Origin of the sequence: Streptomyces sp. NPDC050625 (assembly GCF_040654755.1) — a bacterium.
Lineage (GTDB): Bacteria > Actinomycetota > Actinomycetes > Streptomycetales > Streptomycetaceae > Streptomyces.
This window is the reverse complement of sequence record NZ_JBFAIQ010000014.1, coordinates 113199-168448: the sequence shown is the minus strand read 5'-3', so window position 1 is coordinate 168448 and position 55250 is coordinate 113199. Positions and strand designations below refer to the sequence as shown.

The following is a 55250-nucleotide window of genomic DNA, read 5'->3' as shown; positions in this document are numbered from 1 at the left end:
CCAGGACCCCCGACACCAGTGCCGCGATGAGCAGGGCGATCCACAGGTGGTGGTGGAGCACCAGCCAGGCGCCCAGTGCGGCGCCCGCGACCATGGCGATCACGGCGGCGATGCGGCGTACGGCCCGGCGCTCGGTGTTGCTGCCGAGCGGGGACTCGGCGACCAGGCCGGTGAGGGTCATGGTCAGGACCGTGGTCGTCAGGTCGGGCACGCCCAGCTTGCGTACGGTCGCGTTGCGCAGGCCCATCGCGAAGGCGGTGAGGGCGATGAGCGTGTACGCGGTGCCGCTGCGGTCCGGCATGACGAACGCGGCCGCGGCCGCCACGCCCACCAGCGCCGCCTCCACGGCGAGCGTGATCCGCGTGCGCGTTCGCTGCGATCCGCCGGACCACAGCGTGAGCCGCCCGCCCACCGTCGCGCCCGCCAGGAAGCAGCCCAGCGAGGTCACCGTGTGCGCCACCGAGAAGGCCGGCGCACCGGCCGCGGCGAAGCCGAGGACCACCACGTTGCCGGTCATGTTGGCGGTGAAGACGTGCCCGAGACCGAGAAAGCTCACCGCGTCGATCAGGCCGCTCACCACCGTCAGCACCAGCAGCACCGGGAGCAGACGCACTCCGCGCGCCTCCGGGTCGGGCGTCCGCGCGTCCGGTGCCTCCGTCGTCATGGGTCCTCCGGTCGGCCGGACGGGCAGGGTGCTGCCCGGCCAGTCCACCACGGGACCCACGCCCGCACATGCGCGCGCACCCCCGCCCGGTACAGGGCGAGGGTGCGGACGCGGATGCCGAATGAGGGGGTGGCTCAGTACCAGCTGTTGGCCTGCCAGAAGTTCCAGGCGTCGACCGGGCTGCCGTAGCGGGAGTTCATGTAGTCCAGGCCCCACTTGATCTGGGTGGCCGGGTTGGTCTTCCAGTCGGCGCCCGCGGAGGACATCTTCGAGCCGGGCAGGGCCTGGACCAGGCCGTACGCGCCGGAGGAGGCGTTGGTCGCGGAGACGTTCCAGCCGCTCTCATGCTCGACGATCTTGCTGAACGCGTTGTACTGCGCGGCGTCCGGAATCATCTTGTGCGCGATCGCCTGGGCGTCGGAAGGCGAGGCAGTGGTGGCGGCCTGGGCGGGAGCCGAGGTCAGCACCATGCCGGTCGTGGCGGCGGCCAGAGCGGCAGCGGTGAGAGCCTTCTTCGGGGAAGCGATGCGGCGGATGAAAGAGACGGACACGGAAAACCTCTTCGTCGGGGACAAGGAGCCGCCGTAGGCCGCCACCGTCACCGTGTGGTGCGCGGTCGGGCCGTACGTCGGCGCCGCGACCCCCGGGGGGTTCGTGGCGCCTTGCGACGTCGTCCAGAGAAGCAGGGCCGAATCGCGTCCGCAATGACCCCTTTTACTAGTTGTGGCCGCATCGGGGGGAATGGTCGCTTGTGTGGCGTGGGTCTCAATGTGCAGGTCGGATGGGGTGCGCTGTCGGGCAAATCGGACAAGTCATCCTACGGTCGAGCATCGTAGGTGACCTGCGTCATGTGGGGTGCTTCACCGCCCCGCCGACGGTCCGCGCACACGCCCTCACACAGGGGTCACCGGGCCGGCGGGTCGAATGTGACCGCGGTCTCGAAGGCGGCCCGGCGGGTGGCCCGGCGCAGTGCCCTCAGGAGTGCCGGGCCGAGCGTCAGGGTCAGTACGACCGTGCAGACCGCCCTGCCCAGGTCCCAGCCGAGGGATGTGGCCAGGCAGTACGCGACGAAACGGGCCAGGTTCGCGGGGACCGCGGCGTGCGGGTCGAAGGCGATGCCCGAGGCGAGGGCACCCATGAAGGGCCAGCCCGCGAGATTCATGGCCGTGCCGTAGGCGAAGGCGGCGAGGAAGCCGTAGAGGGAGAGCAGCGCGAGCTCGCCGCGGCCGCGCAGCCGGTCCGGCCCCGGGAGCAGCCCGGCGCCCATGGTGAACCACCCCATGGCGAGCATCTGGAACGGCATCCAGGGGCCCACCCCGCCCGTGAGCAGCGCCGACGCGAACATGGTGACCGAGCCCAGGACGAAGCCGAAGCCCGGGCCGAGGACCCGTCCGCTGAGCACCATCAGAAAGAACATGGGCTCGATCCCGGCGGTGCCCGCGCCGATCGGCCGCAGCGCCGCACCGGTCGCCGCCAGCACCCCCAGCATGGCGACGGCCTTCGCCCCGAGTCCCGACTCGGACAGCGTCGCGGCCACGACCGCGACGAGCAGGACCAGCAGACCGGCGAAGAGCCAGGGCGCGTCCTGGGCATGGGCGCTGAGCCGCGAGGTGGGCGGCGCGAGGAACGGCCACCCGAAGGCGACGACCCCGACCGCGCCGACCAGGGCGAGGGCGGTGGTGGAGCGGGGGCCGAGGCGGATCGGCCGGGCCTGCGGGGTCATGCCAGTGCCTCCCGCACCTGGGCGGCTGTGAGCCATTGCTGCGGCGCCAGGATCTTGGTGACCTGGGGCGCGAAGGACGGGGACGAGACCACGATGTCGGCCGTGGGGCCGTCGGCGATGACCTCCCCCTCGGCGAGCAGGACGACCCGGTGGGCGATCTCGGCCGCCAGCTCGACGTCGTGCGTGGCCAGCACGATCGCATGCCCCTCGGCGGCGAGCCCGCGCAACACGGTGACCAGGCGCGCCTTCGCCGCGTAGTCCAGACCGCGGGTCGGCTCGTCCAGCAGGAGCAGCGGAGGGCGGGCGGTGAGTACGACGGCCAGGGCGAGCGCGAGCCGCTGGCCCTCGGAGAGATCGCGCGGGTGCGTGTCGTCACCGATGCCGGGCAGCAGACCGGAGACCAGCGCACGGCACGTGCCCGGCTCGGCCTGCGCGTCCCGGTCGGCGGCCGCGCACTCGGCGGCGACCGTGTCCGCGTACAGCAGATCGCGGGGCTCCTGCGGCACCAGGCCGACGCGGCGGACCAGCTCGGGGGGAGCGGTGCGATGGGGGACGGCGCCACCCACCCGGACCGATCCGGCCGACGGTTCGACGAGCCCGACGAGCGCGCTCAGCAGTGTGGACTTCCCGGCGCCGTTGCGTCCCATGAGGGCGACCGTCTCGCCGGGAGCGACGCAGAGGTCCACCTGCCGCAGCGCGTCGACGCGACCGCGCCGGACGGCGAGCGAGCCGACCTCGGCGACCTGCGAGGACGCGACCTCGGGGGCGCGCCGGCGCAGGAACCGGCGGGGAGCGGGGACACGGGGCGCGGGCACGTTCGCGGCCGCCGCTGTCGCTGTTGCTGTCTTTGTCTCTGTCTCTGTCGTGTGCGGCGCCTCGCGCCCGACGAGCCGTTCCCGCAGCTCCCCGGCCCGGCGGCGCGCGTCCCGCACGGTCAGCGGCAGCGGGGACCAGCCCGCCAGCAGGCCCAGGTCCACCACCGGCGGATACACCGGGGAGACGGCCATCACCTCGGCCGGGCTGCCCAGGACCGGCGCGGCGCCCGGGGCGGGCAGCAGGGCCACCCGGTCGGCGTACTGGATCACCCGCTCCAGCCGGTGTTCGGCCATCAGGACGGTCGTACCGAGGTCATGGACGAGACGCTGGAGCACGGCCAGCACCTCCTCCGCGGCCGCCGGGTCGAGCGCCGAGGTCGGTTCGTCGAGGACCAGCACCCTGGGGTGCGGGGTGAGCACGGAGCCGATGGCGACGCGCTGGCGCTGGCCGCCGGAGAGGGTGGCGATGGGCCGGTCGCGCAGGTCGGCGAGGCCCAGCAGATCGAGGGTCTCCTCGACCCGGCGCCGCATCACCTCCGGCGCGAGGCCCAACGACTCCATCCCGTAGGCGAGTTCGTCCTCGACCGTGTCCGTCACGAAGTGCGCGAGCGGATCCTGGCCCACCGTGCCGACGACGTCGGCGAGTTCGCGCGGCTTGTGCGTACGGGTGTCCCGTCCGGCGACCGTGACACGGCCGCGCAGGGTGCCGCCGGTGAAGTGCGGGACGAGCCCGCTGACCGCGCCGAGCACGGTGGACTTCCCGACACCGGACGGACCGACGAGCAGCACGAGTTCACCCTCGGGGACCTCGAAGTCCAGGCCCTGGACGACGGGTTCGGCCGCCCCCTCGTACGTCACGGAGACATCCTCGAAGCGGATCACGACGGCTCCTTGGGGACGATGAAGGCGGAGAGCAGGGCGAGCAGCATGGCCGCCGCGGGCCACAGGGGAAGGGCGGGCGCGGTGAGCGGTACGACACCCGGGTGCAGGGCCTCGGGATCGCTCGCGGACGCCAGGGCGAGCAGCGCGGCGACCGCGGCACCGGAACCGGCGACCAGCCAGGCGCGCAGGTCCCAGGGGTCGGGGCGGTAGCGGGTGCGCAGGGTGCGGCGGCCACCGAGGCGCAGGCCCGCGAGGGCGGCGGCGACTCCGGCGAGCAGGACCGGCAGTCCGTATGTGCCGCCCTCGGCGGTCAGCAGTCCGTACGTTCCCGCGCAGACGCCCAGCAGACCGCCGAGGGTGAGCGCGGTGGTCGTACGGCGGACCGGGGCGGGGACGTCGGCACTGCGGCCGTAGCCGCGGGCGTCCATCGCGGCGGCCAGCGCGACCGAGCGCTCCAACGCGCCCTCCAGGACCGGGAGTCCGACCTGCAGCAGCCCGCGTATGCCACGGTCCGGGCGGCCGCGCAGCCGGCGGGCGGCACGCAGCCGCTGGACGTCGGCGACCAGGTTCGGGGCGAACGTGAGGGCGACGACCACGGCCACGCCCATCTCGTACAGCGCGCCGGGCAGGGACTTCAGCAGGCGGGCCGGGTTGGCGAGGGCGTTCGCCGCGCCGACGCAGATCAGCAGCGTGGCCAGTTTCAGGCCGTCGTACAGCGCGAAGACGAGCGCCTCCGCCGTGACCTCGCCGCCGAGCCGGATGCCCTGCGCCCAGTGGGGGAGCGGGACTTCGGGGAGCGTGACGAGGACGTGCGTGCCTGGGATGGGGGAGCCGAGGAGCAGGGCGAAGGCGAGACGGATGAGGAGGACGGCTGCGGCGAGTTTGGCGAAGGCGGTGTAGGAGCGGGACCACGGCGCTCGGCTTCGGCACGTTGCCACGACGTAGGCCGAGGCCGTGACGAGGAGCGCGAGGAGGAGGGGGTTGGTGGTGCGGGTGGCGGCGGTGCCGAGGGCGAGGGACCAGAGCCACCAGGCGCCGGGGTGCAGTGTGCCGCGGCGCTGGTGGCGGGGGGTGGGGACGCTCACCGGTGCCGGCGGGGTGCCGCCGCGGTCAAGCACGACGTCGTGCCTGCCACACCGCTGCCGCTCCCAGCAGTACGACCACACCCACCCCGGCCAGCAGTCCCACCGATGGGCCGTGCTGGTCCGGTGTCGTCGCCTTCCCGGTGGCAGTTGTCGGCTTCTTCTGCGCACTCACCTGCTCCCCGCACCCCTTCACCGGATACCCCGAGATCGCGCACAGCAGGGCGTTGGTGTCGTAGCGGAGGGGCTTGGCGACCGCTGCCAGGGCCTCTGCCGTTGTCGCGTCGCCGGAAACGCGGGCGCAGGCCGTGCGGCGGGCGGGCGGGGTCTCGCCGGACGGGGCGTCCGTGGGGGTACCGAAGTCGATGACGAGCGCCACCCGCTTCTTTCCCTTGGCGGCGGGCGTGCCGGCGCAGATCGTGTCGAAGTCCGCCGTGCCGCGCGGACGGGTGGCGTCGGCGGAGTCCTCGCTCACCGCGAAGCGGAAGCCCTGCACGTCCCCGTCGACGGGACGGGCCGTCGACGGGCCCTGGGTGGCGTACGTCCAGCGGTGGCCGTCGCGCTCCCAGAAGGACCAGTAGCGGTAGCCGACGGCCTCGGCCTGGGCCGCGGACGCCCACAGGACGAGCGCGGCCAGCAGCAGCGGCACGGCACGGCGGACGGCGGTCACGGCTGCTGCCGCTTCCTGCGGCCGCTGATCAGGAAGCCGACGCCGATGCCCGCGACCAGACCGGTGCCGACGATCCACCAGACGCCGTGGCCCGAGTCGGACTTGTCGGGCTTCGCGACCTGGAGTCCGGTGGGCTTCTTGACCTGCTGGGGGGCGGGCCCGGTCGCGTTGAGCGCCTGCACGAGGTCCGTACCGCCGAAGCCGAACGGGCTCCTGCCCATGGCGTGCGCGGCGAGGATCAGCTCGGCGTAGGCCGCCGGGCCGCTCTGCTTCGCCCAGGGGAGGGCGTTCTTCTCCAGCCAGGCGTACGGCTTCGTCGCCTGCTCGGTCCAGCCCTGCGCGGCGAGCGCGACGACCGTGTCGGCGGTGTTGCCGTAGTCGGGCTGGTCCTTGGCGCCGGGGAGCGCGGACGTCAGGTGGCCCTTGTCGTGCGTCGCGTCCGACAGGTACGCGGCGCCGTTGCGAGCCACCTCCTTCGGCGTCAGCTTCTTGTCGGAGTCGGCGCAGTTGTAGCCCTCCTCCGGCGCCTTGCCCCGGGTCGTCACGAACCCCTTCCCGAGCGCGCCCAGCACACCGGCCGCCGTCGCGTCCGCGTTGGCCGCCAGCTTGCCCTTCTTGTCCGGCTGGTAGGCGAGCGCGCCGCCGCCGTCCTCGTCGCAGGGTATGGACCACTTGGCCAGCAGGTCGTACGGGGTCTTCCCGGACGAGCGCAGCACGGCGGGGTCGTCGCCGACCGCCGTGAGCGCGCCGATGACGACGCCGGTGGAGTTCGTGTCGCTGGGCCCGGCCGGGGTGTAACCCCAGCCACCGTCCTTGTTCTGCTGGCCCTTCAGCCATTCCACCGCCTCGCGGGCCTGGCCGTAGTGATCGCCGACCGCCACCAGGGCCTGCGCGGCGGCGGCGGTGGCGTTGGTGTCGAACATCGCGCCGCCTCCCTCGCAGGGCTTCGAGGTGTCGGCGCGGAAGGCGGTGAAGGCGCCGTTGGAGCACTGCTGCTCCGCCAGCCAGTCCACGGCCTTTCCGGAGGGCGTCACGCCCACCGCCCGCTGGGCGATCATCGCCAGCGACTGGCGCCAGACGCCGTCGTACTTCGGGTCCGCGGTGCCGTACAGGCCTGACGGGAGGGCCGTCGACGGGGACGCGGATGCAGACGGGTCGGCGGCTGTGGCGGGCGTGGCCGTGCCGATCACGGCGACGGCTCCCAGCACCGCGGCACTGCGGCGTACGTTCATGGTCGGCGGGTGCCTCTCCCTGCGGGGAGTCGGGCAGCACGGGACACCCCGGGCGGCTCGGCTCCGTATACCTCGACGGTGCCGTGCGCGGGCGGACCCCGGCGCACGTGAGCCGGTCAACGTCCCGTGCGAGGCGGTCCGGCTCACCGCCCTTGCGGCGGTTCACGGTTGCGGGTCAGCGCCGGAATTGCACCGGCTTTCCCCCGTACGGGTGTGATGACGACGCGGTCACTCTACCGGCACGTAATCGGAGGGCTCAGGGGTGGTCGTGGGCAGGGGGCATTGCCTCCGGGCCCTGTGGCTAAGGTCACGCCATGACGACCACGGGGAGACTGCTGGGCTCCGGCCGCTCGGCCGACGTGTACGAGATCGACGAGGCGTGGGTGCTGCGTCGCGACCGGGAGGGCTGGGGGGACGCGGCCGCCGAGGGTGAGGTGATGACGTACGTACGGGACCACGGGTATCCCGTGCCCCGGGTGCGGCCCTCCGGCTCGCGCACCGACCTGGTGCTGGAGCGGCTGTCCGGGCCGACGATGCTGGAAGCCCTGCTGGCGGGCTCGATCGGGCCGGAGGAAGGGGGCGCGATGCTTGCCGGGCTGCTGCGCCGGCTGCACGCCGTGCCCGCCCGGGACTCCGCCGACCCCGACGCCCGTGTCCTGCACCTGGACCTCCACCCGGACAACGTGATCCTCACCCCGGACGGCCCCCGTGTCATCGACTGGACCAACGCGGAGGACGGCCGGCCGGGCCTCGACTGGGGCATGTCCGCGCTGATCCTGGCCCAGGTCGCCGTAGGCGCCGAGCCGATCGCCGACCCGGCCCGCGCGCTGCTCACGGCCCTGCTCGCCGACCCCTCCGCCCTCACGCAGCCCGGCCTCACCGAGGCCCGCGCCCGCCGCGCGGCCAACCCGACGATGAGCCGCCGCGAGGTCGAACTCCTGGGTGCTGCCGAGGACTTGATAAGAGCGCTGGTGTCCTAGCGGCGGGCCGTGCGCGCGGTGGGCCCGCCGAACGGCAGGTGCAGCACCCGGGCCTCCAGCAGCCACCGGTCGTGGACGCGACGGAAGATGTCCTCGTAGTCGCCGACCTGTACGGGCGGGCCGGACGGCACCATGCCGCCCTCGTACCCGTCGACGCGGTCGGCCGGGGGGAGCCGAAGTACTCGCGCAGTGCTTCCCGGCCCTTGACCAGCCGTCCGCCGTCCGGCCCGTCCGGCCCGTCCGGCCACTCCCAGGTGCCCTCCTCGGTGAACAGCTCGGCGACGGAACCGGGTTCACCGAGGTCGAGGCGGCGGACGAAGTCCAGGACGAGACGCTCGCAGGCGCGTCACACCGCCACGTACGTCACCGGCTCGCTCCCCGTCACCGCCTCCGCGCGGCCCTGCTTCACCAGGCGGCGGACATGGGCCTCGGCCTCCGAGACCGCGATGGTGCGTGAGCCGTAGGGAATCTGGTCCCAGGGGCGGTTCCACTCCATCCGCTCGGCCAGCTGCCAGGGCGTGAGGGGCACGACGAGCAGGGCCAGGAGCCCGGCCAGTCGCTCCTCGTGATGCGCCAGCAGGTCCCGCACGCGGGCGGGCGCGTCCGTGAACGCGTGCTGGTGGGCGGGGAGCACCTCGGCGGGGGTCAGACGGCCGACCCGTTCCAAGGAGTCGAGGTAGTCGCCGAGGGGGTCGGTGACGGTCGTGTCGTCCGGGTCCTCGTACAGGCCGATGTGCGGGGTGATCCCCGGGAGCAGATGGTCGCCCGAGAAGAGACGTCCGTGGCCGGGGAGCCGGGACGGGTGTTCTTCCTCCAGGTGCAGGCAGACATGGCCCGGGGTGTGGCCCGGCGTCCAGATCGCGCGCAGCCGGCGGCCGGGCAGGGGGAGGAGTTCACCGGGGACGATCTCCCGGTCGGGCAGCGCGGGGGAGAGGCCGGGGAGGGTGCGGCGCCGGGCGTTGCGCAGCGGGGCCACGTGTTCCTCCGGGGCGCCGGCGGCCACGAGTTTGGCCGCCATGTACGTGAACCAGCGCTCCGGGCGGGTCTCGCGGGTCCGGCGCACGATCGCCGTGTCGGCCGCGTGCATGGCGATCCAGGCGCCCGAGGCCTCCCGCACCTTGCCCGACAGACCGTGGTGGTCGGGGTGGTGGTGGGTGATCACCACGCCGTGCAGCTCGGCGACGGACGTACCGCAGGCCGTCAGGCCCTCGGCGAGGGCGTCCCAGGAGGCCGGGTCGTCCCAGCCGGTGTCGATGAGGACCGGGCCGCGGTCGGTGTCGACGACGTACACGAGGGTGTGGCCGAGGGGGTTGTCCGGGATCGGGACCTGGAGGGAACGGACGCCTCCACCGTGGTCGTGCACCTGCGCCATGGGCTCCCCAATCACCGCGTTTCAGCCACTATAACTAGAACAGGTTTTCATGGGAGCCCGAGTCTACCAACCGTCCCTCGTCGCATCCGTGGACTCCCCCGGGCGTAGCTGGTATCAGTTCCCTATCTGATGGATCGTCAGACGCGCACAGCCCCCGGGGAGGCAGTCGGCCATGACCGAGCTCGTGGAACACGGACAGCTGTTCATCGGCGGGGAGTTGACCGACCCCCTGGGCAAGGACGTCATCGAGGTGATCTCCCCGCACACGGAGAAGGTCATCGGCCGCGTGCCGCACGCCTCGCGCGAGGACGTGGACCGGGCGGTCGCCGCCGCGCGCACCGCCTTCGACCAGGGCCCCTGGCCGCGCATGAGCCTGGACGAGCGGATCGAGGTCGTCACCCGGATCAAGGACGCGATCGCCGTCCGGCACGAGGAGATCGCCAGGGTGATCTCCTCCGAGAATGGCTCGCCGTACTCCTGGAGCGTCCTCGCTCAGGCGCTCGGCGCGATGATGGTGTGGGACGCGGCGATCACGGTCGCGCGCAACTTCACGTACGAGGAGACGCGTGACGGCGTCCTCGGCAGGATCCTGGTGCGGCGCGAGCCGGTCGGCGTGGTCGCGGCCGTGGTCCCGTGGAACGTCCCGCAGTTCGTCGCCGCCGCCAAGCTCGCGCCCGCCCTGCTCACCGGCTGCACGGTGGTGCTCAAGCCGTCGCCCGAGTCACCGCTGGACGCCTACCTCCTCGGTGAGATCGCCGAGGAGGCCGGGCTGCCGGAGGGCGTGCTGTCGATCCTCCCCGCCGACCGCGAGGTCAGCGAACACCTCGTCGGGCACCCCGGGATCGACAAGGTGTCCTTCACCGGCTCGGTCGCGGCCGGCAAGCGTGTGATGGAGGTGGCCTCCCGCAATCTCACGCGCGTGACGCTGGAGCTCGGCGGCAAGTCGGCGGCGGTGGTCCTGCCCGACGCGGACATCGAGACGTCGGTGCCCGGGATCGTCTCGGCCGCCTGGATGAACAACGGCCAGGCCTGTGTCGCCCAGACCCGCATCCTCCTGCCGCGCTCCCGCTACGACGAGTTCGCGGACGCCCTCGCCGCCGCCGCGAGCGCGCTCAAGGTCGGCGACCCGCTGGACCCGGCGACCCAGGTCGGCCCGCTTGTCGCCCGCCGCCAGCAGCAGCGCAACCTCGACTACATCCGCATCGGCCAGGAGGAGGGCGCCAAGATCCTCACCGGCGGCGGGCGCCCGCCGGGGCTGGAACGCGGCTGGTACGTGGAGCCGACGCTCTTCGGCGACGTCGACAACTCCATGCGGATCGCCCGCGAGGAGATCTTCGGCCCGGTGATCTGCCTCCTGCCGTACGGAGACGAGCCGGAGGCGGTGAAGATCGCCAACGACTCCGACTACGGGCTGTCCGGCAGCGTGTGGACGGCCGACGTCGCGCACGGCATCGATGTCGCACGGCAGGTCCGTACGGGCACGTACTCGGTGAACACCTTCAGCCTCGACATGCTCGGCCCCTTCGGCGGCTACAAGAACTCCGGTCTGGGGCGGGAGTTCGGGCCCGAGGGGTACGGCGAGTTCCTTGAGCACAAGATGATCCACCTCCCGGCCGGCTGGGAGGGCTAGGGCATGGGAGACCGCTGGCACGTCGAGGTCGACCGCTCCGTCTGCATCGGCTCCGCCCAGTGCGTCCACCACGCGCCCGACGGTTTCCGCCTCGACACCGGCCGACAGTCCCGGCCGGTGGAGCCGGACGCCGACGCGAACGAGCGGGTGCTGGCGGCGGCGGAGGGCTGTCCGGTGGAGGCCATCGTGATCACGATGCTCGGGAGCGGGGAGCCGGTGTTCCCGCCGGAGGACTGAAAAATTCCTATTTGGGCGGTTCTATCAGACGGTATCCGTTCTATACTGGTATTTGGCCTACGGGGCGAGTGAGGGAGTTCGACCGGAGTAGCCGACTCTGGCGTGACGCGTAAAGCATCCGCTGGTGCCGACGTCGACGGTCGGGCTGAGAGGCTCGAAGGTAGTAGTCGGACCTGAGAGCGACCCCCATTACCTGATCCGGGCAATGCCGGCGAAGGGAACCCGTCTCGTAGGTCCTTTTCGTGCCCGCTGGGCTGTGAGCGTGGACGGCCGCGGCCTCAGCCGCGGGTCGACTCCCCGCCTGCCGGACCCGTCAGGTCGATCAGGCGGCACACCGTTTCGATGTCGATCTTCACCTGGGCGATGGAGGCGCGGCCCGACAGCCAGGTGATCAGGGCCGAGTGCCAGGTGTGCTCGATGACGCGGACCGCGGACAGCTGCTCGGGGGTGGGGTTCTCCAGGCCCATCGCGTCCAGGATGATCGCCGTCGTCTGCCGGGAGACCTGGTCGACCTCGGGGGACACGCTGCGGTCCGCGAAGGTCAGCGCCCGGACCATGGCGTCGGCCAGGTGCGGCTCGCGCTGGAGGGCGCGGAAGGCCCGCATCAGCGTCTCCGCCACCCGCTCCGCCGCCGTCTCGCCCCCCGGGGGCTTCTTCCTCAGGGTGCCGTGCATGTGCTCCAGCTGGTCCTGCATGGTGGCGACCAGTAGATGCACTTTGGACGGGAAGTAGCGGTAGAGCGTGCCCAGTGCGACCTGTGAGGACTCCGCGACCTCCCGCATCTGCACCGCGTCGAAGCCGCCCCGGCTGGCCAGCTGCGCGCTCGCATGAAGGATCCGCCGCCGACGGGCCTCCTGCCGCTCGGTGAGGGGCGGCGTGGCCGGGCGAACGGTACTGGCTTCCACCTTGGCTTGCGCAGGCATGGGTCCCGCTCCGTGACAGTCGGTGAGGGCATCGGTGAGGGCTGTTGATCAGACAGCATGGCAGGGGTCCCGCCGTGGCGCGAATCACCTGATCCACTGCTCACAGTGCCGCTACCTGCCGGTAGATTCAGAGCCTCCTGAACGATCAAGTCTGAAACTTGTTCTAGATTAGCGTCCCGACGTAGTCTCGCGGAAAACGCAGGGAGAAGGGGGCCCAGAGTGACCGCTGAGGCCAGGGAGGCGGGTCCCCGACAGGACCTCGCCGCCGACGGCGAGCGACCGCTCGACATCGCGCTTCTCACCTATAAAGGGAACCCGTTCTGCGGGGGGCAGGGCGTCTATGTACGACACCTGTCGCGCGAGCTGGCCCGTCTCGGCCACCGGGTCGAGGTCATCGGCTCCCAGCCGTACCCCGTGCTCGACGAGGACGAGGCCCACGACGGCCGGCTGAGCCTGACCGAGCTGCCCAGCCTCGACCTCTACCGCCAGCCCGACCCCTTCCGCACCCCGGCACGCGACGAGTACCGCGACTGGGTCGACGCGCTTGAGGTCGCGACCATGTGGACCGGCGGCTTCCCCGAGCCGCTGACGTTCTCCCTGCGCGCCCGCCGCCATCTGCGCGCCCTGCGCGGCCGGTTCGACGTCGTGCACGACAACCAGACCCTCGGCTACGGCCTGTTGGGCGACATCGGCGCGCCCCTGGTCACCACCATCCACCATCCCATCACCGTCGACCGGCAGTTGGAGCTGGACGCCGCCGAGGGATGGCAGCGCCGCTACTCCGTGCGCCGCTGGTACGCCTTCACCCGCATGCAGAAGCGCGTCGCCCGCCGGCTGCCGTCGGTCCTCACCGTCTCCGGCACCTCCCGCCAGGAGATCGTCGACCACCTCGGAGTGCGCGAGGACCGCATCCACGTGGTCCACATCGGCGCCGACACCGACCTCTTCTCGCCGAATCCGGCGGTGCCCCAGGTGTCCGGCCGGATCGTGACCACCTCCAGCGCCGATGTGCCGCTCAAGGGCCTGATCTTCCTGATCGAGGCGCTCGCGAAGGTACGCACCGAGCATCCCGGCGCACATCTCGTCGTCGTCGGCAAGCGCGCCGAGGACGGGCCGGTCGCCCAGGCCATCGAGCGGTACGGACTGGAGGGCTCCGTCGACTTCGTGAAGGGCATCTCGGACGCCGAACTGGTCGACCTGGTCCGCTCGGCCGAGGTGGCCTGCGTGCCGTCCCTGTACGAGGGCTTCTCGCTGCCGGCCGCAGAGGCCATGGCCACCGGCACCCCGCTGGTCGCCACCACCGGCGGCGCGATCCCCGAGGTCGCCGGCCGCGACGGGGAGACCTGCCTCGCGGTGCCGCCGGGCGACGCGGGGGCCCTGGCCGCCGCACTGAGCAGACTGCTGGGTGACCCGGCGCTGCGGGCACGGCTCGGCGCGGCGGGCCGTGAGCGCGTGCTGGAGAGGTTCACCTGGGCCCGGGCCGCCGAAGGCACGGTGACCCGGTACCGCGAGGCCATCGCCCGGTCGGAGAGCCCAACGAGCCGCACGAGCCCCACCAGCACGCCGGTGCGCCCGCAGGCCGCCGCAGCAGCCGTCATCGAAGAACCACTCACCGCCGACCGCGAAAGCAGGGCCTCGTGCTGACCGTCGACTTCTCCCGGTTCCCGCTCGCCCCGGGCGACCGCGTCCTGGACCTCGGCTGCGGGGCCGGCCGGCACGCCTTCGAGTGCTACCGGCGCGGCGCCCAGGTCGTGGCCCTCGACCAGAACGCCGAGGAGATCCGCGAGGTCGCCAAGTGGTTCGCGGCGATGAAGGAGGCAGGCGAGGCCCCGGCCGGCGCGACCGCCACCGCCATGGAGGGCGACGCCCTCGCGCTGCCCTTCCCGGACGAGTCCTTCGACGTCGTCATCATCTCCGAGGTGATGGAGCACATCCCCGACGACAAGGGCGTCCTGGCCGAGATGGTCCGCGTGCTCAGGCCGGGCGGCCGCATCGCCATCACCGTGCCGCGCCACGGCCCCGAGAAGGTCTGCTGGGCGCTGTCCGACGCCTACCACGAGGTCGAGGGCGGCCACATCCGCATCTACAAGGCGGACGAACTCCTGGCGAAGGTCCGCGAGGCCGGCCTGCGCCCGTACGGCACCCATCACGCCCACGCCCTGCACTCCCCCTACTGGTGGCTGAAGTGCGCGTTCGGCGTCGACAACGACAAGGCGCTGCCGGTGCGGGCGTACCACAAGCTGCTGGTCTGGGACATCATGAAGAAGCCGCTGGCCACCCGGGTCGCCGAGCAGGCGCTGAACCCGCTGATCGGCAAGAGCTTCGTGCTCTACGCGACGAAGCCGCACCTGCCGGCGCTTCCGGAGACTTCCGAGACCGCCGAGGCTTCCGAGGCGGCCGCCAAGTGACGACCCCCCGGACAGAACACCTGGTCCTGCCCGGGGTCCTCACCGCCGAGCAGGCTGCCGAGACCGTGCGCGGCATCCTCGCCGTGCAGCGCGAGGACGGTGCGATCCCGTGGTTCCGCGGGCACCATCTGGACCCGTGGGACCACACCGAGGCGGCCATGGCGCTGGACGCGGCGGGCGAGCACGAGGCCGCGGAACGGGCCTACACCTGGCTGGCCACGCACCAGAACGAGGACGGCTCCTGGTTCGCGGCGTACGCGGACGGGGCCCACGACGACGTCACGGACCGCGCCCGCGAGTCGAACTTCGTGGCGTACATAGCCGTAGGCGTCTGGCACCACTACCTCTCCACCGGCGACGACGTGTTCCTCGACCGCATGTGGCCCTCGGTCTACGCGGCGATGGAATGGGTCCTGCGCCTGCAACAGCCCGGCGGCCAGATCGGCTGGCGGCGCGAGGACGACGGCACGGCCACGGCGGATGCGCTGCTGACCGGCAGCTCCTCCATCCACCACGCCCTGCGCTGTGCGCTCGCCATCGCCGAGCAGCGTGAAGAGCCGCAGCCGGACTGGGAGTTGGCGCTGGGTGCGCTCCGGCACGCGATCCGCCGCCACCCGGAGCGGTTCCTGGACAAGGACCGCTACTCGATGGACTGGTACTACCCGGTCCTGGGCGGCGCGCTGACCGGCGAGGAGGCCAAGTCCCGCATGGAGGAGGGCTGGGACCGCTTCGTGGTGCCCGGCCTCGGCGTGCGCTGCGTGATCCCCAACCCCTGGGTCACCGGCGGCGAGTCCTCCGAACTCGCCCTGGCCCTGTGGGCCATGGGCGAGTCCGACCGCGCCCTGGAGATCCTCCAGTCCATCCAGCACCTCCGCGACCCCGACAGCGGCCTCTACTGGACGGGCTACGTCTTCGACGACAAGGCCATCTGGCCCCAGGAACTCACCACTTGGACGGCAGGCTCCCTCCTCCTGGCAGTAGCGGCCCTGGGCGGCCACGAGGCCACGTGCACAGTATTCGGCGGAGACCACCTACCGACCGGCCTGGACCCGGACTGCTGCACATAGCCCAGCTGCCGCGCCCCAAAGGGGCGCGGGGAACTGCGCGACCGACCCTCGACGGCCGGCACGCGCCGATGGCCGGTCGGGCCCGAGCTGGTGGGCGTCTTCAGGGGCGTGGGGAACGGCGCGATCGGCCTTCGACCGGCCGGCACGCGCCGATGGTCGGTCGGGCCCGAGCTGGTGGGCGTCTTCAGGGGCGCGGGGAACGGCGCGACCGGCCCCCGAACGGCCCGCACTCGCCAACCGGCGGTGCGGGCCGAGCCCGGGGGCGGCTGCGGCTTGAAGCGGAGCGTTCAGTGGCGGTGGATCCGGGCGGCGATCGCATGGCCCACGAAGAGGTACACCACCGCGGCGAGGCCGTAACCGGCGACCACACGTGCCCACGCCTCGTCGAACGTGAACAGGTCGTGCGACCAGCCCGCCAGCCATCCGGCCGAGTCATGAACGAACTGGACGAGACTGTTGGCCCGATTTGCGTCCAGCAGATACATCAGGATCCACAGACCGAGAATGAAGGCCATGACGTCGGCGACGATCGCGATGACCGTTCCCGCCTGGTTGGCGCCGTTGCGGTATTGAGGGGACATGCCCTTCGGGTTGCCGCTCATTCCCAGGTGAAACAGGAAAGGTGAATCCTGTACGGGATTCCCCCAAGTGGCGCAACCGGCCGCCCTGAGCGAGCCTGCCGGGAGAGACATCCACTCGGGGAGAACACCCCCGGAGGACACCGTGGCTGTACCGATACGGCGCCTCTGCGTGGCGCTCACGCTGTGCTGCGCACTGGTCGCCGGCGCCACCGCCTGCGGAAAGGGCGAAACCTTCACCCGGAACGACGCGGCCGTGGTCGCCGCCGACACCCCCAGCCCCACCACCTCCGCGGAGCGGCAGAAGTTCGCCAAGGCACGCTTCGTGGCGAACGCGGGACTCGCCGCGGGGGCGACGTACCAGTGGATCGTGAAGCCCTGGAAGGAGGGCAAGTTCAAGAAGGGCGCGAAGGGACGCAAGTTCACCCTGGTCAAGGCCGGGCTCGCCGGTGCCTTCGCCTACAACCGCCTCAAGGCCGCCGTGCGGAACGCCGAGGGCGATCCACAGCTGTCGAAGGCCCTCGCACCGCTCACCGCCGGTATCGAGTCCCTCAAGACCCTGCCGTCCAAGTTGCGCAAGGGCGACTCCCCCGACGTGGTGGCCGACTCCTTCGACGACATCATCAACAAGGTGAAGGACGCAGGTAAGAGCGCGGGCGCCGAGGTGAAGAACCAGGTCCCGTCGGCCTCCCAGCTGCGCGGCGGCTCCTAGGAGTTGAGCTCCGCCAGCACCCGCAACGTGTGAGGGTCCGGGGACAGGGCCAGCAGGTCCGTCACCGGGCCCTTGCGCCACGACTCCAGCCGCTCGGCGATGCGTTCACGCGGCCCGACCAGTGAGATCTCGTCGGCGAAGGCGTCCGGGACGGCCAGCACCGCCTCCTCGCGCCGGCCCGCCAGGAACAGCTCCTGGATGCGCCGGGCCTCCTCCTCGTACCCCATGCGCGCCATCAGGTCGGCGTGGAAGTTGCGGGAGGCGTGTCCCATCCCGCCGATGTAGAAGCCGAGCATGGCCTTGACGGGCAGCAGGCCCTCGCCGATGTCGTCGCAGACCTTCACGCGCGCCATGGGCGCCACCAAGAAGCCCTCCGGAAGGCCGGTCACGGCGGGCCCGTACACCTCGGGACGGTTCGGCGACCAGTACAGCGGCAGCCAGCCGTCCGCGATCCGGGTCGTCTGGGCGACGTTCTTGGGTCCCTCGGCGCCGAGCAGGACCGGCAGATCGGGGCGCAGGGGGTGGGTGATCGGCTTCAGGGGTTTGCCGAGGCCGGTGGCGTCCGGGCCCCGGTACGGGTGCGAGTGGAAGCGCCCGGCCAGCTCCACCGGCGCCTCGCGGCGCAGCACCTGCCGTACGACGTCGACGTACTCCCGGGTCGCGGTCAGCGGCGAGGCCGGGAACGGCCGCCCGTACCACCCCTCCACGACCTGCGGCCCGGACAGCCCGAGCCCGAGCATCATGCGCCCGCCGGACAGATGGTCCAGGGTCAGCGCGTGCATGGCGGTGGTGGTCGGCGAGCGGGCGGCCATCTGGGCAACCGCCGTACCCAGCCCGATCCTTGAGGTTTGCGCCGCGATCCAGGTGAGCGGGGTGAACGCGTCCGAGCCCCAGGACTCGGCCGTCCACACGGAGTCGTAACCGAGCCGCTCCGCCTCCTGCGCCAGCGACAGATGGTCCACGGAGGGGCCCCGGCCCCAGTAGCCGAGTGCGAGACCGAGCCGCATACCTGCCTCCTGACGATCCGTCAGCTGTCGGAGGGCGACTGTACGACAACGGCCCCCCGCCCGGAAGGGCGAGGGGCCGTGTGCGACGGTGTGCGGTGCGCGCTCAGCCGCGCTGGATCCCCGAGGTGTCCTGCAGGACGCCGCGGCGGCCGTCCTGGGTCTGGGCGACCAGCTGGGCGCCGCGCTGCTCGACGGCCAGGTACCAGGTGCCCGGCGCCAGTTCGGCGATCGGGGCCGGCGAGCCGTCCTCCGCGAACAGCGGCCGAGCCGCCGGCACGGCGAACCAGAACGGCGAGAAGCCCCCGCTGGACGGCTGCTGCGGGGCCGGAGCCGGCGGCTGCTGCCCGAACGGCTGCCCCTGCTGCGGCTGACCACCGTACGGCGCCTGCGGCTGGGGGGCCTGGGCGCCGGGGTAGCCGTAACCACCCTGCGGCTGGGCGCCGTAGGGCTGCGGGGCCTGCGGCTTGGGCGCCGGCATCAGGGCGGCCTGGAGGGCGGGGACGAGGGGGGTGGCGACGGCGGCGCCGGCCATGACCAGGGTCGCGATCAGGGCGAGAATGAGACCGGTGCCCGCGCTCGGACCGTCGGAGGACGAGCCGCCGAAGTTGTTCCCGCCGCCCGCCGGGTCGATGACGTTGCCGAGTGCGCTCCACGCGGCGAAGACGGTGAAGGCGACGCCGAACTGGCCGAGGTCCAGGCCGACGACCTTCCGGGGCTCCGGCATGGCCCGGGCGACGACCACCAGCGCCGCGCCGATGATTCCCGCCAGCACGACGCTGAGCAGGACCGGTCCGCTCGCCCAGAGGCTCGGGAGGTCGAGGCCGGACGGTGCCCCGTTGTACGAGTAGTTGTCGAGGAACGACGCGATGAACAGCAACACCGCTGCTCCGATCACCACGCCGTCGCCTCGAGTGAGGGAGCGGATATTCACTTCAGGTCCTTCGTAGGTCGTCTCGTCGTCGGTAGAGGCGTCGCTGTCACTCTGTCGCCGTCAGGTCCCGGTGTGAAGCGCGGGGGTGGCCCCTGATCGTACTGATGACACTATCGTCAGTCCGGTCGGGGTGTCCGCAGGGATCTGCCCGCTGACTCCTTACCCGCGCAGGAAACTCACGATTCCCTCAGAGATCCCTTGCGCCGCCTTCTGCCGCCACGCACCGCTGGTCAGCAGTGCCGCGTCCTTGCTATCGCGCATGTTCCCGCACTCGATGAACACCTTGGGAACCGTTGACAGATTGAGACCGCCCAGGTCCTGACGTGTGACGAGACCGGTACCGTCGCCGACGTAGTTGGAGGGGGCACTGCCCGTTACGCGCACGAACTTGCCCGCGATCCGCTCGCCGAGGTCGCGCGAGGAGGCGACGATCGGACGGGTGTCCGCCGCACCCGCGTGCACGGACGCCGGCAGGATGACGTGGAAGCCCCGGTTGCCCTCGGCGGAGCCGTCGGCGTGGATGGAAATGGCCGCGTCCGCATGCGCGTTGTTGCCGATCTGGGCCCGCTCGTCCACGCACGGCCCCCAGGCCGGCTGGTCCCCGTCGTGGGTGAACTTCACCGTCGCGCCCTGCTCCTCCAGGATCGCGCGCAGCCGGTGGGAGACGTCCAGGGTGAACTGTGCCTCGGTGTAGCCCGCGTTGGTGGACGTCCCGGTGGTGTCGCACTCCTTCCAGTTCGTCCCGATGTCCACCTTGCGGTTGATCTCGGTCGCGTGCCGGAAGTTGCCGGGGTTGTGCCCCGGGTCGATGACGATGACCTTGCCCTTGAGGGGCCCGGAGCCGGCCGGGGCGGCGGGCTTCGAGCCCGCGCGCGTCGGGCTGGGCTTCTTGGCGTCGTCGCTGGGGGAGGCCGAGGACGACCGGGCCGAGGGCGTGGGGGACGCGGAGGCGGAGGCGCCGCCCGCGTTGTCCGAGCCGCCCGAGTCACCCGGGTCGCCCACCGCCTCGTACACGAGCCAGCCGAGCAGGGCACCGGGCACCAGCGCGGCGAGCGCTACGGTCAGGGGCGCTCGCCGGGGGCGGCGCGGCTGGGGCGGATCGAAGTCCGGGCCTACGTAGGACACGTCTGCCACCCTAGCGGCCGTCCGGCGAACCGCGCGGTGACGTGCCGCGGCCCTACTCCCCGAAGGATGCAGAGCGTCACACGCCGGGGCCGGTCCGCCGCAGCACACGCAGTGAGCCCGACGCCGACACCTCCGTGAACGCGCCCGACTCAAGGGCCCGCAGATACACGCGGTACGGGGCCTGGCCGGTGAACTCGTCCTCCGGGTGCGGGAACACGTCGTGGATGACGAGGAGGCCGCCCTCGGCCACATGGGGGGCCCAGCCCTCGTAGTCGGCGGTCGCGTGCTCGTCGGTGTGGCCGCCGTCGATGAAGACCAGGCCGAGCGGCGAGTTCCAGAACGCGGCGATCTGCGGCGAGCGGCCGACCAGGGCGACCACGTGGTCCTCCAGGCCCGCCCGGTGCAGTGTCCGGCGGAACGTGGGCAGCGTGTCCATCAGACCGATCTCGGGGTCGACCGTCTCCGGGTCGTGGTACTCCCAGCCCGGCTGCTGCTCCTCGCTGCCCCGGTGGTGGTCGACGGTCAGCGCGGTGACCCCGGCCTGCCGGGCCGCGTCCGCGAACAGGATCGTCGAGCGTCCGCAGTACGTCCCGACCTCCAGCAGCGGCAGCCCCAGTCCGCCCGCCGCTACGGCGGCCGCGTACAGCGCGAGCCCCTCGTCCACGGGCATGAACCCCTTCGCCGCCTCGAACGCGGCCAGGATCTCGGGCTTGGGTGCGGCGACTGGCATGGGGGGCCTTTCGGTCATACGGCTGTCCGGGCGCCCATGCTGCCGCACCTCCGGCCACCCAGGTGACAGGGGGTACGGCAGAAGGGGCGCGGGGAACCGCGCGACAAGCCACGATGGCGGATGGGCCGCCGGACGACCGAACCTCCCCGCGCTCTACGCGCTCTATGCGCTGACGATCTCCCCCGGCAACGAAAGATCCAGATCGACAGCCCGCTCCTCACCGGAGTGGGTCGCGGACGAGGCAAGCGGGCCGTGACCAAAGGCCCGTGCGGCCAGCACATACGCACCTTCGGCCGGAACCGTGAGGGCGTAGCTGCCGTCCTCGCCGGAGAGCGTGGCGCCCGCCTGACGGCCGCGGCGGTCGATCAGGGTGACCTTCGCGCGGGCGACCGGGGTGCCCTCGGCGTCCAGAACGCGCCCGCGGAAGCCGCGCAGCACCTCCTCGGCCCGCTCCAGCGCAGCGTCCTCCTCGCTGCTCGCGCGCAGCTGCGTGTGCTGGGCGGGGCGGCTCGGCTTCGGCAGGAACACGGCCAGCAGCAGACCGACCGCCACCGCGGCCGTCGCGATCAGGAAGGAGACACGGAAGCCGTGCATCGTCGGGATCTCCACGCCGCCCACGGTGTTCGCCGTGTTGGCCAGCACCATGCCGATGACGGCGCTGGAGACGGACGTACCGATGGACCGCATCAGCGTGTTGAGGCCGTTGGCTGCGCCCGTCTCCGAGGCCGGGACCGCGCCGACGATCAGCGCGGGGAGGGAGGAGTAGGCGAGGCCTATGCCCGCGCCGAGGATCACCGCGATGACCAGGCTCTGCCAGGCGGCGCTCATCAGGCCGAGGCCGGCGCCGTAGCCGATGGCGATGATCAGCATGCCGAGGATCAGCGTGGTCTTGGGACCGTACTTCGCGGACAGCCGTGCGTAGACGGGCGCCGTGAACATCATCGTCAGTCCGAGCGGCGCGACGAGCAGACCCGCGACGACCATCGACTGGCCGAGGCCGTAGCCGGTGGCGGTGGGCAGCTGGAGCAGCTGGGGCAGGACGAGCGAGACGACGTAGAAGCTGACGCCGACCATGATCGAGGCGAGGTTGGTGAGCAGCACCTCGCGGCGCGCGGTGGTGCGCAGGTCGACCAGCGGGGCCTTGGTGCGCAGTTCTAGGACGCCCCACAGGACCAGGACGAACACGGACGCGGCGAACAGGCCGAGCGTGGTGCCGGAGGACCAGCCCCAGTCGCTGCCCTTGGTGATCGGCAGGAGCAGCAGGACCAGCCCTGTGGACAGGCCCAGCGCGCCCAGCAGGTCGAAGGAGCCCTCGGCGCGCATCGGGGACTCGGGCACGACGAGCAGGGTGAGGACGATGGAGAGCACGCCGAGTCCGGCGGCGCCGTAGAACAGGGCGTGCCAGTCGGCGTGCTGCGCGACCAGGGCCGCGGCGGGCAGCGCGAGGCCGCCGCCGACGCCGATCGAGGAGCTCATCAGGGCCATCGCCGAGCCGAGCCGCTCGCGCGGCAGCATGTCGCGCATCAGGCCGATGCCGAGCGGGATCGCGCCCATCGCGAAGCCCTGGAGCGTACGGCCCACGATCATCGTGAGCAGCTCGTTGGTGAGCGCGCTGATCAGTGCGCCGACCACCATCACGGCGAGGCTGAGCACGAGCATGCGCCGCTTGCCGTACAGGTCGCCGAGGCGGCCCATGATCGGGGTGGCGACGGCGCCGGACAGCAGCGTCGAGGTCAGTACCCAGGTGGCGTTGCTCGGCGCGGTGCCCAGCAGTTGCGGCAGGTCCTTGATGACCGGGACGAGCAGGGTCTGCATCACCGCGACCGCGATGCCCGCGAAGGCGAGCACCGGGACCAGGGCCCCGCTGGCCCTGCGGGTGGGCTGGTCGGTCGTCGTGTGCGTCATTGAGTGAGGCCTCCCGTGCGATAAGTGCCGGGTAAACCTCGTATGCACGGGCAACTATTCCGTTGCTTCGGGCTGCTAATGAATTCTTGACCTTCTCGTGGGGATCTGATCCCTCGTCAGGTCTGGTGGCAGGGTGAAACACGTTCTAGTCTTGCGCGCCATGAAGGCCTATGTCGCCGGTGTCGGAATGACCAGGTTCGAGAAGCCCGAGACACGTGAATGGCAGTACTGGGACATGGTCGGGGAGGCGGGAGGCGCGGCGCTCGCGGACGCCGGGATCTCGTACACGGATGTGGAACAGGTTCCAGTCGGCTACTGCTTCCAGCCCTCGACCGCCGGCCAGCGCGCCGCCTATGAACTCGGCCTGACCGGAGTCCCCGTCTACAACGTCAACAACAACTGCGCGACCGGCTCGACCGCCCTGATGCTGGCCCGGCAGCTCGTCGAGGGCGGGGCCGCCGACTGCGTCCTCGCCCTGGGCTTCGAGAAGATGAAGAAGGGCGCGCTGGGCGGAGGCGCGGACGGAGGGGACTTCTCCACGTCTCCCGTCGCCCGTCACTACGGCGTCATGGCCGCCCGGCACGGATTCGAGATGACCCCGCCCACCGCGCAGATCTTCGGCGACGCGGCCCGCGAGCACATGGAGCGGTACGGCACGACCGAGGCGCAGCTGGCCGCCGTGGCCGCCAAGAACCACCGGCACTCCGCGCACAACCCGTACGCCCAGTTCCGGGACGTGTACGAGGTGGACGACATCCTCGCCGCGCGCACCGTCCACCGCCCGCTCACCAAGCTCCAGTGCTCACCGACCTCGGACGGCGCCGCGGCGGCCGTGGTGGTGTCGGAACGGTTCGCCGAGCGGCGCGGGCTCACGGGCCTCGTCGAGATCGTCGCGCAGGCGATGACGACCGACACCGAGGAGTCCTTCGCGTCGGGCTCCTGCATCGACGTCGTCGGCCTGCCCATGTCCCGGGAGGCGGCACGCCAGGTGTACGACCGCTCCGGCCTCGGCATCGAGGACGTGGACGTCGTCGAGCTCCACGACTGCTTCTCCGTCAACGAACTGCTGACGTACGAGGCGCTCGGCATGTGTGAGCCCGGCGAGTCGGGGCAGCTCGTCGAGTCGGGTGCGACCACGTACGGCGGGCGGTGGGTGGTGAACCCGTCGGGTGGGCTCATCTCCAAGGGCCATCCACTGGGCGCCACGGGCCTCGCGCAGGTCGCCGAGCTGGTCTGGCAGCTGCGGGGCGAGGCGGGGGAGCGGCAGGTGGCGGGGGCCCGGGTGGGTCTGGCGCACAACATCGGGCTGGGCGGGGCGGCGGTCGTGACGTTGGTGCGGGCGGTGTAGGTCGTGACGTCGGTACGGGCGGTGTAGGCCGTGACGTCGGTACGGGCGGTGTAGGCCGTTCGACCGAGGCATGGGTGGGACGAAATCCCGATGCAAGGACCGTAACCGGGTTGAGAGCATGACACCCATGCTCGAAGCCGCCGACACCTCTTTCATACGCCCTCGCACCACACCCCCCACCTGGCTGGTGGTGGCGCTCGCCTGCGCCGGACAGTTCCTGGTCGTGCTGGACGTGTCCGTCGTCAACGTGGCGCTGCCGTCGATGCGCACCGACCTCGGCCTGAGCCCGTCCGGGTTGCAGTGGGTGGTGAACGCGTACGCGATCGCCTTCGCCGGGTTCATGCTGCTGGGCGGCCGGGCCGGGGACCTGTACGGGCGCAAGCGGATGTTCCTGATCGGGCTCGGGCTGTTCACGCTGGCCTCGCTGGGCGGCGGGGCGGCCCAGGAGGGCTGGCAACTGCTGCTGGCGCGGGCCGTGCAGGGGCTCGGGGCGGCGGTGCTGGCGCCCTCGACGCTGACCCTGCTGACGGCGGCGGTGCCGGAGGGCGCGGCACGGGCGCGGGCCATCGCCACCTGGACCGCGGTGGGCGCGGGCGGTGGCGCCGCGGGCGGGCTGGTCGGCGGGGTGCTGGTGGACGTGCTGTCGTGGCGGTGGGTGCTGCTCATCAACGTGCCGGTGGGTGCCGTGGTGCTGGCCGGCTCCCTGGTGTGGCTGGTGGAGAGCCGGGCGGGGGACCGGCGGCGGCTGGATCTGCCGGGCGCGCTGCTGGTGACGGGCGGGCTCGCGACGCTGGCCTACGGGATCGTGCAGACGGAGGCCAAGGGGTGGACGGCCGCGGCCACCCTGGTGCCGCTGACCGCCGGGCTCGCGCTGATCGGGCTGTTCCTCCTCGTGGAGGCGCGCACGGCGGCCCCGCTGATGCCGCTCGGGCTGCTGCGGCTGCGCTCGGTGGCGTCGGCCAACGCGGCCATGTTCGTGTGCGGTTCGGCGATGTTCTGCATGTGGTACTTCATGACGCTGTACGCGCAGAACGTGCTCGGCTACTCGCCGCTGGGCGCCGGACTCGCGCTGGTGCCCAGCTCCCTGGCCGTGATCGTGGGCTCGAAGCTGGCGCCGCGCCTGCTGCCGGTGGCCGGGGCCCGCGGCCTGGCGGGCATCGGCACGCTGGTGGCGGCCGCCGGGTTCGGGTGGCAGTCGACGATGAGCGCGCACGGCGGCTATCTGACGGCGATCATGTTCCCGGGCATCCTGATGATGCTGGGCGCGGGCCTGGCCGCGACCCCGCTCGCCTCGCTGGCCACGTCGGGCGCGGCGCCGGGGGACGCCGGTGTGGTGTCCGGGCTGGTCAACACCTCGCGCACGATGGGCGGTTCACTGGGCCTCGCGGTGATGTCGACGATCGCGGCGGCCCGGACGGGGAGCGGCGGCGGTGCCGAAGCGCTCACGGACGGATACGCGCTGGCCTTCCGCACGGGCACGGCGGTGCTGCTGGGCGGGGCGGTGCTGATGCTGGTGTGGCTGCCGCGCAGGATCCCGGCACCCTCCGTGACTCCTGCGAATTGAGGCGAGGGAGAAGTCGGTGGAGGTGACGAAGTAGGCCACCGGGAGGTCACAGCCACCCCTGCTGCCGGGCCTCCCGTACCGCCTCCGCCCGGTTGCGGGTGCCCGTCTTGCCGATGGCGGAGGACAGGTAGTTGCGGACCGTCGACTCGGACAGATGCAGCCTGCCGGCGATGTCGGCGACCGTCGCACCGTCCACCGACGCCTTCAGCACATCGCACTCGCGGGCGGTGAGCGGACTCGGCCCGGCACTGAGCGCGGCCGCGGCCAGCGCCGGGTCGACCACGGTCTCCCCTGTGAGCACGCGCCGGATCGCCTCGGCCAGTTCCTCCACCGGCCCGTCCTTGACCAGGAAACCGGCGGCCCCGGCCTCCATGGCCCGGCGCAGATAGCCGGGTCGGCCGAAGGTGGTCAGGATCAGGACCCGGCAGTCGGGAGCCTGCTCGCGCAGCTGCTCCGCCGCGTCCAGCCCGCTCATGCCGGGCAGTTCGATGTCCAGCAGGGCCACGTCGGGCCGGTGCAGCAGCGCGGCGTCCACGATCGCGTCGCCGGTCGCGACCTGGGCGACCACCTCGATGTCGTCCTCCATGCCGAGCAGGAGGGCCAGGGCGCCGCGCATCATGCCTTGGTCCTCGGCGAGCAGGACCCGGATGTTCTTCACGACCCAAGCGTAGCCAAGCGCGGCCAATTAAAGACTCGTCATTGTTCGGGTCCGCGGGGGTTGACGCCTTCGGATGACGCGCAAACAATCGCCTCTGCATTTCCGGTAATTGTTCGGCATTTCGACGCCGAAAAGGTTCGGTATTTCGATCGAACAGTGTCCGGTATTTCGACCATGCCGGATCGACCGTGCCCGTACCGCCCTACGAGGAACCGAAGAGGTGCACCGTGATCCCAAGACTCCCGCACTCACGTCCCCGGCCGCTGAGAAGGGCCGCCCTGTCCGTCCTCGCGGCGTTCGCCACCGTCGCCGCGCTGCTGCTCGGCGTCGGCGCCCCGCAGGCGGCCGCCGCGAGCTCGCTGCCGTGTGACATCTACGCCGCCGCTGGCACGCCCTGCGTCGCCGCGCACAGCCTCGCCCGGGCGCTCTACTCGTCCTACGGCGGCTCGCTCTACCAGGTGCAGCGCGCCTCCGACGGCGCCACCGCCAACATCGGGCTGCTGGCGACGGGCGGGTATGCCAACGCGGCCGCGCAGGACTCCTTCTGCTCCGGTACGACCTGCATCATCACCAAGATCTACGACCAGTCCTCGCGCCACAACGACCTCACGATCGAGGGCGCGGGCGGGGCCGGCGCGGCCGATGTCGGGGCGCCCGCGGACGCGCTTCCGGTGACGGTCGGCGGCCACCAGGTCTACGGCCTGGAGATCTCGGCAGGCATGGGCTACCGGGACAACTCCACCTCCGGCGTGGCCGTGAACGGGCAGGCCGAGGGGATGTACATGGTGACCTCCGGCACGCATGTCAACGGCGCCTGCTGCTTCGACTACGGCAACGCCGAGACGAACAACAAGGACACCGGCAACGGCCACATGGACGCCATCAACTTCGGCACCGAGTGCTGGTTCTCGCCCTGCTACGGCCAGGGGCCGTGGGTGCAGGCCGACCTGGAGAACGGTCTGTTCCAGTCGGATGCCGGGTACAGCAAGAACACGTCCAACACCGGAACCGGCCCGCTGCCGTTCGTCACCGCACTGCTGAAGAACAACGGGCAGAACCATTTCGCGCTGAAATACGGCAATGCGCAATCCGGTGGACTCACCACCACATATTCCGGAGCAGAGCCGACCGCCGGCGGCTACTCGCCGATGCACCAGGAGGGCGCGATCGTGCTCGGCACCGGCGGTGACAACAGCAACGGCTCCATAGGGTCCTTTTTCGAGGGCGTCATGACCTCCGGCATCCCGACCGACGCCGCCGACGACGCCGTGCAGGCCAACATCGTCTCCGTCGGCTACGGCGGCCCGACCGGCAGCACCGGCTCCCTCACGGCCGGCTCGGAGATCTCACTGCGCGCGACGACCTCCTGCTGCACCACCGACTACGTCCGCCACCAGAACAACGCGGCCGTCATCTCCGCGGTGACATCGAGCAGTTCGGCCCTCGACAAGAGCGACGCCACCTGGATCGTCCGCAAGGGCCTCGCCGCCGGCTCCTGCGTCTCCTTCGAGTCGCGCAACTACCCCGGTGACTTCCTGCGCCACTACAACTACCGGCTCTACCGGCAGCCCATGGACGGCAGCGCCCAGTTCAGGGCCGACGCCACGTTCTGCCTACAGACCGGGAAGAGCGGCACGGGCACCTCGTTCGCGTCGTACAACTACCCGACCAGATATCTGCGCCACTACAACTTCAACGTCTACATAGCGAGCAACGGCGGCTCGAACACCTGGGACAGCAGCACGTCGTGGAGCGACGACGTGAGCTGGGTGGTCAGCTCGCCCTGGGCGCCGTAGCCGCCCCGGTCACCGACAGCTGAGCCGATTCCGTGGGGAGTTCGGCGGTGACCGTGAAGCCGCCGCGCGGCGACGGGCCGGCCCGCAGGGAGCCGCCCGCCGTCGCGAGGCGCTCGGTCAGCCCCTTGAGCCCGGTGCCGCCGATGCCCTCCCGGGGTTCGGCGGCGGCCGCGCCGGTGCCGTTGTCGGTGACCGTCAGCCGTGCCCGCTCGGTGCTGCTCTCGACGGTGATCTCGCAGCGGCGGGCGTCGCTGTGCCGGACGACGTTGGTGACCGCCTCGCGCACCACCCAGCCCAGCAGGGCCTCCGTCTGCGGGGTCAGCGGGGTGCCGGACTGCCTGACCACCGGCTCCACACTGGCCGCGGACAGGGCCGAGCGGGCGCGGGTCAGCTCCGTGGCGAGGCTGCCCTCCCGGTAGCCGGTCACCGCCTCGCGGATCTCGGTCAGCGCCTGCCTGCCGACCGACTCGATGTCGTTGATCTGCGACAGCGCCGCGTCCATGTCGCGCGGGGCGAGACGCCGGGCCGCCTCCGACTTCACCACGATCACCGACAGGGTGTGGCCGAGCAGGTCGTGCAGATCGCGGGAGAAGCGCAGGCGCTCCTTCTCCACCGCGCGGCGGGCCAGTTCCTCACGGGCGGCACGCAGTTCCCGTACGGCTTCGCTGAGGCCCAGGATCGCGGCGGTCACCATGCTCGACAGGAAGGTGCCGTAGGCGATGTTCACCGCGTCCCAACCGTCGCGGAAGCCGGAGACGGTACCGGCGAACGCGGCCAGCAGGATGCCGGTCCTGCCCAGCCACGGCCCGCGCAGCGTGGCGCCCGTCGCGAGGCCCAGCAGGGGGAAGAACAGCAGCCAGCTGCCGCCGTACCCGAGGGCCAGGCCCGTGGTCAGCAGGCCCATCAGCAGCAGTGCCACCCGGGTGGACGTCGCCTCGCGCTTCTCGCGGTCGAAGGCGCGGAACGTCACGTAGACGTACAGCGAGTTGAAGGCGAGCAGACCCAGGCCGCCGATCCACGGGTTGGGGGTCTTGCCCTGGAAGAGATTGGAGAAGGATCCCAGTCCCATGAGAAGCCACGGCAGCAGCGCGAAACCGGTGGGCGGCGGGCCCGGATGCTCGGGCATCCGCCCGTTCTTCCGGGCGGCCTTCTGCGCGGCCCGGAAGCGGTCCATGTCCGCCCTCCACGCCGCCCGTGCGGCCTGCCAGGCGGACACCTGGCACCGGATCCCCTGCCACCACGACATGTCCTTGTTCACCCGAGATCCCCCGATCAACTGGTCCCCGCACTACGGCGGTACGACAGCACAGCGTACGAACAGAACACCGACATCCAGGAGGTCAGTACGAGAATCGCGCTGGGCGCCGGGGCGTGACCGGTGGCGACCGAGGTGCCCAGCTGGGCGATGCCATGGGTCGGGGTGTACGCCGAGACCGGGCGCAGCCAGCCGGGGAAGAGCTCGACCGGGAACCAGAGACCGCCGAGCACCGCGAGCCCCAGGTTGCCGATCATGTTCGCCACGCCGGTGGCCGGACCGGTCAGCCGGTAGCCGTTGCCGAGGCCGAGCAGGGTGAAGGGGATCGAGCCGAGCCACAGCAGCACCGCGACGGCCGCCCACTGCCAGGCCCGCAGCCGGACGCCGTTCACCAGACCGCCCGCCAGGAGCACCGCGACGATCGCCGGGAGCACGGTCACCGAACCGGTCAGCGCCCGCCCGATCACCACCTCGCGCGGGGTCATCGGCGTCACCCTCAGCTGCCGCAGCCAGCCGATCGCCCGGTCCTCGGCGACCGCGCCGCCGGTGTTGAGGGCGGAGCCGACCGCGCCGTACGCGGCCATGCCGACCATGGAGGCGGTCTTCCAGGCGCTGTCGTTCTCGCCGAGGTTGGTGAACAGCAGGTACATCATCACCGGCATCGCGATCCCGCCGATCACGAAGCCCGTGTCGCGCAGGGTGCGGCGCACTTCCAGGCGCAGGTAGTCCCACATCAGACCGTCTCCGTCTCCGTCTTCGTCTTCGTCTCCGGCCTGGTTTTCGTCTCCGACTCGGTTTGCGTCCCCGACCAGGTCTTCGTCCCCGTCCCGGTTTCCGTCCCGTGCGAGGTCAGGGCGAGGAAGGCGTCGTCGAGCGAGGCCGGGGTGACCTCCAGGCCGCGTATCGCGCCGAGTGCGGCGAGCGCGATCACCGTCGCGTCGGAGTCGTCCGTGCGCAGCCGTGCCCGGTCCCCGCGCACCTGCACCGACCGCACCCCGGGCAGCAGGTCCAGTCCGTCCGGGGCGCGTCCGGCCAGGTCGAAGGAGACCAGATTGCCGCCGGCCGACCGCCGCAGCTCCTCGCCGGTGCCGTCGGCGACGATCCGGCCGCGGTCGATGACGACGATCCGGTCGGCGTGTGCGTCGGCCTCCTCCAGGTAGTGGGTGGAGAACAGCACGGTGTGACCGCGGCGCGCGTACGCCCGCATCGACTCCCAGAATGCGTGCCGCGCCTCCACGTCCAGGGCGGCGGTCGGTTCGTCCAGCACGAGGAGGGACGGGTTCCCGGCGAGCGCCACGGCGAAGCGCACCCGCTGCGTCTGCCCGCCGGACAGCCGGTCCACCCGGCGCCCCGCGAGGCCGGCGATCCCGGCCAGCTCCAGCGCCCGCGCCACGGGCAGCGGGGTCGGGTAGCGGGAGGCCACGAAGCAGACCAGCTCCCCGACCGTGACCCGGGGGACCGCGCGGCCCTCCTGGAGCATCGCGCCGACCCGGCCCGCGCGCACCGACCGCTCCGGGGCGGCGCCGAACAGCTCCACCGTGCCGGCGTCGGGCCGCAGCAGACCGAGCAGCAGCGAGATCGTCGTGGACTTCCCGGCGCCGTTGGGGCCGAGCAGGGCGACCGTCTCGCCGCGCGCGAGGTCGAGGTCGATGCCGTCGACGGCGCGGAGCGGGCCGTAGGCCTTGACGGCTCCCGTGAAGGACACGGCCGCTGATGTCTGTGTCATGCCTACGACGCTATGAATCACGGCCCCCGTCCGGCAGATGCGCATGTACGGACTCAGGCAGTACAAATGTCACGGCCGACATCAGCTGACACGGCGTCAGGAGCCTTCACAAGTAAGGGGCGCTGGGCTATACAAGGGGCGCTGGACTGGAACGCGTTCCAGTTCGGCCCGTGACGACCTCGGTGCGGCCGACGGTGCGGACGGCCGCACCGAGGTCTTCAAGCCGCCGTCCGAAGCAAGCCGCCGTCCGAAGCAGGCCGCCGCCCGCAAGCCGTGAGTGTCAGGAGCCGTATGCCCATCGACGCAGCCAAGGCCCTCGCCGCCGAACCCCGTTCAGGTGAGATCACCTGGGACCGCAAGGACGTCCTGCTCTACCACCTGGGCCTGGGCGCCGGAGTCCCCGCCACCGACCCCGACGAACTGCGCTACACCCTGGAGTCCCGGCTGCACGTCCTGCCGAGCTTTGCCACCGTCGCGGGCAGCGGGTCGCCCGGGGTGATCAGCGGCCTGTCCATGCCCGGCGTCGACGTCGACCTCGCCCGCGTGCTGCACGGCGGCCAGTCGCTGACCCTGCACCGCCCCATCCCCGTCGAGGGCACCGCGACCGCCACGGGCCGCATCGCCGCCGTTTACGACAAGGGCAAGGCGGCCGTCCTCGTCATGCGCACCGAGGTCACCGACGCCGACGGCCCGCTGTGGACCAACGACGCGCAGATCTTCGTACGCGGGGAAGGCGGCTGGGGCGGAGACCGCGGCCCCTCCACCCGGCTCGAACCGCCCGCAGGAGAGCCCGACCGGACCGTCGAGAAGCGCCTCCGCGAGGACCAGGCGCTGCTCTACCGCCTCTCCGGCGACTGGAACCCGCTGCACGCCGACCCCGAGTTCGCCAAGGTCGCCGGGTTCGACCGGCCCATCCTGCACGGGCTGTGCACCTACGGCATCACGCTCAAGGCGGTCGTCGACACGCTGCTCGGCGGCGATGTGACCCGGGTCCGCTCCTACACCACGCGCTTCGCGGGGGTGGTGTACCCGGGCGAGACCCTGCGCATCCGCATGTGGCGGCAGGAAGGCTCCGTGCGGGCCGCCGTGAGCGCGGTCGAGAGGGACGACGCGCCCGTCCTCGCCGACACCGTCGTCGAACACTCCTGAGCCACCCGAGCCGCCGAAGCATTCGACGGGCCACCGAAGCATTCGACGAGCCAGCGAAGCATTCGAGGGGAGCCGCACCATGCGCGCAGCCGTACTGCACGAGATCGGCCAGGACAAGCTGGAGGTCCTCGACGACGTCGAGGCGGTGGGCTTCGGCCCCGGCAGGGTGCGGGTGCGGGTGCGCGCCACGGGGCTGTGCCACTCGGACCTGTCCGCGATGAACGGGGTGCTTCCGCAGCCGGCGCCCTTCGTCCCCGGGCACGAGGGCGCGGGCGAGATCGTCGAGGTCGGCGAGCACGTCACCCATCTCAAGCCCGGTGACCGGGTCGTCGTCTGCTGGCTGCCCGCCTGCGGCGCCTGTCCCGCCTGCAAGCGCGGCCAGACCGAGCTGTGCCTGGCCGGGTTCATGAACGCGGGCACCCCCAACTTCAAGCGCCCCGGCGGGGACGTCTTCGGCTTCGCGGGCACCGGCACCTTCGCCGAGGAGGTCGTCGTCGACGCGGGCTGCGCCGTGCCGATCCCGGACGACGTGCCCTTCGACATCGCCGCCCTCATCGGCTGCGGGGTGACGACGGGACTCGGCGCGGCCCTCAACACCGCCGACGTGGAGGCCGGTTCGTCGGTCGCCGTCATCGGCTGCGGGGGTGTGGGCATCTCGGCGATCCAGGGCGCCCGGCTCAAGGGCGCCGCCGAGATCGTCGCCGTCGACCCGGTTGCCTCCCGCCGCGAGTCAGCGCTCAGGTTCGGCGCCACGAAGGCCGTGTCACCGGACGAACTGGCCGACGCCAAGCAGCAGATCACCGGCGGCGAGGGCTTCGACTACGTCTTCGAGGTCGTCGGCAGGTCCGCCACCGCCCGCACGGCGTACGAGAACACCCGGCGCGGCGGCACCCTGGTCGTCGTCGGCGCGGGCGCCATGGACGACTTCCTCCAGCTCAACATGTTCGAGCTGTTCTTCGACGAGAAGCGGATCCTGCCCTCGATGTACGGCGGCGGCGACGTCCTGCGCTCCTACGAGCGCACCATCGCCCTGTGGCGGGCCGGCCGCGTCGACCTGGAGGGACTGATCACCCACCGGGTGCCGCTGGCCGAGATCAACGAGGCGCTGGACCAGATGCGTACCGGGACGGCCCTGCGTACGTGCATAGAGATCTGAGGACGCCACAGATGTCACTGCCACTTGAGGGGCTGTCCGCCGTCGTCACGGGCGCCGGGCGCGGCCTCGGCCGGGCCGAGGCCCTCGAACTCGCCCGGCTCGGCGCGGCCGTCGTCGTCAACGACTACGGGCAGCCCGGCCGGGACGGCTCCGGCGAGGCATCGGCCGCCCCCGCCGAGGAGGTCGCCGCCGAGATCCGCGCCGCCGGCGGGCGGGCACTTGCGCACACCGGGGACGTCGCCGACTTCGACGAGGCCCGGGAACTGGTCCGGCTGGCGGTCGGCGAGTTCGGGAAACTGGACATCCTGGTCAACAACGCGGGCATCCTGCGCGACCGGATGGTCTTCTCCATGTCCGAGGACGAGTGGGACTCGGTGATCCGGGTCCACCTCAAGGGACACTTCAACACGACGCACTTCGCGGCCGCGCACTGGCGTGAGCGGTCCAAGGCGGCCGGGGGACGCGTCTACGGGCGGATCGTGAACACCTCGTCGGAGGCGTTCCTCGCGGGTTCGGCGGGCCAGCCCAACTACGCGGCCGCGAAGGGCGGGATCGTCGGGCTGACCACGTCCACCGCGCTCGCCCTCGCCAAGTACGGCGTGACGGCCAACGCGATCTGCCCACGCGCCCGGACCCGGATGACCGAGGACGTCTTCGCCGGGTTCAGGGCACCCGGCGAGGGCCTCGACCCGCTCGCCCCCGAGCATGTCGCCCCGCTCGTCGGCTACTTGGCCTCCCCCGCCGCCGAACGGCTCAACGGACAACTGCTCGTCGTGCACGGCGGCATGGTCGCGGTCGTCGAACGACCACGCGTCCAGGCGCAGTTCGACAGCAAGCAGGACACCTTCACCTACGACGAACTCGACGCGCTGCTCACCCCGCACTACGCGGACCGGCCGACGGGGGAGACGTTCGCGGCGGCGGAGGTGCTGGGGCTCAAACGCCGGTGACACACGACCGGTGACACACGACCGGTGACGCACGACCGGTGACACACGAAAGGGGCCCATCAGCCTGGCTGATGAGCCCCCGCTGCGAACCGTCAGGCCGCCCGGTCGGCCGGCTCCGGCTTGCGGTGCCGGCCGTGCGGTGCGGTTTCGCCGTCCTGTGCCGAGACCTGGCCGCGGTGCTTACCGTGACCGGTGGTCTCCTGAAAGTCGGCGGACAGCTGGTTGGTCGTACTCGCGTCACTCATCGGAAGAATTCACCCCGTCAACATCATCTTTCGTACAGCCGGGCGAGTGTAACCGGCACACCATGGGGCGAATCCAGGCGGCCACGCCGACTGCCACTACTTCGTTACAAGACGTCCCAGCGGCGACTGTTGGAGCGGCACCGGGCGGGGCACGACAGGTTCCGGAGGATCCGGTTCCGCCGACTGTCGGGGTGTGTCCGGCCCCGTGACAGCCGCGCCGTTCCGGACCGGACCCTCCGGACCCGCGTCCCCCGGTGCCCCCGTGTTCCCCGGTGCCCCCGTGTTCCCCGGTCCCCCCGTGTTCCCCCTGTCCCCCGTACCCCCCGTTCTCGCGGGCGCCGCCGACTCCGCCACGCCGCACGGGGTCTCCTCGGTGGCGTACGGCAGTCGCAGCACCCCGCCCTCGGTCCACAGCCCGGCCCCGGGCAGCCATCCCGCGGGCGCCGGGAGGTGGTGCACCCGCCGCTCCGCGGGCCGCCACACCCCCACCCAGCCGCCGAGCGGCCCCTCGATGTGCAGCGCCACCGCGCACTGCTCCGGCGTCAGCGCCTGCCCCGGCTGGATCGCGAACGGTGTCCCCACGCACTCGGCCATCCGCAGGCACTCCGGGAAGCGCACCGGCAGCGTGCTGCCCAGGACGCCCCAGCCCAACCGTTCCTGCCCGGGGGAGGGCGCGTCGGAGCCCACCAGGATCAGCCCGCTGTCCGGATCGGCGAGCAGCAACCGGTCGTCGCTGCCCGCCGCGATCTGCAGCAGCGGTGACACCTCGCCGCCCCGTGCCAGGTCCACCACGACCGCCTTGGTGATCCCGCCCAGCTCCCGGTCCAGGGCGAGCATCCGCCCCGTGCGGTCCAGCCAGATTCCGCCCGAGCAGCGCCCCGGGACCTCGGCGACGTGCTCGGGCCCGAAGGCACCGCCCGCCACCAGCCACACCGCCGTGGAGCGGGGGCCGACCTCCAGGGCGTACGCCCGCATGCCGCCCGGCGCCGGCGGCAGCAGCCGCAGTCCCGTGCCGGGTTCCGGGCACTCCACCGCGCCCAGCGGCAGCTCACCGGTGCCGGGGCCGGTCGGATACAGCAGCGAGAAGGCGTGCCGCCGCTCCACCAACCGGTGGATGAGGACCCGCCCGTCGCCCATCGGCTGCACCTCGGTGCCGGGCTCCTCGGGCTGGTTGCCGGGCAGCGGCACGGCGTACGGCTCGGGGCCGTCCAGCGTCCAGCGCTCCGGGAACCAGGAGTCGCCGTCCAGCGCGAGGCGGGCGGCGTAGGCACCGTCCGCCGTGATGCTGCAGCCCGCCGCCGGCACGTCGTCGCCCTCGCCGGCGGCCGTGGTTTCGATCGCACAGGCCGTCATCGTTCGGTCACCTCCGGCGACGAAGCTAGTTTTCGTACGCACAGGCGTGGAACCGGCGGGCAAGCGCTTCACACATACGGGTGGCCGGGCCGCGGTTCGCCTGAGGAAACGGGGGCGGATGTGCTGCCGGGCCCCTTCGGACACTGACCGGTACATCCCCGCAGAACAGACAGGTAGCCTTTTCCCCGTGCCCCGTCTGTCTGAAGTCATCGCCGCGCTGGAGAACCTGTGGCCCGCCGAGCGGGCCGAGTCCTGGGACGCGGTCGGCACCGTCGTGGGCGACCCCGACCAGGAGGTCTCCCGGGTCCTGTTCGCCGTGGACCCCGTGCAGGACATCGTCGACGAAGCGGTGAAGCTGGGTGCCGACCTGCTGGTCACCCACCACCCGCTCTATCTGCGCGGTACGACGACGGTCGCGGCCTCCACCTTCAAGGGCCGGGTCGTGCACACGCTGATCAAGAACGACATCGCGCTGCACGTCGCCCACACCAACGCCGACACCGCCGACCCCGGCGTCAGCGACGCGCTGGCCGGCGCCCTGGACCTCAGGGTCGTACGGCCGCTCGTGCCGGACCCCACCGACCCGGAGGGCCGCCGCGGCCTCGGCCGGGTCTGCGAACTGGACCACCCCCTCACGGTCCGCGAGTTCGCCGCCCGCGCCGCCGAGCGGCTGCCCGCCACCGCGCAGGGCATCCGGGTGGCCGGCGACCTCGATACGGTCATCCGCACGATCGCGGTGAGCGGCGGCTCCGGCGACAGCCTCTTCGACCAGGTCCGGGCGGCCGGTGTCGACGCCTTCCTCACCGCCGACCTGCGCCACCACCCGGCCTCGGAGTTCACGGCGGCCGTCTCCCACAGTCCGCTCGCGCTGCTCGACGCGGCGCACTGGGCCACCGAGTGGCCCTGGTGCGAGCTGGCCGCGGCCCAGCTCGACGAGATTTCCGACCGCCACGGCTGGGACCTGCGGGTCCACGTCTCCAAGACGGTCACCGACCCCTGGACCGCCCACGCGGCGTCCAACGCCACCACCAGCTCAACCACTAGCTCACTGGGAGCCCCCAACTGAACGCCGCGCCCGCCGACCAGATCCGACTCCTCGACGTCCAGGCCCTCGACGTCCGCCTGCAGCAGCTGGCGCACAAGCGGAAGTCGCTGCCCGAGCACGCCGAGATCGAGTCGCTGACCAAGGACCTCACCCAGCTGCGCGACCTGCTCGTGGCCGCGCAGACCGAGGAGAGCGACACCGCCCGCGAACAGACCAAGGCCGAGCAGGACGTGGACCAGGTGCGCCAGCGCGCCGCCCGCGACCAGCAGCGCCTCGACTCCGGCGCGATCACCTCCCCCAAGGACCTGGAGAACCTCCAGCGGGAGATCGTCTCCCTCGCCAAGCGGCAGGGCGACCTGGAGGACGTCGTCCTGGAGGTCATGGAGCGCCGCGAGGCCACGCAGGAGCGTGTCGGTGAACTGACCGAGCGGGTGGCCTCCGTCCAGGCGAAGATCGACGACGCCACCGGCCGCCGTAACGCCGCCTTCGAGGAGATCGACGGCGAGGCCGCCTCGGTGACCAAGGAGCGCGCGGTCGTCGCCGGCGCCGTCCCCGCGGACCTGCTCAAGCTCTACGACAAGCTGCGCGAGCAGCAGGGCGGCATCGGCGCGGCCAAGCTGTACCAGCGGACCTGCCAGGGCTGCCGCCAGGAGCTCGCCATCACCGAGCTCGCCGAGGTCCGCAAGGCCGCGCCCGACACGGTCGTCCGCTGCGAGAACTGCCGCCGCATCCTGGTGCGCACGGCCGAGTCGGGACTGTAAGGGGCGGACGGCGTGCGGGAGTTCATCGTCGAGGCCGACGGCGGTTCGCGGGGCAACCCGGGGCCGGCCGGGTACGGGGCCGTGGTGATCGACACGGCCACGGGCGAGACCCTCGCCGAGGCGGCCGAGCACATCGGGATCGCCACCAACAACGTCGCCGAGTACCGGGGGCTGTTGGCCGGTCTGCGGGCGGCGCGGGAACTGGACCCGTCGGCCCAGGTCCACGTCCGCATGGACTCCAAGCTCGTCGTCGAGCAGATGTCGGGGCGCTGGAAGATCAAGCACCCGGATCTGAAGCCCCTCGCGATGGAGGCGAGCCGTGTGCTTCCGCCGGACCGGGTGACGTACGAGTGGATCCCGCGCGAGCGGAACAAGCACGCGGACCGACTGGCCAACGAGGCGATGGACGCCGGGAGCCGGGGCGAACAGTGGGACGCGTCGGCCTCGACGGCAGCCCTGAAGAGGCCGGCCACCGCCCCGGAGCCGTCGGGCCCGCCCGGCGACGCGACGTCGGGCGCGGCTCGCGCCCGGGCGGCGCTGGCCACGGGCCGGGGCGTGTCGGCCGACCAGCTGGGGTCGCCGCATGCGGGCGTGAAGTCCGACGCCGACAAGCGCGCCGCCCGCGCGGTGGCCTCCGGCACGGCCGCGACGCCCGGCTCCTCGGCCGCGACGCCCGGCTCCCCGGCCGCGACCCCAGCCACCTCTACCCCCGCCATTTCCACCCCTGGCTGGAGCTCCGCCCCCGATCTCGGCGCGCCCGCCACCTTCGTGCTGCTGCGGCACGGTGAGACCCCGCTGACTCCGCAGAAGCGGTTCTCGGGCAGTGGCGGTACCGATCCGTCCCTCTCCGACGTCGGCCGGGAGCAGGCCGAGCGGGCCGGGGCGGCGCTGGCGAGGCGGGGCACGATCCAGGCGATCGTCGCGTCTCCGCTGGCCCGGACCCGTGAGACCGCCGGTATCGTCGCCGCCCACCTCGGGCTCGACGTCGCGGTCGACGACGGGCTGCGGGAGACGGACTTCGGTGCCTGGGAGGGACTCACCTTCGGCGAGGTGCGCGAGCGCCACCCCGACGACCTCAATGCCTGGCTGGCCGATCCCGAGGCCCGGCCCACCGGCGGCGGCGAGAGCTTCGCGGCGACCGCCACCCGGATCGCCGCCACCCGCGACAAGCTGGTCGCGGCGTACGCGGGCCGCACGGTCCTGCTCGTCACGCACGTCACCCCGATCAAGACCTTCGTCCGCCTCGCCCTCGGCGCCCCGCCCGAGTCCCTGTTCCGCATGGAACTGTCAGCGGCCTCGCTGTCCGCGGTGGCGTACTACGCGGACGGCAACGCGAGCGTACGGCTGTTCAACGACACCTCTCACCTCCGCTGAGCCACGCGGGCGGCAGGGGCGGCACGGGCGGCGCGCTCGTGCAGGATCTCCGCCGTCCGCGCGTCCGCAGGCAGGAACGCCTCCAGATGCAGCTCGGCCAGGGTGACGTCGACGGCCGTGGCAAATGAGGTAAGCGTGGTGAGCAGCCGCAACTCGCCCTCCGCGCAGCGCAGTCGGAGCGGGACGGCGAAGCCGAGGTAGTCGTCGTCGGGGGTGTACGGCGGTACGTACCCCTCAAGTTCCGCAGCCAGCTCGTCGAGCCGTGGATCGGGGCTGCGCAGTGCCCGCGCCCGCAGGTTCTCCAGGATGTGCCGCCCCCACGCCCCGAGGTTCACCGCCCGTGCGGCCATCCCGCGCGGATGCAGCGCCAGCCGCAGCAGATTGACGGGCGGCTCCAGCAGCGCGGGCTCGGCGCCCTCCGTCAGCACCTCGAACGCCGCGTTCGCCGCGACGAGTTCACCCCGGGGCCCCGCGACCACCGCCGGATACGGCAGATGCCCGTCCAGGATCGCGTCCAAGGCCTCCCGCACGGGTTCCAGTCCGGCCGCGTCCAGCGCCGACTCGGCGTACGCGGGCGCGTAACCCGCCGACAGCAGCAGCGCGTTGCGCTCCCGCAGCGTCAGCTCCAGCGACTCGGCCAGCCGCAGCACGACAGCACGCCCCGGCACCGAACGCCCCCGCTCGATGAAGCTGACGTATCTCTGTGTCGTCCCGGCCCGCGAGGCGAGTTCGAGCTGACTGACCCGGCGCACGGTGCGCCAGCGCAACAGCTCCCGGGCGAAGGGTGGTGGCTCGACGGAGGTCATACGGCCAGTTGTACGACACGGGTACGACAACCGCCCCAGGCGTCATCCGGCTCGCCCGAGCCCCGCCGCCTGTCGCGCCAGCGCCTCGACGCGCCCCCAGTCCCCGGCGCCGACGGCGTCCGCCGGGATCATCCAGGTCCCGCCCACACAGCCGACGTTGGGCAGGGACAGATACTCCGGGGCGTTGAGCGGGCCGATGCCCCCGGTGGGGCAGAAGCGGGCCTGGGGCAGTGGGCCGGCCAGCGACTTCAGGTAGGCCGTGCCGCCGGCCGCCTGTGCCGGGAAGAACTTCATCTCCCGCACCCCGCGCTCCAGCAGCGCCACCACCTCCGTCGTGGTCGACACCCCCGGCAGATACGGCACCCCGGAGGCCCGCATCGCGTCCAGCAGTACGTCCGTCCAGCCCGGGCTCACCAGGAATCGCGCCCCCGCCGCCCTGCACTCGGTCACCTGGGCCGGTGCGATGACCGTGCCCGCACCCACCACCGCGTCCGGCACCTCGGCGGTGATCGCCCTGATGGCGTCGAGCGCGGCCGGGGTCCGCAGCGTCACCTCGATCGCGGGCAGCCCGCCCGAGACCAGCGCCCGCGCGAGCGGTACGGCGTCGGCGGCGTCCTCGACGACCACGACCGGGACGACGGGCGCGAGATCCAGCAGAGACGGTGGCGGCGGCATGGCGCTCATCCTGCCCACGGCCTGCAGCATGCGCAAAAGTCGTTGCACATGCTGCAATGCCTCGCTGAGGAGGACGACTCGGGGTCAGTGAATCTCCGTCACCAGCACATCCAGCGACCAGGCCTGCCCGGCCTTCGCGGGTGCCTCCGCCTCCACCACGTACCCGAGATCACGCAACGCCTCGACCAGCCGGGCCGGGTTCTCGGGCGCGGACCCCGACGACAGCAGACTCCGCACGATCCGCCCCTTCGTCGCCTTGTTGAAGTGGCTGACGACCTTCCGGGTCGGGGCATGCAGCACCCGCACCGTCGCGGTCCGGCCCGCGACCTCGCCCTGCGGCTTCCAGGCGGCCGCGTACGCGGAGGAGCGCAGGTCGAGCACGAGGCCCTTGCCCGCCACCTCGGGGAGCACCGGCGCCATGGCCGTGCGCCAGTGCGTGCCCAGGGCCCCGAGGCCCGGCAGCTTCACGCCCATCGAGCAGCGGTAGGAGGGGATCCGGTCGGTCACCCGTACGGCGCCCCACAGTCCGGAGAAGACCAGCAGCGAGCGCGCGGCGCGCCGCTTGGCCGCCGTGTCGAGGGAGGCCAGGCCGAGGGAGTCGTACAGGACACCCGTGTAGATCTCCCCGGCCGGGCGGGTCCCGGCCGTCCGCAGCTCCGTGTTCTTCGCGACCTCGCCCCGCAGCCCCTCGCTCAGCCCGAGCACCTCGCGCGCCTTCTCCTCGTCACCGGCGCACAGCTCGACGAGCTCGCCCAGCACGGCCTCACGGGCGGCGCCGAGCCCCGGCAGGGACAGCGACTCCGGCTTCAGGGGGGCGCCACGGCCCGAGGACGCCTTGCCTTCGGAGGGAGGCAGCAGGACGAGCACACGTACTCCTTCGATAGAGCTGTTCCGCGCCAGCGTACGGCGTGCCACCCGTCCGCCCCCGCCCTACGCTCGACTCATGCCCCGCCGCCACATCAGCGTGACCGGCGTCCCCGAAGCCCCCCTTTGGGCCGCCTTCACCGCGCTCCGTGCCGCACTGGGAGTCCCCCGGAACTTCCCGGCCGAGGTGCTCGCCGAGGCCGAGCAGGCCGCGAAGGCCCCCGCCCTGCCGTCGTACGACGCCACCGACATCCCCTTCTTCACCATCGACCCGCCCGGCTCCACCGATCTCGACCAGGCGATCCATCTGTCACCGCGGGACGGCGGGCACCGCGTCCGGTACGCCATCGCCGACGTCGCCGCCTTCGTCGTACCGGGCAAAGAGCTCGACGCGGAGACCCACCGGCGGGCGACCACCCTGTACTTCCCGGACGGCAAGGTCCCGCTGCACCCCGGCGTCCTCGGCGACGGTGCCGCGAGCCTGCTCCCGGACCAGGACCGCCCGGCCGTCCTGTGGACCGTCGACCTCGACGCGGACGGCCGTCAGCGGGCCCTCGACGTCCGCCGGGCCCTGGTCCGCAGCCGCGCCCGGTTCGACTACGAGGGCGTGCAGAAACAGATCGACACCGGGACCGCCGAGGTGCCGGTCGCGCTGCTCAAGGAGATCGGCGAGTCCCGCGAGCGGCTGGAGGCCGAGCGCGGCGGCATCTCGCTCCAGGTGCCCGAGCAGCAGATCGTCCAGAGCGACCACCGCTACGCCCCGGCCTACCGCGCGCCCCTCCCCGTCGAGGCCTGGAACGCCCAGCTCTCCCTGCTCACCGGCATGGCGGCGGCCCAGGTGATGCTGGCCCACGGTACCGGCGTCCTGCGCACCCTCCCGGCCGCCCCGGGCGGCGCCGTGGCCCGGCTGCGCCGTACCGCGCACGCCCTGCGCATCGACTGGCCGCACCACGTCTCCTACGCGGCGCTGATCCGCTCCCTGGACCCGCACCGCCCCCAGCACGCGGCCTTCCTCCAGGAGTGCACCACCCTGCTGCGCGGCGCGGGCTACACCGTCTTCCGGGGCGGCGCCCTGCCCGCCCTCACCACGCACGCCGCCGTAGCCGCCCCCTACGCCCACTGCACGGCCCCGCTGCGCCGCCTCGCCGACCGCTACACCGCCGAGATCTGCCTCGCGGCCGCCGCCGGACAGGCCACGCCGGACTGGGTGCTCGCCGCGCTCGACGAGCTGCCCCGGTGGATGGCCGGGGGCTCCCGGCGCGCGGCCGCCGTCGAGCGGGAGTGCGTCGACATCGTCGAGGCCGCGCTGCTGACGGACCGGGTCGGGGACGTCTTCGACGGGTGCGTGGTCGACGTGGACGAGCACCGGCCCACCGTGGGGACCGTCCAGCTGGAGTCGCCCGCCGTCATCGGCCGGATCGAGGGCGAACACCTCCCGCTCGGGGACCGGCTGCGGGTCAGGCTCGTACAGGCGGACCCGGGAGCGGCGAAGGTACTGTTCGCGCCCGCCTGAGGGCCAGTACGAGCTGGTCGGCCTCGTCGGCGTGCAGCCGGATCACGCTTACCTCGCGGCGACGGCCGCGCCCGCTGCCCGGCATGGAAACGGACCCGGAGGTGTTGCACCGTAGAAGCGCGCAGGGCGCAGGGCGCACAAGGGGGTGTCACATGCCGGAGCAGGCGCGATGGACGCGAGCCAGGCTGGGTCGCTGCGGACCCCCGCTCGATCTCCTCACGGCCCGCTTCGACAAACACGTCTACGCCCCGCACGCCCACGACGAATTCACCATCGGCGTGTGCGTCGGTGGCTCCGAGGTGATCGACTACCGCGGCGGCCACATCCGCACCGGCCCGGGCTCCATCGTCGTACTGGCCCCCGGCGAGGTGCACACGGGCGGCCCCGCCACACCCACGGACGGCTACGCCTACCGCGCCCTGTACGCCGACCCCGCCCTGCTGGCCGACGGCACCCTCGGGAGCCTCCCGCACTTTCGCGAACCGCTCGTCGACGACCCCGAACTGGCCGCCGCGTTCCGGCTCGCCCACACCGAACTCGCCCGCTGCCCCGACCCCCTGGAGGCCGAGGCGCGCCTCCCGTGGCTGCTCACGGCCCTGTCCCGGCGCCACTCCACCGCGAGACCGGCCTCGGACCGTATCCCGGGCGCGCACGGCATAGCGCTGACGGTCCGCGACCGCCTGGCCGACGAACTGCTGGAGCCGCCCTCGCTGGCCGCCCTCGCCACCGACCTGGGCCTGTCCCGCTACCAGCTCCTGCGCGCGTTCCGCACCACGATGGGCATGCCGCCCTACGCCTGGCTCGCCCAGTACCGGGTGACCCGGGCCCGCACCCTGCTGGAGTCGGGCCTGCGCCCGGCCGAGGTGGCGCCCCTGGTGGGATTCGCGGACCAGGCGCACCTCACCCGCTGGTTCCGCCGGGTGCTCGGGGTGACCCCGGCGGCGTACCGCAACAGCGTTCAAGACACCCGGTGGTGAGGCGGCGGAAACTCGCCGTATGACTGCACGCGGCTGGTTCCTGTTCTCCCTGATGGGAGTGGTCTGGGGCATCCCCTATCTGATGATCAAGGTGGCGGTGGACGCGGTGTCCCCGTCGATGGTGGTCTTCACGCGCTGTGCGCTGGGCGCACTGCTCCTGCTCCCCTTCGCGCTGCGCCAGGGCGGCCTGACCAGGACCGTCCGCACCCACTGGCGCCCCATGCTGGCCTTCGCGTGCATCGAGATCATGGGTCCCTGGTTCACCCTCACCGACGCCGAACGCCATCTGTCCAGCTCCACGGCTGGCCTGCTGATCGCGGGCGTCCCGATCGTCGGTGTGGTCCTGGCCCGCTTCTTCGGCGAGACGGAACGACTCGGCATCCGCCGGATGACCGGCCTGGGCCTCGGCCTCGGCGGCGTGGCGGTGCTCACGATCCCCCACCTCACAGGCGGAGACGCCCGCTCACTGGGCGAAGTGTTCCTGACGGTGCTGGGCTACGCCACGGCACCCCTGATAGCCGCACGCCGCCTCAAGGACGTCCCGACCCTCCAGCTCACGGCCCCCTGCCTGGCCCTGGCCGCCCTTGTCTACGCCCCCGCCGCCGCGGCCACCTGGCCCTCCGAGGTCCCCTCCGCGCAGGTCCTGGCCGCCCTCGCGGGCCTCGGCGTCATCTGCACGGCGGTCGCCTTCGTGGCCTTCCTCGAACTGATCAAGGAGGCGGGCCCGACCCGCGCCACGGTGATCACGTACGTCAATCCGGCGGTCGCGGTGGCGGCGGGCGCCCTGTTCTTGGACGAGCCGCTGACGGCCGGCATCATCGTGGCCTTCACCCTGATCCTGGCGGGATCGGTGCTGGCCACTGCCGCGGCACCGAAGAGGCCGGCGCGCCCGCTAACATGGTCGACACGGCAGACGAGCCGGGCGGACGGCCGCGTGGAGTCCCCCTAGGGGGCTTCCCGAGGAACGTCCGGGCTCCACAGGGCAGGGTGGTGGCTAACGGCCACCTGGGGCGACCCACGGGACAGTGCCACAGAAAACAAACCGCCGGGGACCTCGGTCCCCGGTAAGGGTGAAACGGCGGTGTAAGAGACCACCAGTGCCCAGGGTGACCTGGGCAGCTAGGTAAACCCCACCCGGAGCAAGGTCAAAAGGAGCCGCTGTAGAAGGCGGCTCTGCGCGGACGTTCGAGGGCTGCCCGCCCGAGTCCGCGGGTAGACCGCACGAGGCCGACGGCAACGCCGGCCCTAGATGGATGGCCGTCACCCCGGGCTCCGCGAGGAACCCGGGGAACAGAACCCGGCGTACAGCCCGACTCGTCTGCCTGTACGGCCCTGACCTGGTGGTTCACCCGGTGACGGGCGGCCGGTCTTCGGTGACCGGCGGGAGGAAGGGCGTGCCGCGCCCTGAACGCGGGATGGTTCAGTGCAGGCGGAGCAGGGCGCAGACGACGCCGTACCCGCCGCCCCGGTGCGCGACCTCGGCACCCGGCTGGACGAACTGACCGAACTCAAGGCCCTGGTCCGGCAGGGCCCCGACCTGGCCGCCACCGAACGCCAGCACGGCAAGGGCAAGCTGACCGCCCACGAGCGGATCGAACTCCTCCTCGACGATGGCTCGTTCACCGAGATCGAGGCACTGCGCCGGCACCGCGCGACCGGCTTCGGCATGGAGGCGAAGAAGCCGTACTCCGACGGCGTCATCACCGGCTGGGGCACGGTCCACGGCCGCACGGTCTTCGTCTACGCCCACGACTTCCGCATCTTCGGCGGCGCCCTGGGCGAGGCCCACGCGCAGAAGATCCACAAACTGATGGACATGGCCGAGTCCGCGGGCGCCCCGCTGATCTCGCTGAACGACGGCGCGGGCGCCCGCATCCAGGAAGGGGTCACCGCACTCGCCGGCTACGGCGGCATCTTCCGCCGCAACACCCGCTGCTCCGGGGTGATCCCGCAGATCAGCGTGATGCTCGGGCCCTGCGCCGGCGGCGCCGCCTACTCCCCGGCGCTGACCGACTTCGTCTTCATGGTGCGCGGCACCTCGCAGATGTTCATCACCGGCCCCGACGTCGTACAGGCGGTCACCGGAGAGCGGGTCAGCCAGAACGAACTCGGCGGCGGCGACGTCCACGCGGCCACCTCGGGCGTCGCCGCCTTCGCCTACGACGACGAGGAACAGTGCCTCGAAGAGGTCCGCTACCTCCTGTCCTGCCGCCCTCCAACAACCGTGAACTCCCGCCCAGGACACCGGCGTCGGACTCGCCGATCCGCGGCACCGAGGCGCTCATCGGCCTCGTGCCCGCCGACCCCAGCCGCTCCTACGACATGCGCAAGGTGATCGAGGAGATCGTCGACGACGGCGAGCACTTCGAGGTCAGCGAGCGCTGGGCGGCCAACGTCATCTGCACACTGGCCCGCCTCGACGGCCATGTCACCGGCATCGTCGCCAACCAGCCCGGCAGCATGGCCGGCGTCCTCGACATCGAATCCTCCGAGAAGGCCGCACGCTTCGTCCAGTTCTGCGACGCGTTCAACATCCCCTTGGTCACACTGGTCGACGTGCCCGGATTCCTGCCCGGCGTCGGCCAGGAGCACGACGGCATCATCCGCCGCGGCGCCAAACTCCTCTACGCCTACTGCAACGCCACCGTCCCCCGTATCTCCCTGGTGCTGCGGAAGGCGTACGGCGGCGCGTACATCGTCATGGACTCTCGCTCCATCGGCACCGACCTGTCCCTGGCCGGGCCGTCGAACGAGATCGCCGTGATGGGTGCCGAGGGCGCCGCCAACGTCATCTTCCGCAAGGAGATCGCGGCCGCCGACGACACGGAGGCGGTACGCACCCAGAAGATCAAGGAATACCAGGGCGAACTGATGGGCCCCTACTACGCAGCCGAACGCGGCCTCGTGGACGACGTGATCGACCCGGCGGAGACCCGCTCGATGCGGGCTCTCGACACGCTGTTCACGGGCGCCTGGTCCAGTGCGACGCCGGCCCGGAGCTACCGCAGGGTGTCCGCGCGGGGCCGTACCGAGATCGCCCGCCGGGTGCTCACCTGCCTCACCTCGGGCCACACCGACGAGGCCGCCGCCCAGAGCCTCGGTCTGTCCGTCCGCACCTATCGACGCCACGTCGCCGAGTTGATGCAGGAGTTGGGTGCCGTCTCCCGTTTCCAGGCGGGCGTGCAGGCCGTCGAACTGGGCCTGCTCACACCGGAGGCCAGCGCGGCATGACCGTCGGTCAACCCGGCTGCGAACGCCGGAGAATGGCATCCATCGTCGCCTCCAGATACGCCGGGAACTCCCCGGGCGTGGGCAGCACGGTCGGCGCGGCGTGGCCCAACTGGGCGTGCCCCAGATAGAAGCTGTACGCCATCAGCGCGCGCCGTCGGGCCTCGTCCTCGGCGAAGTCCAGTTCGGTGAAGAGCCCGGCCAGATAGTCGATCCGGCGCCCGGTGACCTGTCTCAGCGCGGTGGCCACCTGTGGGTGGTCGGTGCTGGCGAGCAGCGAGACCTCCAGCGGATCGGCCCTGGCCGGCTTGATGACCCGCGTGAACAGCCGGCGCAGGCGTTTCTCCGGGTCGGGCTCGGTCTCCACCGCAGCGATGATCTCCTCCGTGTCCGCCTCGACCCAGCGGGCGAGCGTGGCCTCGATCAGTGCCTCACGGTTGTCGAAGTGCCAGTAGAAGCTGCCCTTCGTGGCGCCGAGCCGGGCCGCGAGCGGCTCGACCGCCACCGCCGGGAGACCGCCGCCCTCCTTGAGGGCGGCGAGCGCCGCGTCCGCCCAGTCGCGGGCGCTGAGCCGGGCCTTCCTGGTCTGCTGCCGCCGCTCCGCCTTCTGTCGTTGCACCATGACCATACGCTACCGTATGGTTGACCATACGCAAGCGTATGGAGGTACGCAATGCTCAAGGACAAGCCCGTGGCCGTGGGGTTTCCCGAAGGTGCCCGGCTGATCAGGACGGCGGTGGACCGGCCCGACTACCGGGACGCGTACGCCATGGAGCTGCTGCCCGGGATGCCGCGCGACCCGGCGGCCTGGACGGGCATCCTGCGGGATGCCTTCCCGATCAAGGCGCAGCAGGACGGCGAGGCCCTCATGGACGTGAGCACGGCCGGTCTGGACGCCTGGGCCTCGATCGTCATCGACGACAAGTACGTCACCCTGTGCAGCTCGGTGAAGACGAACGCATGGCGCTCCCGGCTCTACTGGGGTGTCGTGAAGCGCGTGCACCCCTTCATGGCCCGCGCCATGATGGTCCGCACCCACCGCAAGCTCGCGCTCGCCGCACAGAAGGCCGCGTAGCGCAAGGCCTCACAACAGGGGTTACGACGCAGGGGGCCGCGCGGCGGACGTCCGCGCGGCCGGCCCCAGCGACCGCTCCGTGACCCGGGTCAGATGCCGGTGGAAGACCTCGCTCGTGTCCGGCGTCAGGGTGCGCAGGGCGACCAGGGCTGTGATCACGACGTCGCAGAGCTCGCCCTGGACGTCCTCCCACGTATGGGTGATGCCCTTGCGCGGGTTCTGCCCCGTCGCGCCGATCACTGCCTCGGCGACCTCGCCGACCTCCTCCGACAGCTTCAGCATGCGCAGCAGCATGCCCTCCTGCCCGCCCTGCGGACGGTTGGCGTCCAGCCAGGACCACAGGTCGTCGATGGAGGCCCAGAGGTCGGGCAGTTCGGAGGGTGCCGTCGCGTGCGTGTCCTGATCGGTCATGCGTGCAGCCTGCCACTGGGTGGCTGCCCGGTTGTCCGGCCCCTCGGCCGCTCGCCGAACCCGAGCTGCTCGTCGAACAACGGCTACTGATCGAACAACGACTGCTGGTCGAACAGCGGCTACTCGTCGAACAACGACTCCTGCTCCCCCTCCTTCTGCTGCCGCACCCGCCTGTTCCGCGTCCCCACCACCACCGCCGTGACCGCCGCCGTCACGCCCAGGGCCGCCGGGACCATCCAGCCGCGGTCGAAGACATGGCCCAGGGCGTGGTCGAGGGAGAGACGGCCCGGGCCGGTGATGGCGAGACCGGCCGCGGCCAGGCCGAGGGACGCCGCGTACTCGTAGCCGCCCTCCGCGGCGAAGAAGCCGTTGGGTACGTGGACCGCGGCCGCGCCCGCCATCGCGCCGGCCGCCGCCGCACCCGCGGCCGGCGTGGCCAGGCCCAGTGCCAGCAGGGTGCCGCCGCCCGCCTCCGCGAGCCCCGCAGCCGTCGCGCTCGCCTTCCCGGGCGAGTAGCCGACGGACTCCATGAACTTGCCGGTCCCCTCGATGCCACCCCCGCCGAACCAGCCGAGCAGCTTTTGCGCGCCGTGTGCGGCGAGCACCCCGCCGGTACCCATTCGGAGCAGCAGCAGGCCCACATCACGTCGGTCGTAACAATTCACGGTGACTCCCCAGCAGGACAGGCAGACAGCAGGAACAAGGTCCCCTCCGCGTATCCACCGTCGCATCCGGCACGCCCGCGCGGCCTGTCCGGGGCGCCGTTCGGGTGGCGGGGCCGGGGGAGCGGTGTGAGTCTGGCTGGCATGACGATTCAGCCAGCCAAACTCAGCGATCCGGCCGTCCGGGCCTTCGTCACCGCCGTCAACGCCCATGACCGCGAAGGTTTCCTGGAGACCCTCGCCCCCGGCGCGACGATGTCCGACGACGGCTCCGACCGCGACCTCGCCGACTGGATCGACCGGGAGATCTTCTCCACCCACGGTCACATGGAAGTCGACAAGGAGACCCGCGGCGGCCGGGCCCTCGTCGCCCGCTACAGCAACGACACCTGGGGCGAGATGCGCACCAGGTGGAGCTTCACCGTCGAGGACGACGGGCGGATCTCCCGCTTCGAGACCGGGCAGGCCTGACAGAACACGCCATGGCCACAACGCCTCAAAGGGCTTGTGTTCGTGTGCACTTCAACTTCTAGCGTTCCCGTCCATGGAGACCAACACCAGGATTCTGGGACGCAGCGGAATCGAAGTGAGCGCGCTCGGCTTCGGCTGCTGGGCGATCGGCGGTGAGTGGCAGGACTCGGACGGGCAGCCGCTCGGCTGGGGCAAGGTCGACGACGAGGAGTCCGTACGGGCCATCCACCGTGCCCTCGACCTCGGTGTCACCTTCTTCGACACCGCGGACGTCTACGGCACCGGGCACAGCGAGCGCGTGCTCGGCGGCGCCCTCGGCAAGCGGCGGGACGAGGTCGTCGTCGCCACCAAGTGGGGCAACGTCTTCGACGAGGAAACCCGCACGCTCACCGGCAGCGACGACTCCCCGGCCTACGCCCGCCGGGCCCTCGAAGCCTCCCTGCGCCGGCTCGGGACCGACCACGTCGATCTCTACCAGCTGCACATCTCCGACGCCGATCCCGCCAGGGCGGCCGAACTCCGGGATCAGTGCGAGGAGTTCGTCCGTGAGGGACTCATCCGCGCGTACGCCTGGAGCACCGACGACCCCGAACGCGCCGCCGTCTTCGCGCAGGGCGAGCACTGCACGGCCGTGCAGCACGCCCTGAACGTGCTGCAGGATGCCCCGCAACTCCTGCTACGCTGCGAGGAGTTGGAGCTCGCCAGCATCAACCGCAGTCCCCTCGCCATGGGGCTGCTCGGCGGGCGGCGGCACACCGGGCTCGAATCCGGGGACATCCGCAGCAGGCCCCCGGCCTGGCTCCAGGGATTCGGCGACGGCTCCGGCGCCGACCCGCAGTGGCTCGCCCGGGTCGACGCGCTGCGCTCCGTCCTGACCAGCGACGGCCGTACGCCCGCCCAGGGCGCCCTCGCCTGGCTCTGGGCGCGCAGCCCGCGCACCGTACCGATCCCGGGGTTCCGTTCGGTCGCCCAGGCCGAGCAGAACGCGGGCGCGATCGCGAAGGGGCCGCTCACCGCCGGGCAGCTGGCCGAGGTCGACCGGATACTCGGGAGGTGAACGGCCCCGACGGGAGCGGGCGGCTCAGCGGGCCCGGCCGCCGTACTGGACGTAGGGCTGCTGCTGGGCGTCGTACGCCTGCTGTGCGTAGAGGCCGCCGCCCTGCTCGGTGAGCGTGATCTGTCCGGCCTTGATGGTGGCCAGACGCGGGGCGCGGCGGGCGATCGAGGAGTCGTGGGTGACCATGACGAACGTGAGGCCGTGCTCCCGCCACAGGCCCTCCAGCAGGGCCATGATGTCGTCGCGGGTGCCCTCGTCGAGGTTGCCGGTGGGCTCGTCGGCCAGCAGTACCTTCGGTCGCTTGACCAGCGCGCGGGCGATGGCGACACGCTGCTGCTGGCCGCCGGACATCTCGGACGGGACATGAGCGAGGCGCTCGCCGAGGCCGACCGAGCGCAGGGCCTCGGCCGCCCGCTCGCGGCGCTCGGCCGGCTTGACGCCTAGGGGGACCAGCGCCGTCTCGACGTTCTCCTGCGCGGTCAGCGTCGGGATGAGGTTGAACGCCTGGAAGATGATGCCGATCTTCTCGGCGCGCAGCCGGGTCAGCCGGGCCTCGCCGATGGTGGCGAGGTCGACGCCGTCCAGCTCGACGCTGCCGGCGGACGGGCGGTCCAGGCCGCCGATCATCTGGAGGAGGGTGGACTTGCCGCCGCCGGTGGGGCCCTGGATGACGAGCTGGTCGCCGTCCTCGATGGTGAGGTCGATGCCGCGCAGCGCCTCCACCGTCTCCTTGCCCCGGGTGTAGCGCTTGGTGACGCCGGTGAGTCTGTACATGGGTGCTCCGTGAAGTGCGAAGGCGTGGGTGAGGGAGGAGGGGTGGGGCACCGCGTCCCGAGGGGAGTGGACGCGGCGCCCCGGCTCAGGGGGTGTTTACGAGACGCTGCGCAGGGCGTCGGCGGGGCGCATCCGGGAAGCGCGCCAGCCGCCCATGGCGCCGGCGATCAGACCGCCGGTGACCGCCAGGCCCACCGCGAGCGCGATGGTGGTCACCGAGACGGGCGCGGTCAGGGCGATCTCCAGCTTGCTCGCGGTGGACTGGCCGGGTCCGCCGCCGCCCGGACCGCCCATGCCGCCCGGCCCGCCGCCGGTGCTGCCGAGCTGTGCGGTGAGCTTCGGGCTGATCGCGGTGACCGTGTAGGCGGCCGCGAGGCCCAGGGCGATGCCGAGGCCGCCGCCGAGCAGGCCGTTGACCATGGACTCGCCGACGACCTGACGGGTCACCTTGTGCGAGGGCCAGCCCAGCGCCTTGAGGGTGCCGAACTCACGCACACGGCGGGACACGGCCGAGGAGGTGAGCAGGGCGGCCACCAGGAAGGCGGCGGCCAGCACCGCGATCGACAGCCACTTGCCGACGCTGGAGGCGAGGCTGGAGGCGGTGGAGAGCGAACCGGAGACGGTGGACGCCAGATCGGCGGAGGTGGTGACCGTCGTACCGGAGATGTTCGCCTGGATCGCCTTCTTCACGGCGGAGATCTGCTGGGAGTCGGTCGCCTTGACGTAGATCGTGGTGACCTTGTCCTCGGCGTCGGCCAGCGTCTGCGCCTGCTTCAGCGGCAGATAGACGTCGGTGGTGGACTCGCTGCTGCTGGGCGTCGCGATGCCGATGACCGTGTACTTGGTGCCGGAGATCTTGAAGGTCGAACCGACCTTGTACTTCTTCGACTTGGCGTAGGACTTGCTGACCACCGCGACCTCGGCGTGGGTCTGCGACGCGGTGAACGTCCTGCCCGAGGTGATCTTCGTCGAGGCCAGCGGGCCGAGTTCCTGGTGGGTGACGTCGATGCCGGCCACGGAGTAGTTGTTGACGTCGAAGTTGGCGCCGCCGCCCTGCACCTGCGGCTGGCCGCTGCCGCCGGTGGAGCCGCCCGGGCCGCCCTGGGCCTGGCCGTTGCTGCCGCTGCCGCCGGAGCTCTGCGCCTTGCCCTGGGTGAAGGAGCCGTCGACCTTGGTGACGTTCAGGGAGAGGGTACCGACGGCACTCGCCACGCCCTTCTGCGCGGAGACCTTCTCGACGAGGGAGGACTTCAGGGCCTGGCCGCCCTGTGTCATCACCCGGTCGGAACTCTGTGAGGTCTTCGAGCTCGATTTGGCGTCGAACTTGAAGTTCGGACCCTGCGAGCTGCCGGCCTTGGGTGCGGACTGTGCCTTGGTGACCGTCATGTCGGTGCCGAGGCCGTAGAGCGATTTCAGGACTTTGTCCTGCGCCTGCGTCATACCGGCCGACACCGAGCTGACGGTGATGACCAGCGCGATACCGAGCGCCAGACCCAGTGCGACGACCAGGGCCGCCTTCTTGCGGCGGCCCAGCTCGCGCTTGAGATAGATGCCAAACATCCCGTTCCTCGAAGGTTCTTGGCGCCCGCTGTGGGCGCGGCCACAAGCTATGGAGGAACCTTTGCGGCGCACTGAGTAAAACGTGTGGCACAGCTGAGAAAGCGGGCTATGGAATCAAATTTTCATAAGACAGCAAATTCCTAGCCTGTAGAGGGCCTCCTGCAAGGAAACCGCTGTTGAGTGCGGTGTACGGTCCCGGGATGCGCGATTCTTCTCGGCTCACCAGGCGTGCCGCTCTCGGTCTGACGGCCGCCGCCCTTCCCCTGTCCGCGGCCGGTCCCGCCCACGCCACGACCGTCATCGGCGGGGACCGGCTGGCCCGTGGCGGAATCCAGGCGCGGGGCACCACCGGTCTGCCCAAGAAGCTCACCGCCCGCTCCTGGATCGTCGCCGACGGCGAGAGCGGGGAGGTGCTCGCCTCGTTCAACGCGCACCGGCGGCTGCCGCCCGCGTCCACACTGAAGATGCTGTTCGCGGACATCGTGCTGGAGAAGTTCGAGCGCACCGAGCGGCACAAGGTCACCGACGCCGACCTGGCCGGGATACCGTCCGGCTCCAGCCTCGTCGGCGTCAAGCCCGGCATCACCTACACCGTCGAGCAGCTCTGGCAGGGCGTGTTCCTGCGCTCCGGCAACGACGCGGTGCATGTGCTGGCCCATATGAACGGCGGGGTCGCGAAGACGGTCGCGGAGATGCAGGCCAAGGCCGAGGACCTGCAGGCCCTGGACACCCATGTGGTCAGCCCCGACGGCTTTGACCACGCGGGACAGTTGTCCTCCGCCTACGACCTGACCCTGTTCGCCCGCCATGGGCTGAAGAACGATGACTTCCGCGGCTACTGCGGCACCAGGACCGCCGACTTTCCGGCGGGCGGCAGGAAGACCTTCCAGATCCAGAACACCGACCGCCTGCTGACGGGTGCCTGGGGCCTCGGCACGTACCAGGGGCTGATCGGTGTGAAGAACGGCTACACCAGCCATGCCGGCAACACCTTCACCGGCGCGGCCACCCGTGACGGCCGCACCCTGCTGGTCACCGTGATGCACCCCGCCGCCGGCAGCAACGCCGTCTACGAGGAGACCGCCGCGCTGCTCGACTGGGGCTTCGGCACGGGGAGTTCGGTGCAGGCGGTGGGCACGCTGGTCGAGCCGCTCAGCGAGGGCGGGGCGAAGGCGGGCGCCGGCGCGGAGGCGAAGTCGGCCCCGGCCGCCGCGGGCGGGTCCGGCTCGGCGTCCGGGCGCCCGTCGACCTGGCGTCTGCTGGAAGGGGGCGCCGGGACGGTGGCGCTGCTGGGCGGCGGCGCGTGGGCGCTGCGGCGGCGCCGGGCGGGGAAGAACGCGGAGAAGAACTCGGCGAAGACCGCGAGGAAGGCCGCCGGGAGGGCGGCGGGGAGGGCCGCGGGAAAGCACGCGCGGGAGACGGGCGTGGAGAAGACGGGCGTGGAGAAGACAGGCGTGGAGAAGTCGGGCGTGGAGAGCGCCGGCCGGGGCTGAGAAGCCAGCCCACGCGGCAGCCGCTCCACCCACCGGTGCGCACCCCGCGGTCCCTCGCGAGGTCCACCCCCAACCCGGTCCGGTGGAACGGCTGCCGCCTCCCCCCTCGGTGTGGTCGGCGGAACCTGGATGCTCCAAGTGTGAAGTTCTTGTGGAGGAAGTTGAGCATAAGCCCGCTACCGGCCGCAATACCGCGGATGTTCAAATTCCGCTTGTGCAGGTTGGGGGTTGACGGGGCGTGGGAGCGCTCAGCCCCGGCCCACGTACGGCATCGCCGTCGCCAGTACCGTCGCGAACTGCACATTCGCCTCCAGCGGCAGCTCGGCCATGTGCCGCACGGTGCGCGCCACGTCGGCCACGTCCATCACCGGCTCCGGCGCCGTCTCGCCGTTCGCCTGCAGCGCGCCCGTCTCCATCCGTGCCGTCATGGCGGTGGCCGCGTTGCCGATGTCGATCTGCCCGACGGCGATCCCGTACGGCCGCCCGTCCAGCGACAGCGACTTGGTGAGGCCGGTCAGCGCGTGCTTGGTCGCGGTGTAGGCGACCGAGTGCGGTCGGGGTGTATGGGCGGAGATGGAGCCGTTGTTGATGATCCTGCCGCCCTGCGGCCGCTGCTCCTTCATCTGCCGGT

At 71.8% G+C, this 55250-nt stretch carries 52 protein-coding genes, 1 other RNA gene, 3 pseudogenes and 1 riboswitch (2 of these 57 cut by a window edge); of the genes and pseudogenes, 25 read left to right on the top strand and 31 right to left on the bottom strand.

The features are described 5' to 3' along the window. The 7 genes from AB0I54_RS28100 to AB0I54_RS28070 form a co-directional block, all read right to left on the bottom strand. Positions 1-664 carry the 5' portion of a YoaK family protein gene (locus AB0I54_RS28100; protein WP_363298929.1) on the bottom strand. It extends 26 nt beyond the left edge of the window, so only the first 664 of its 690 coding nucleotides appear in the window; the start codon lies at positions 662-664; its stop codon lies beyond the left edge, outside the window. Between the two features lie 134 nt (positions 665-798). Further along, positions 799-1215: a transglycosylase SLT domain-containing protein gene (locus AB0I54_RS28095; RefSeq protein WP_363298928.1), complete on the bottom strand. Its 417-nt coding sequence runs from the start codon at positions 1213-1215 to the stop codon at positions 799-801. Between the two features lie 353 nt (positions 1216-1568). Continuing rightward, the gene (locus AB0I54_RS28090; protein ID WP_363298927.1) at positions 1569-2387 is read right to left on the bottom strand and encodes an ECF transporter S component; all 819 of its coding nucleotides are present in this window, start codon (positions 2385-2387) and stop codon (positions 1569-1571) included. Further along, on the bottom strand, positions 2384-4084 hold the full coding sequence (locus tag AB0I54_RS28085) for an ATP-binding cassette domain-containing protein (RefSeq protein WP_363298926.1): 1701 nt from the start codon (positions 4082-4084) through the stop codon (positions 2384-2386). Before AB0I54_RS28085 ends, AB0I54_RS28090 begins: the two co-directional genes overlap by 4 nt. Next, positions 4081-5169, bottom strand: a complete 1089-nt coding sequence (locus AB0I54_RS28080; RefSeq protein ID WP_363298976.1) for an energy-coupling factor transporter transmembrane component T — start codon at positions 5167-5169, stop codon at positions 4081-4083. Before AB0I54_RS28080 ends, AB0I54_RS28085 begins: the two co-directional genes overlap by 4 nt. 25 nt (positions 5170-5194) lie before the next feature. Beyond that, positions 5195-5836, bottom strand: a complete 642-nt coding sequence (locus AB0I54_RS28075) for an SCO2322 family protein (RefSeq protein WP_363298925.1) — start codon at positions 5834-5836, stop codon at positions 5195-5197. Next, positions 5833-7068, bottom strand: coding sequence for a prenyltransferase/squalene oxidase repeat-containing protein (locus AB0I54_RS28070; protein WP_363298924.1), 1236 nt, complete (start codon positions 7066-7068; stop codon positions 5833-5835). Before AB0I54_RS28070 ends, AB0I54_RS28075 begins: the two co-directional genes overlap by 4 nt. 135 nt (positions 7069-7203) lie before the next feature. Next, positions 7204-7271: riboswitch (cobalamin riboswitch) on the bottom strand. A 111-nt stretch (positions 7272-7382) separates the two neighbouring features. On the opposite strand from AB0I54_RS28070, the gene AB0I54_RS28065 reads away from it, so the two are divergent. Continuing rightward, on the top strand, positions 7383-8048 hold the full coding sequence (locus tag AB0I54_RS28065) for a phosphotransferase (protein ID WP_363298923.1): 666 nt from the start codon (positions 7383-7385) through the stop codon (positions 8046-8048). Here AB0I54_RS28065 and AB0I54_RS28060 read toward each other — a convergent pair. Both AB0I54_RS28060 and AB0I54_RS28055 read right to left on the bottom strand, forming a co-directional pair. Further along, positions 8045-8373 (bottom strand): annotated as a pseudogene (locus AB0I54_RS28060) (hypothetical protein). The gene AB0I54_RS28065 and the pseudogene AB0I54_RS28060 sit on opposite strands and share 4 nt — an antisense overlap. A 21-nt stretch (positions 8374-8394) precedes the next feature. Beyond that, positions 8395-9420 carry an MBL fold metallo-hydrolase gene (locus AB0I54_RS28055; protein WP_363298922.1) on the bottom strand — a complete coding sequence of 342 codons (1026 nt, stop codon included), beginning with the start codon at positions 9418-9420 and terminating at the stop codon, positions 8395-8397. 172 nt (positions 9421-9592) lie between these two features. On the opposite strand from AB0I54_RS28055, the gene AB0I54_RS28050 reads away from it, so the two are divergent. After that, the gene (locus tag AB0I54_RS28050; protein WP_363298921.1) at positions 9593-11050 is read left to right on the top strand and encodes an aldehyde dehydrogenase; all 1458 of its coding nucleotides are present in this window, start codon (positions 9593-9595) and stop codon (positions 11048-11050) included. 3 nt (positions 11051-11053) lie between these two features. Continuing rightward, positions 11054-11287, top strand: coding sequence for a ferredoxin (locus AB0I54_RS28045; protein WP_363298920.1), 234 nt, complete (start codon positions 11054-11056; stop codon positions 11285-11287). A gap of 278 nt (positions 11288-11565) precedes the next feature. Here AB0I54_RS28045 and AB0I54_RS28040 read toward each other — a convergent pair whose 3' ends face one another. Next, on the bottom strand, positions 11566-12210 hold the full coding sequence (locus tag AB0I54_RS28040) for a TetR family transcriptional regulator (protein WP_363298919.1): 645 nt from the start codon (positions 12208-12210) through the stop codon (positions 11566-11568). Positions 12211-12429: 219 nt separating this feature from the next. Here AB0I54_RS28040 and AB0I54_RS28035 point away from each other — a divergent pair, with 219 nt between their 5' ends. The 3 genes from AB0I54_RS28035 to AB0I54_RS28025 are packed head-to-tail and all read left to right on the top strand — an operon-like array spanning position 12430 to position 15685. Further along, on the top strand, positions 12430-13854 hold the full coding sequence (locus AB0I54_RS28035) for a glycosyltransferase family 4 protein (RefSeq protein WP_363298918.1): 1425 nt from the start codon (positions 12430-12432) through the stop codon (positions 13852-13854). After that, positions 13848-14618 (top strand): class I SAM-dependent methyltransferase, encoded by a 771-nt coding sequence (locus AB0I54_RS28030; RefSeq protein WP_363298917.1) that lies wholly within the window; start codon positions 13848-13850, stop codon positions 14616-14618. The genes AB0I54_RS28035 and AB0I54_RS28030 overlap by 7 nt, the downstream gene beginning before the upstream one ends. Then, the gene (locus AB0I54_RS28025) at positions 14615-15685 is read left to right on the top strand and encodes a prenyltransferase/squalene oxidase repeat-containing protein (RefSeq protein ID WP_363298916.1); all 1071 of its coding nucleotides are present in this window, start codon (positions 14615-14617) and stop codon (positions 15683-15685) included. The genes AB0I54_RS28030 and AB0I54_RS28025 overlap by 4 nt, the downstream gene beginning before the upstream one ends. A 287-nt stretch (positions 15686-15972) precedes the next feature. Here the strand turns inward: AB0I54_RS28025 and AB0I54_RS28020 are convergent, their stop codons facing one another. Further along, on the bottom strand, positions 15973-16266 hold the full coding sequence (locus AB0I54_RS28020; RefSeq protein WP_363298975.1) for a hypothetical protein: 294 nt from the start codon (positions 16264-16266) through the stop codon (positions 15973-15975). A 142-nt stretch (positions 16267-16408) separates the two neighbouring features. Here AB0I54_RS28020 and AB0I54_RS28015 point away from each other — a divergent pair, with 142 nt between their 5' ends. After that, complete coding sequence (locus AB0I54_RS28015) at positions 16409-16975, top strand: hypothetical protein (RefSeq protein WP_363298915.1); 567 nt, start codon at positions 16409-16411, stop codon at positions 16973-16975. Here AB0I54_RS28015 and AB0I54_RS28010 read toward each other — a convergent pair. The 5 genes from AB0I54_RS28010 to AB0I54_RS27990 all read right to left on the bottom strand — a co-directional run bounded on the left by AB0I54_RS28010 (position 16972) and on the right by AB0I54_RS27990 (position 22673). Continuing rightward, the gene (locus tag AB0I54_RS28010; RefSeq protein ID WP_363298914.1) at positions 16972-17982 is read right to left on the bottom strand and encodes an LLM class F420-dependent oxidoreductase; all 1011 of its coding nucleotides are present in this window, start codon (positions 17980-17982) and stop codon (positions 16972-16974) included. The genes AB0I54_RS28015 and AB0I54_RS28010 overlap by 4 nt on opposite strands. A 103-nt stretch (positions 17983-18085) precedes the next feature. Continuing rightward, a complete protein-coding gene (locus AB0I54_RS28005; RefSeq protein WP_363298913.1) occupies positions 18086-18913 on the bottom strand; it encodes a hypothetical protein in 828 nt (275 codons plus the stop codon). A gap of 159 nt (positions 18914-19072) precedes the next feature. Continuing rightward, positions 19073-20038: an N-acetylmuramoyl-L-alanine amidase gene (locus AB0I54_RS28000; protein ID WP_363298912.1), complete on the bottom strand. Its 966-nt coding sequence runs from the start codon at positions 20036-20038 to the stop codon at positions 19073-19075. 76 nt (positions 20039-20114) lie between these two features. Next, positions 20115-20768 carry a class I SAM-dependent methyltransferase gene (locus tag AB0I54_RS27995; RefSeq protein WP_363298911.1) on the bottom strand — a complete coding sequence of 218 codons (654 nt, stop codon included), beginning with the start codon at positions 20766-20768 and terminating at the stop codon, positions 20115-20117. 162 nt (positions 20769-20930) lie between these two features. Further along, entirely contained in the window at positions 20931-22673 is a 1743-nt protein-coding gene (locus AB0I54_RS27990) for an MFS transporter (protein WP_363298910.1), read from the bottom strand. Positions 22674-22833: 160 nt separating this feature from the next. On the opposite strand from AB0I54_RS27990, the gene AB0I54_RS27985 reads away from it, so the two are divergent. Continuing rightward, positions 22834-24021, top strand: coding sequence for a lipid-transfer protein (locus AB0I54_RS27985; RefSeq protein ID WP_363298974.1), 1188 nt, complete (start codon positions 22834-22836; stop codon positions 24019-24021). A gap of 118 nt (positions 24022-24139) precedes the next feature. After that, positions 24140-25585, top strand: coding sequence for an MFS transporter (locus AB0I54_RS27980; RefSeq protein WP_363298909.1), 1446 nt, complete (start codon positions 24140-24142; stop codon positions 25583-25585). A 46-nt stretch (positions 25586-25631) separates the two neighbouring features. Here AB0I54_RS27980 and AB0I54_RS27975 read toward each other — a convergent pair whose 3' ends face one another. Beyond that, entirely contained in the window at positions 25632-26243 is a 612-nt protein-coding gene (locus AB0I54_RS27975; RefSeq protein ID WP_363298908.1) for a response regulator transcription factor, read from the bottom strand. A 227-nt stretch (positions 26244-26470) separates the two neighbouring features. Between AB0I54_RS27975 and AB0I54_RS27970 the strand changes: the two genes are divergently transcribed. Further along, a complete protein-coding gene (locus tag AB0I54_RS27970) occupies positions 26471-28039 on the top strand; it encodes an alpha-L-arabinofuranosidase B (protein ID WP_363298907.1) in 1569 nt (522 codons plus the stop codon). On the opposite strand, the gene AB0I54_RS27965 is transcribed toward AB0I54_RS27970, so the two are convergent. The 3 genes from AB0I54_RS27965 to AB0I54_RS27955 are packed head-to-tail and all read right to left on the bottom strand — an operon-like array spanning position 28017 to position 31020. Beyond that, positions 28017-29285 (bottom strand): sensor histidine kinase, encoded by a 1269-nt coding sequence (locus tag AB0I54_RS27965; RefSeq protein WP_363298973.1) that lies wholly within the window; start codon positions 29283-29285, stop codon positions 28017-28019. The two genes, AB0I54_RS27970 and AB0I54_RS27965, sit on opposite strands and share 23 nt — an antisense overlap. A 26-nt stretch (positions 29286-29311) precedes the next feature. Continuing rightward, complete coding sequence (locus tag AB0I54_RS27960; RefSeq protein ID WP_363298906.1) at positions 29312-30028, bottom strand: ABC transporter permease; 717 nt, start codon at positions 30026-30028, stop codon at positions 29312-29314. Beyond that, positions 30028-31020: an ABC transporter ATP-binding protein gene (locus AB0I54_RS27955; RefSeq protein ID WP_363298905.1), complete on the bottom strand. Its 993-nt coding sequence runs from the start codon at positions 31018-31020 to the stop codon at positions 30028-30030. The genes AB0I54_RS27960 and AB0I54_RS27955 overlap by 1 nt, the downstream gene beginning before the upstream one ends. A 291-nt stretch (positions 31021-31311) precedes the next feature. Here AB0I54_RS27955 and AB0I54_RS27950 point away from each other — a divergent pair, with 291 nt between their 5' ends. The 3 genes from AB0I54_RS27950 to AB0I54_RS27940 all read left to right on the top strand — a co-directional run bounded on the left by AB0I54_RS27950 (position 31312) and on the right by AB0I54_RS27940 (position 34275). Continuing rightward, positions 31312-32169: a MaoC/PaaZ C-terminal domain-containing protein gene (locus tag AB0I54_RS27950; protein ID WP_363298904.1), complete on the top strand. Its 858-nt coding sequence runs from the start codon at positions 31312-31314 to the stop codon at positions 32167-32169. A 79-nt stretch (positions 32170-32248) separates the two neighbouring features. After that, on the top strand, positions 32249-33325 hold the full coding sequence (locus AB0I54_RS27945) for a Zn-dependent alcohol dehydrogenase (RefSeq protein WP_363298903.1): 1077 nt from the start codon (positions 32249-32251) through the stop codon (positions 33323-33325). A gap of 11 nt (positions 33326-33336) precedes the next feature. Then, the gene (locus tag AB0I54_RS27940) at positions 33337-34275 is read left to right on the top strand and encodes a 3-oxoacyl-ACP reductase (protein ID WP_363298902.1); all 939 of its coding nucleotides are present in this window, start codon (positions 33337-33339) and stop codon (positions 34273-34275) included. Positions 34276-34367: 92 nt separating this feature from the next. On the opposite strand, the gene AB0I54_RS27935 is transcribed toward AB0I54_RS27940, so the two are convergent. Continuing rightward, entirely contained in the window at positions 34368-34520 is a 153-nt protein-coding gene (locus AB0I54_RS27935; protein ID WP_363298901.1) for a hypothetical protein, read from the bottom strand. Between the two features lie 96 nt (positions 34521-34616). Next, the gene (locus tag AB0I54_RS27930; RefSeq protein WP_363298900.1) at positions 34617-35873 is read right to left on the bottom strand and encodes a hypothetical protein; all 1257 of its coding nucleotides are present in this window, start codon (positions 35871-35873) and stop codon (positions 34617-34619) included. Between the two features lie 187 nt (positions 35874-36060). Between AB0I54_RS27930 and AB0I54_RS27925 the strand changes: the two genes are divergently transcribed. The 3 genes from AB0I54_RS27925 to AB0I54_RS27915 are packed head-to-tail and all read left to right on the top strand — an operon-like array spanning position 36061 to position 39053. Then, positions 36061-36939, top strand: a complete 879-nt coding sequence (locus AB0I54_RS27925) for a Nif3-like dinuclear metal center hexameric protein (RefSeq protein ID WP_363298899.1) — start codon at positions 36061-36063, stop codon at positions 36937-36939. Next, positions 36936-37679 (top strand): C4-type zinc ribbon domain-containing protein, encoded by a 744-nt coding sequence (locus AB0I54_RS27920; RefSeq protein ID WP_363298972.1) that lies wholly within the window; start codon positions 36936-36938, stop codon positions 37677-37679. Before AB0I54_RS27925 ends, AB0I54_RS27920 begins: the two co-directional genes overlap by 4 nt. 12 nt (positions 37680-37691) lie before the next feature. After that, positions 37692-39053: a bifunctional RNase H/acid phosphatase gene (locus tag AB0I54_RS27915; RefSeq protein ID WP_363298898.1), complete on the top strand. Its 1362-nt coding sequence runs from the start codon at positions 37692-37694 to the stop codon at positions 39051-39053. On the opposite strand, the gene AB0I54_RS27910 is transcribed toward AB0I54_RS27915, so the two are convergent. From AB0I54_RS27910 to yaaA, 3 genes are all read right to left on the bottom strand, one after another. After that, positions 39041-39859, bottom strand: coding sequence for a helix-turn-helix transcriptional regulator (locus tag AB0I54_RS27910; protein WP_363298897.1), 819 nt, complete (start codon positions 39857-39859; stop codon positions 39041-39043). The genes AB0I54_RS27915 and AB0I54_RS27910 overlap by 13 nt on opposite strands. A gap of 42 nt (positions 39860-39901) precedes the next feature. Beyond that, a complete protein-coding gene (gene eda, locus AB0I54_RS27905) occupies positions 39902-40543 on the bottom strand; it encodes a bifunctional 4-hydroxy-2-oxoglutarate aldolase/2-dehydro-3-deoxy-phosphogluconate aldolase (protein ID WP_363298971.1) in 642 nt (213 codons plus the stop codon). A gap of 75 nt (positions 40544-40618) precedes the next feature. Next, entirely contained in the window at positions 40619-41401 is a 783-nt protein-coding gene (yaaA, locus tag AB0I54_RS27900; protein WP_363298896.1) for a peroxide stress protein YaaA, read from the bottom strand. Positions 41402-41477: 76 nt separating this feature from the next. Here yaaA and AB0I54_RS27895 point away from each other — a divergent pair, with 76 nt between their 5' ends. The 5 genes and pseudogenes from AB0I54_RS27895 to AB0I54_RS27875 all read left to right on the top strand — a co-directional run. Beyond that, positions 41478-42911, top strand: a complete 1434-nt coding sequence (locus AB0I54_RS27895) for an RNB domain-containing ribonuclease (RefSeq protein ID WP_363298895.1) — start codon at positions 41478-41480, stop codon at positions 42909-42911. A 152-nt stretch (positions 42912-43063) separates the two neighbouring features. Continuing rightward, a complete protein-coding gene (locus AB0I54_RS27890; RefSeq protein WP_363298894.1) occupies positions 43064-43888 on the top strand; it encodes an AraC family transcriptional regulator in 825 nt (274 codons plus the stop codon). Positions 43889-43907: 19 nt separating this feature from the next. Next, positions 43908-44687: pseudogene (locus tag AB0I54_RS27885) on the top strand (DMT family transporter); the annotation flags it as partial. A gap of 115 nt (positions 44688-44802) precedes the next feature. Continuing rightward, positions 44803-45209: RNase P RNA component class A (gene rnpB / locus AB0I54_RS27880), an RNA gene on the top strand. 147 nt (positions 45210-45356) lie between these two features. After that, positions 45357-46831: pseudogene (locus tag AB0I54_RS27875) on the top strand (acyl-CoA carboxylase subunit beta); the annotation flags it as partial. 295 nt (positions 46832-47126) lie between these two features. Here the strand turns inward: AB0I54_RS27875 and AB0I54_RS27870 are convergent. Next, positions 47127-47738, bottom strand: a complete 612-nt coding sequence (locus AB0I54_RS27870; protein WP_363298893.1) for a TetR/AcrR family transcriptional regulator — start codon at positions 47736-47738, stop codon at positions 47127-47129. A gap of 51 nt (positions 47739-47789) precedes the next feature. Here AB0I54_RS27870 and AB0I54_RS27865 point away from each other — a divergent pair, with 51 nt between their 5' ends. Beyond that, a complete protein-coding gene (locus AB0I54_RS27865; protein ID WP_363298892.1) occupies positions 47790-48191 on the top strand; it encodes a DUF2867 domain-containing protein in 402 nt (133 codons plus the stop codon). A 21-nt stretch (positions 48192-48212) separates the two neighbouring features. Here the strand turns inward: AB0I54_RS27865 and AB0I54_RS27860 are convergent, their stop codons facing one another. Both AB0I54_RS27860 and AB0I54_RS27855 read right to left on the bottom strand, forming a co-directional pair. Then, positions 48213-48602, bottom strand: coding sequence for a MazG-like family protein (locus AB0I54_RS27860; protein ID WP_363298891.1), 390 nt, complete (start codon positions 48600-48602; stop codon positions 48213-48215). A gap of 119 nt (positions 48603-48721) precedes the next feature. Further along, positions 48722-49267 (bottom strand): DoxX family membrane protein, encoded by a 546-nt coding sequence (locus AB0I54_RS27855; RefSeq protein WP_363298890.1) that lies wholly within the window; start codon positions 49265-49267, stop codon positions 48722-48724. A gap of 141 nt (positions 49268-49408) precedes the next feature. On the opposite strand from AB0I54_RS27855, the gene AB0I54_RS27850 reads away from it, so the two are divergent. Continuing rightward, positions 49409-49735: a nuclear transport factor 2 family protein gene (locus tag AB0I54_RS27850; RefSeq protein WP_363298889.1), complete on the top strand. Its 327-nt coding sequence runs from the start codon at positions 49409-49411 to the stop codon at positions 49733-49735. A gap of 73 nt (positions 49736-49808) precedes the next feature. After that, positions 49809-50792 carry an aldo/keto reductase gene (locus tag AB0I54_RS27845; protein ID WP_363298888.1) on the top strand — a complete coding sequence of 328 codons (984 nt, stop codon included), beginning with the start codon at positions 49809-49811 and terminating at the stop codon, positions 50790-50792. Positions 50793-50816: 24 nt separating this feature from the next. Here AB0I54_RS27845 and AB0I54_RS27840 read toward each other — a convergent pair whose 3' ends face one another. Then, positions 50817-51566 (bottom strand): ABC transporter ATP-binding protein, encoded by a 750-nt coding sequence (locus AB0I54_RS27840; protein WP_363298887.1) that lies wholly within the window; start codon positions 51564-51566, stop codon positions 50817-50819. A gap of 96 nt (positions 51567-51662) precedes the next feature. Beyond that, positions 51663-53126: an ABC transporter permease gene (locus tag AB0I54_RS27835; protein WP_363298886.1), complete on the bottom strand. Its 1464-nt coding sequence runs from the start codon at positions 53124-53126 to the stop codon at positions 51663-51665. 200 nt (positions 53127-53326) lie between these two features. Between AB0I54_RS27835 and AB0I54_RS27830 the strand changes: the two genes are divergently transcribed. Beyond that, positions 53327-54619 carry a serine hydrolase gene (locus AB0I54_RS27830; RefSeq protein ID WP_363298885.1) on the top strand — a complete coding sequence of 431 codons (1293 nt, stop codon included), beginning with the start codon at positions 53327-53329 and terminating at the stop codon, positions 54617-54619. Between the two features lie 248 nt (positions 54620-54867). Here the strand turns inward: AB0I54_RS27830 and AB0I54_RS27825 are convergent, their stop codons facing one another. Further along, on the bottom strand, positions 54868-55250 hold the 3' portion of the coding sequence (locus AB0I54_RS27825; protein WP_363298884.1) for an SDR family oxidoreductase. 376 nt of this gene lie beyond the right edge of the window; 383 of the gene's 759 nt are visible here — the last part of the coding sequence; the start codon falls outside the window, past its right edge; it ends in the stop codon at positions 54868-54870.

Bases quoted from the DNA above. Each gene is read 5' to 3' on its own strand.
- AB0I54_RS28090 (WP_363298927.1), bottom strand. From the start codon at position 2,387: ATGACCCCGCAGGCCCGGCCGATCCGCCTCGGCCCCCGCTCCACCACC.
- AB0I54_RS28070 (WP_363298924.1), bottom strand. From the start codon at position 7,068: ATGAACGTACGCCGCAGTGCCGCGGTGCTGGGAGCCGTCGCCGTGATC.
- AB0I54_RS28065 (WP_363298923.1), top strand. From the start codon at position 7,383: ATGACGACCACGGGGAGACTGCTGGGCTCCGGCCGCTCGGCCGACGTG.
- AB0I54_RS28055 (WP_363298922.1), bottom strand. From the start codon at position 9,420: ATGGCGCAGGTGCACGACCACGGTGGAGGCGTCCGTTCCCTCCAGGTC.
- AB0I54_RS28050 (WP_363298921.1), top strand. From the start codon at position 9,593: ATGACCGAGCTCGTGGAACACGGACAGCTGTTCATCGGCGGGGAGTTG.
- AB0I54_RS28045 (WP_363298920.1), top strand. From the start codon at position 11,054: ATGGGAGACCGCTGGCACGTCGAGGTCGACCGCTCCGTCTGCATCGGC.
- AB0I54_RS28040 (WP_363298919.1), bottom strand. From the start codon at position 12,210: ATGCCTGCGCAAGCCAAGGTGGAAGCCAGTACCGTTCGCCCGGCCACG.
- AB0I54_RS28020 (WP_363298975.1), bottom strand. From the start codon at position 16,266: ATGTCCCCTCAATACCGCAACGGCGCCAACCAGGCGGGAACGGTCATC.
- AB0I54_RS28010 (WP_363298914.1), bottom strand. From the start codon at position 17,982: ATGCGGCTCGGTCTCGCACTCGGCTACTGGGGCCGGGGCCCCTCCGTG.
- AB0I54_RS27995 (WP_363298911.1), bottom strand. From the start codon at position 20,768: ATGCCAGTCGCCGCACCCAAGCCCGAGATCCTGGCCGCGTTCGAGGCG.
- AB0I54_RS27990 (WP_363298910.1), bottom strand. From the start codon at position 22,673: ATGACGCACACGACGACCGACCAGCCCACCCGCAGGGCCAGCGGGGCC.
- AB0I54_RS27985 (WP_363298974.1), top strand. From the start codon at position 22,834: ATGAAGGCCTATGTCGCCGGTGTCGGAATGACCAGGTTCGAGAAGCCC.
- AB0I54_RS27980 (WP_363298909.1), top strand. From the start codon at position 24,140: ATGACACCCATGCTCGAAGCCGCCGACACCTCTTTCATACGCCCTCGC.
- AB0I54_RS27965 (WP_363298973.1), bottom strand. From the start codon at position 29,285: ATGTCGTGGTGGCAGGGGATCCGGTGCCAGGTGTCCGCCTGGCAGGCC.
- AB0I54_RS27960 (WP_363298906.1), bottom strand. From the start codon at position 30,028: ATGTGGGACTACCTGCGCCTGGAAGTGCGCCGCACCCTGCGCGACACG.
- AB0I54_RS27955 (WP_363298905.1), bottom strand. From the start codon at position 31,020: ATGACACAGACATCAGCGGCCGTGTCCTTCACGGGAGCCGTCAAGGCC.
- AB0I54_RS27950 (WP_363298904.1), top strand. From the start codon at position 31,312: ATGCCCATCGACGCAGCCAAGGCCCTCGCCGCCGAACCCCGTTCAGGT.
- AB0I54_RS27945 (WP_363298903.1), top strand. From the start codon at position 32,249: ATGCGCGCAGCCGTACTGCACGAGATCGGCCAGGACAAGCTGGAGGTC.
- AB0I54_RS27940 (WP_363298902.1), top strand. From the start codon at position 33,337: ATGTCACTGCCACTTGAGGGGCTGTCCGCCGTCGTCACGGGCGCCGGG.
- AB0I54_RS27935 (WP_363298901.1), bottom strand. From the start codon at position 34,520: ATGAGTGACGCGAGTACGACCAACCAGCTGTCCGCCGACTTTCAGGAG.
- AB0I54_RS27930 (WP_363298900.1), bottom strand. From the start codon at position 35,873: ATGACGGCCTGTGCGATCGAAACCACGGCCGCCGGCGAGGGCGACGAC.
- AB0I54_RS27910 (WP_363298897.1), bottom strand. From the start codon at position 39,859: ATGACCTCCGTCGAGCCACCACCCTTCGCCCGGGAGCTGTTGCGCTGG.
- eda (WP_363298971.1), bottom strand. From the start codon at position 40,543: ATGAGCGCCATGCCGCCGCCACCGTCTCTGCTGGATCTCGCGCCCGTC.
- AB0I54_RS27895 (WP_363298895.1), top strand. From the start codon at position 41,478: ATGCCCCGCCGCCACATCAGCGTGACCGGCGTCCCCGAAGCCCCCCTT.
- AB0I54_RS27890 (WP_363298894.1), top strand. From the start codon at position 43,064: ATGCCGGAGCAGGCGCGATGGACGCGAGCCAGGCTGGGTCGCTGCGGA.
- AB0I54_RS27870 (WP_363298893.1), bottom strand. From the start codon at position 47,738: ATGGTGCAACGACAGAAGGCGGAGCGGCGGCAGCAGACCAGGAAGGCC.
- AB0I54_RS27865 (WP_363298892.1), top strand. From the start codon at position 47,790: ATGCTCAAGGACAAGCCCGTGGCCGTGGGGTTTCCCGAAGGTGCCCGG.
- AB0I54_RS27860 (WP_363298891.1), bottom strand. From the start codon at position 48,602: ATGACCGATCAGGACACGCACGCGACGGCACCCTCCGAACTGCCCGAC.
- AB0I54_RS27850 (WP_363298889.1), top strand. From the start codon at position 49,409: ATGACGATTCAGCCAGCCAAACTCAGCGATCCGGCCGTCCGGGCCTTC.
- AB0I54_RS27845 (WP_363298888.1), top strand. From the start codon at position 49,809: ATGGAGACCAACACCAGGATTCTGGGACGCAGCGGAATCGAAGTGAGC.
- AB0I54_RS27840 (WP_363298887.1), bottom strand. From the start codon at position 51,566: ATGTACAGACTCACCGGCGTCACCAAGCGCTACACCCGGGGCAAGGAG.
- AB0I54_RS27835 (WP_363298886.1), bottom strand. From the start codon at position 53,126: ATGTTTGGCATCTATCTCAAGCGCGAGCTGGGCCGCCGCAAGAAGGCG.
- AB0I54_RS27830 (WP_363298885.1), top strand. From the start codon at position 53,327: ATGCGCGATTCTTCTCGGCTCACCAGGCGTGCCGCTCTCGGTCTGACG.